General features: G+C 70.5%; 55 protein-coding genes and 1 tRNA gene (2 of these 56 cut by a window edge). 18 read left to right on the plus strand and 38 right to left on the minus strand.

Annotated elements, in window-relative coordinates; translation table 11 throughout:
• On the minus strand, positions 1-646 hold the 5' end (the start) of the coding sequence (smc, locus tag QWJ90_RS06530; protein ID WP_290106888.1) for a chromosome segregation protein SMC. 2,855 nt of this gene lie to the left of the window's left edge; only the first 646 of its 3,501 coding nucleotides appear in the window; it begins with the start codon at positions 644-646; the stop codon falls past the left edge of the window.
• Positions 647-1,174: 528 nt separating this feature from the next.
• Between smc and QWJ90_RS06535 the strand changes: the two genes are divergently transcribed.
• Complete coding sequence (locus QWJ90_RS06535) at positions 1,175-1,450, plus strand: hypothetical protein (RefSeq protein ID WP_290106889.1); 276 nt, start codon at positions 1,175-1,177, stop codon at positions 1,448-1,450.
• 101 nt (positions 1,451-1,551) lie between these two features.
• Positions 1,552-2,625: a GNAT family N-acetyltransferase gene (locus QWJ90_RS06540; protein WP_290106890.1), complete on the plus strand. Its 1,074-nt coding sequence runs from the start codon at positions 1,552-1,554 to the stop codon at positions 2,623-2,625.
• A 78-nt stretch (positions 2,626-2,703) separates the two neighbouring features.
• Here QWJ90_RS06540 and QWJ90_RS06545 read toward each other — a convergent pair whose 3' ends face one another.
• A complete protein-coding gene (locus tag QWJ90_RS06545; protein ID WP_290106891.1) occupies positions 2,704-3,552 on the minus strand; it encodes a 3-hydroxyacyl-CoA dehydrogenase in 849 nt (282 codons plus the stop codon).
• Between the two features lie 110 nt (positions 3,553-3,662).
• Between QWJ90_RS06545 and cofD the strand changes: the two genes are divergently transcribed.
• Positions 3,663-4,628 carry a 2-phospho-L-lactate transferase gene (cofD, locus tag QWJ90_RS06550; protein WP_290106892.1) on the plus strand — a complete coding sequence of 322 codons (966 nt, stop codon included), beginning with the start codon at positions 3,663-3,665 and terminating at the stop codon, positions 4,626-4,628.
• 24 nt (positions 4,629-4,652) lie between these two features.
• Here the strand turns inward: cofD and QWJ90_RS06555 are convergent, their stop codons facing one another.
• Positions 4,653-5,315 carry a SatD family protein gene (locus QWJ90_RS06555; RefSeq protein ID WP_290106894.1) on the minus strand — a complete coding sequence of 221 codons (663 nt, stop codon included), beginning with the start codon at positions 5,313-5,315 and terminating at the stop codon, positions 4,653-4,655.
• A 97-nt stretch (positions 5,316-5,412) separates the two neighbouring features.
• Between QWJ90_RS06555 and QWJ90_RS06560 the strand changes: the two genes are divergently transcribed.
• Positions 5,413-5,829 (plus strand): YccF domain-containing protein, encoded by a 417-nt coding sequence (locus QWJ90_RS06560; protein ID WP_290106895.1) that lies wholly within the window; start codon positions 5,413-5,415, stop codon positions 5,827-5,829.
• Between the two features lie 75 nt (positions 5,830-5,904).
• On the opposite strand, the gene mutM is transcribed toward QWJ90_RS06560, so the two are convergent.
• From mutM to QWJ90_RS06590, 6 genes are all read right to left on the minus strand, one after another.
• Positions 5,905-6,834, minus strand: a complete 930-nt coding sequence (gene mutM, locus QWJ90_RS06565; protein ID WP_290106896.1) for a bifunctional DNA-formamidopyrimidine glycosylase/DNA-(apurinic or apyrimidinic site) lyase — start codon at positions 6,832-6,834, stop codon at positions 5,905-5,907.
• Entirely contained in the window at positions 6,827-7,507 is a 681-nt protein-coding gene (gene rnc / locus QWJ90_RS06570) for a ribonuclease III (RefSeq protein ID WP_290107080.1), read from the minus strand. The genes mutM and rnc overlap by 8 nt, the downstream gene beginning before the upstream one ends.
• 26 nt (positions 7,508-7,533) lie before the next feature.
• Entirely contained in the window at positions 7,534-7,743 is a 210-nt protein-coding gene (gene rpmF, locus QWJ90_RS06575; protein ID WP_156241481.1) for a 50S ribosomal protein L32, read from the minus strand.
• Positions 7,744-7,745: 2 nt separating this feature from the next.
• Positions 7,746-8,300: a YceD family protein gene (locus QWJ90_RS06580; RefSeq protein WP_290106897.1), complete on the minus strand. Its 555-nt coding sequence runs from the start codon at positions 8,298-8,300 to the stop codon at positions 7,746-7,748.
• Positions 8,301-8,377: 77 nt separating this feature from the next.
• Positions 8,378-8,878, minus strand: a complete 501-nt coding sequence (gene coaD / locus QWJ90_RS06585; protein ID WP_156241483.1) for a pantetheine-phosphate adenylyltransferase — start codon at positions 8,876-8,878, stop codon at positions 8,378-8,380.
• A 25-nt stretch (positions 8,879-8,903) separates the two neighbouring features.
• Positions 8,904-11,075 carry an ATP-dependent DNA helicase RecG gene (locus QWJ90_RS06590; RefSeq protein ID WP_290106898.1) on the minus strand — a complete coding sequence of 724 codons (2,172 nt, stop codon included), beginning with the start codon at positions 11,073-11,075 and terminating at the stop codon, positions 8,904-8,906.
• A gap of 50 nt (positions 11,076-11,125) precedes the next feature.
• Between QWJ90_RS06590 and QWJ90_RS06595 the strand changes: the two genes are divergently transcribed.
• Positions 11,126-11,692 carry an RsmD family RNA methyltransferase gene (locus tag QWJ90_RS06595; RefSeq protein ID WP_290106899.1) on the plus strand — a complete coding sequence of 189 codons (567 nt, stop codon included), beginning with the start codon at positions 11,126-11,128 and terminating at the stop codon, positions 11,690-11,692.
• A gap of 27 nt (positions 11,693-11,719) precedes the next feature.
• On the opposite strand, the gene thiL is transcribed toward QWJ90_RS06595, so the two are convergent.
• Positions 11,720-12,706 (minus strand): thiamine-phosphate kinase, encoded by a 987-nt coding sequence (thiL, locus tag QWJ90_RS06600; RefSeq protein ID WP_290106900.1) that lies wholly within the window; start codon positions 12,704-12,706, stop codon positions 11,720-11,722.
• Positions 12,707-12,755: 49 nt separating this feature from the next.
• On the opposite strand from thiL, the gene QWJ90_RS06605 reads away from it, so the two are divergent.
• Entirely contained in the window at positions 12,756-13,265 is a 510-nt protein-coding gene (locus QWJ90_RS06605) for a DUF3515 family protein (RefSeq protein WP_290106901.1), read from the plus strand.
• A 22-nt stretch (positions 13,266-13,287) separates the two neighbouring features.
• Here the strand turns inward: QWJ90_RS06605 and QWJ90_RS06610 are convergent, their stop codons facing one another.
• From QWJ90_RS06610 to QWJ90_RS06640, 7 genes are all read right to left on the minus strand, one after another.
• Positions 13,288-14,382, minus strand: a complete 1,095-nt coding sequence (locus tag QWJ90_RS06610) for a D-alanine--D-alanine ligase family protein (protein ID WP_290106902.1) — start codon at positions 14,380-14,382, stop codon at positions 13,288-13,290.
• Positions 14,282-15,394, minus strand: a complete 1,113-nt coding sequence (locus QWJ90_RS06615; RefSeq protein ID WP_436836694.1) for an NAD(P)H-dependent glycerol-3-phosphate dehydrogenase — start codon at positions 15,392-15,394, stop codon at positions 14,282-14,284. The genes QWJ90_RS06610 and QWJ90_RS06615 overlap by 101 nt, the downstream gene beginning before the upstream one ends.
• Positions 15,394-16,128: a lysophospholipid acyltransferase family protein gene (locus QWJ90_RS06620; protein WP_290106904.1), complete on the minus strand. Its 735-nt coding sequence runs from the start codon at positions 16,126-16,128 to the stop codon at positions 15,394-15,396. Before QWJ90_RS06620 ends, QWJ90_RS06615 begins: the two co-directional genes overlap by 1 nt.
• Before the next feature lie 2 nt (positions 16,129-16,130).
• Positions 16,131-17,498: a UDP-N-acetylglucosamine 1-carboxyvinyltransferase gene (gene murA, locus QWJ90_RS06625; protein ID WP_290106905.1), complete on the minus strand. Its 1,368-nt coding sequence runs from the start codon at positions 17,496-17,498 to the stop codon at positions 16,131-16,133.
• A 67-nt stretch (positions 17,499-17,565) separates the two neighbouring features.
• Positions 17,566-18,162, minus strand: a complete 597-nt coding sequence (gene leuD, locus QWJ90_RS06630; protein WP_290106906.1) for a 3-isopropylmalate dehydratase small subunit — start codon at positions 18,160-18,162, stop codon at positions 17,566-17,568.
• Between the two features lie 10 nt (positions 18,163-18,172).
• Positions 18,173-19,642 (minus strand): 3-isopropylmalate dehydratase large subunit, encoded by a 1,470-nt coding sequence (gene leuC, locus QWJ90_RS06635; protein WP_290106907.1) that lies wholly within the window; start codon positions 19,640-19,642, stop codon positions 18,173-18,175.
• Positions 19,643-19,880: 238 nt separating this feature from the next.
• Positions 19,881-20,885, minus strand: coding sequence for a TerC/Alx family metal homeostasis membrane protein (locus QWJ90_RS06640; RefSeq protein WP_290106908.1), 1,005 nt, complete (start codon positions 20,883-20,885; stop codon positions 19,881-19,883).
• 320 nt (positions 20,886-21,205) lie between these two features.
• Between QWJ90_RS06640 and QWJ90_RS06645 the strand changes: the two genes are divergently transcribed.
• The 5 genes from QWJ90_RS06645 to QWJ90_RS06665 all read left to right on the plus strand — a co-directional run bounded on the left by QWJ90_RS06645 (position 21,206) and on the right by QWJ90_RS06665 (position 25,727).
• A tRNA-Glu gene (locus tag QWJ90_RS06645) sits at positions 21,206-21,278 on the plus strand.
• 69 nt (positions 21,279-21,347) lie between these two features.
• Positions 21,348-21,983, plus strand: a complete 636-nt coding sequence (locus QWJ90_RS06650) for an MBL fold metallo-hydrolase (protein WP_290106909.1) — start codon at positions 21,348-21,350, stop codon at positions 21,981-21,983.
• 26 nt (positions 21,984-22,009) lie between these two features.
• On the plus strand, positions 22,010-22,822 hold the full coding sequence (locus QWJ90_RS06655) for a shikimate 5-dehydrogenase (RefSeq protein WP_290106910.1): 813 nt from the start codon (positions 22,010-22,012) through the stop codon (positions 22,820-22,822).
• Between the two features lie 164 nt (positions 22,823-22,986).
• On the plus strand, positions 22,987-24,480 hold the full coding sequence (putP, locus tag QWJ90_RS06660) for a sodium/proline symporter PutP (protein ID WP_290106911.1): 1,494 nt from the start codon (positions 22,987-22,989) through the stop codon (positions 24,478-24,480).
• Positions 24,477-25,727 (plus strand): CoA transferase, encoded by a 1,251-nt coding sequence (locus QWJ90_RS06665; protein WP_290106912.1) that lies wholly within the window; start codon positions 24,477-24,479, stop codon positions 25,725-25,727. Before putP ends, QWJ90_RS06665 begins: the two co-directional genes overlap by 4 nt.
• A 16-nt stretch (positions 25,728-25,743) precedes the next feature.
• On the opposite strand, the gene QWJ90_RS06670 is transcribed toward QWJ90_RS06665, so the two are convergent.
• The 8 genes from QWJ90_RS06670 to QWJ90_RS06705 form a co-directional block, all read right to left on the minus strand.
• The gene (locus tag QWJ90_RS06670) at positions 25,744-27,981 is read right to left on the minus strand and encodes a heavy metal translocating P-type ATPase (RefSeq protein ID WP_290106913.1); all 2,238 of its coding nucleotides are present in this window, start codon (positions 27,979-27,981) and stop codon (positions 25,744-25,746) included.
• Positions 27,978-28,907: a hypothetical protein gene (locus QWJ90_RS06675; RefSeq protein WP_290106914.1), complete on the minus strand. Its 930-nt coding sequence runs from the start codon at positions 28,905-28,907 to the stop codon at positions 27,978-27,980. The genes QWJ90_RS06670 and QWJ90_RS06675 overlap by 4 nt, the downstream gene beginning before the upstream one ends.
• Positions 28,907-29,116 carry a heavy-metal-associated domain-containing protein gene (locus QWJ90_RS06680; protein ID WP_290106915.1) on the minus strand — a complete coding sequence of 70 codons (210 nt, stop codon included), beginning with the start codon at positions 29,114-29,116 and terminating at the stop codon, positions 28,907-28,909. The genes QWJ90_RS06675 and QWJ90_RS06680 overlap by 1 nt, the downstream gene beginning before the upstream one ends.
• Positions 29,117-29,196: 80 nt before the next feature.
• Entirely contained in the window at positions 29,197-30,279 is a 1,083-nt protein-coding gene (locus tag QWJ90_RS06685) for a LacI family DNA-binding transcriptional regulator (protein WP_290106916.1), read from the minus strand.
• Positions 30,280-30,301: 22 nt separating this feature from the next.
• On the minus strand, positions 30,302-31,825 hold the full coding sequence (locus QWJ90_RS06690; protein ID WP_290106917.1) for an amidohydrolase family protein: 1,524 nt from the start codon (positions 31,823-31,825) through the stop codon (positions 30,302-30,304).
• Positions 31,822-33,285, minus strand: a complete 1,464-nt coding sequence (locus QWJ90_RS06695; RefSeq protein WP_290106918.1) for a Na+/H+ antiporter NhaC family protein — start codon at positions 33,283-33,285, stop codon at positions 31,822-31,824. The genes QWJ90_RS06690 and QWJ90_RS06695 overlap by 4 nt, the downstream gene beginning before the upstream one ends.
• Entirely contained in the window at positions 33,282-34,160 is an 879-nt protein-coding gene (locus QWJ90_RS06700; RefSeq protein WP_290106919.1) for a PfkB family carbohydrate kinase, read from the minus strand. Before QWJ90_RS06700 ends, QWJ90_RS06695 begins: the two co-directional genes overlap by 4 nt.
• Positions 34,160-35,173, minus strand: a complete 1,014-nt coding sequence (locus QWJ90_RS06705; RefSeq protein WP_290106920.1) for an SIS domain-containing protein — start codon at positions 35,171-35,173, stop codon at positions 34,160-34,162. Before QWJ90_RS06705 ends, QWJ90_RS06700 begins: the two co-directional genes overlap by 1 nt.
• A gap of 148 nt (positions 35,174-35,321) precedes the next feature.
• On the opposite strand from QWJ90_RS06705, the gene QWJ90_RS06710 reads away from it, so the two are divergent.
• Positions 35,322-36,347 carry an NADPH:quinone reductase gene (locus QWJ90_RS06710; protein WP_290106921.1) on the plus strand — a complete coding sequence of 342 codons (1,026 nt, stop codon included), beginning with the start codon at positions 35,322-35,324 and terminating at the stop codon, positions 36,345-36,347.
• Positions 36,348-36,441: 94 nt separating this feature from the next.
• Positions 36,442-37,359 carry an SGNH/GDSL hydrolase family protein gene (locus QWJ90_RS06715; RefSeq protein ID WP_290106922.1) on the plus strand — a complete coding sequence of 306 codons (918 nt, stop codon included), beginning with the start codon at positions 36,442-36,444 and terminating at the stop codon, positions 37,357-37,359.
• Positions 37,360-37,365: 6 nt separating this feature from the next.
• Here the strand turns inward: QWJ90_RS06715 and QWJ90_RS06720 are convergent, their stop codons facing one another.
• Positions 37,366-37,611 (minus strand): hypothetical protein, encoded by a 246-nt coding sequence (locus tag QWJ90_RS06720; RefSeq protein WP_290106923.1) that lies wholly within the window; start codon positions 37,609-37,611, stop codon positions 37,366-37,368.
• A gap of 150 nt (positions 37,612-37,761) precedes the next feature.
• Between QWJ90_RS06720 and QWJ90_RS06725 the strand changes: the two genes are divergently transcribed.
• From QWJ90_RS06725 to QWJ90_RS06735, 3 genes are all read left to right on the plus strand, one after another.
• A complete protein-coding gene (locus tag QWJ90_RS06725) occupies positions 37,762-38,715 on the plus strand; it encodes a LysR family transcriptional regulator (RefSeq protein ID WP_290106924.1) in 954 nt (317 codons plus the stop codon).
• 127 nt (positions 38,716-38,842) lie between these two features.
• Positions 38,843-39,823: a putative oxygenase MesX gene (locus QWJ90_RS06730; protein ID WP_290107081.1), complete on the plus strand. Its 981-nt coding sequence runs from the start codon at positions 38,843-38,845 to the stop codon at positions 39,821-39,823.
• Between the two features lie 25 nt (positions 39,824-39,848).
• Complete coding sequence (locus tag QWJ90_RS06735; RefSeq protein WP_290106925.1) at positions 39,849-40,913, plus strand: methionine synthase; 1,065 nt, start codon at positions 39,849-39,851, stop codon at positions 40,911-40,913.
• Between the two features lie 12 nt (positions 40,914-40,925).
• Here QWJ90_RS06735 and QWJ90_RS06740 read toward each other — a convergent pair whose 3' ends face one another.
• From QWJ90_RS06740 to QWJ90_RS06785, 10 genes are all read right to left on the minus strand, one after another.
• A complete protein-coding gene (locus tag QWJ90_RS06740; RefSeq protein WP_290106926.1) occupies positions 40,926-41,666 on the minus strand; it encodes an FAD:protein FMN transferase in 741 nt (246 codons plus the stop codon).
• Entirely contained in the window at positions 41,663-42,322 is a 660-nt protein-coding gene (locus QWJ90_RS06745; RefSeq protein WP_290106927.1) for an FMN-binding protein, read from the minus strand. Before QWJ90_RS06745 ends, QWJ90_RS06740 begins: the two co-directional genes overlap by 4 nt.
• Positions 42,319-43,743, minus strand: a complete 1,425-nt coding sequence (locus QWJ90_RS06750) for a ferredoxin reductase family protein (RefSeq protein ID WP_290106928.1) — start codon at positions 43,741-43,743, stop codon at positions 42,319-42,321. The genes QWJ90_RS06745 and QWJ90_RS06750 overlap by 4 nt, the downstream gene beginning before the upstream one ends.
• 146 nt (positions 43,744-43,889) lie before the next feature.
• Entirely contained in the window at positions 43,890-44,960 is a 1,071-nt protein-coding gene (locus tag QWJ90_RS06755) for a spore photoproduct lyase family protein (RefSeq protein WP_290106929.1), read from the minus strand.
• Between the two features lie 103 nt (positions 44,961-45,063).
• Positions 45,064-46,020 carry a sugar kinase gene (locus QWJ90_RS06760; protein ID WP_290106930.1) on the minus strand — a complete coding sequence of 319 codons (957 nt, stop codon included), beginning with the start codon at positions 46,018-46,020 and terminating at the stop codon, positions 45,064-45,066.
• On the minus strand, positions 46,017-46,637 hold the full coding sequence (locus QWJ90_RS06765; RefSeq protein WP_290106931.1) for a bifunctional 4-hydroxy-2-oxoglutarate aldolase/2-dehydro-3-deoxy-phosphogluconate aldolase: 621 nt from the start codon (positions 46,635-46,637) through the stop codon (positions 46,017-46,019). Before QWJ90_RS06765 ends, QWJ90_RS06760 begins: the two co-directional genes overlap by 4 nt.
• Entirely contained in the window at positions 46,627-47,868 is a 1,242-nt protein-coding gene (gene manD, locus QWJ90_RS06770; protein WP_290106932.1) for a D-mannonate dehydratase ManD, read from the minus strand. The genes QWJ90_RS06765 and manD overlap by 11 nt, the downstream gene beginning before the upstream one ends.
• 34 nt (positions 47,869-47,902) lie before the next feature.
• A complete protein-coding gene (locus QWJ90_RS06775) occupies positions 47,903-49,297 on the minus strand; it encodes an MFS transporter (protein WP_290106933.1) in 1,395 nt (464 codons plus the stop codon).
• 66 nt (positions 49,298-49,363) lie between these two features.
• Positions 49,364-50,368, minus strand: a complete 1,005-nt coding sequence (locus QWJ90_RS06780; protein ID WP_290106934.1) for an L-idonate 5-dehydrogenase — start codon at positions 50,366-50,368, stop codon at positions 49,364-49,366.
• Positions 50,365-51,846, minus strand: a complete 1,482-nt coding sequence (locus tag QWJ90_RS06785) for a mannitol dehydrogenase family protein (protein ID WP_290106935.1) — start codon at positions 51,844-51,846, stop codon at positions 50,365-50,367. The genes QWJ90_RS06780 and QWJ90_RS06785 overlap by 4 nt, the downstream gene beginning before the upstream one ends.
• A gap of 148 nt (positions 51,847-51,994) precedes the next feature.
• On the opposite strand from QWJ90_RS06785, the gene QWJ90_RS06790 reads away from it, so the two are divergent.
• A complete protein-coding gene (locus QWJ90_RS06790) occupies positions 51,995-52,969 on the plus strand; it encodes a LacI family DNA-binding transcriptional regulator (RefSeq protein WP_290106936.1) in 975 nt (324 codons plus the stop codon).
• Between the two features lie 711 nt (positions 52,970-53,680).
• Here the strand turns inward: QWJ90_RS06790 and QWJ90_RS06795 are convergent.
• Positions 53,681-53,875 (minus strand): hypothetical protein, encoded by a 195-nt coding sequence (locus tag QWJ90_RS06795; RefSeq protein ID WP_290106937.1) that lies wholly within the window; start codon positions 53,873-53,875, stop codon positions 53,681-53,683.
• A 319-nt stretch (positions 53,876-54,194) separates the two neighbouring features.
• Here QWJ90_RS06795 and QWJ90_RS06800 point away from each other — a divergent pair, with 319 nt between their 5' ends.
• On the plus strand, positions 54,195-54,485 hold the full coding sequence (locus tag QWJ90_RS06800; RefSeq protein ID WP_290106938.1) for a hypothetical protein: 291 nt from the start codon (positions 54,195-54,197) through the stop codon (positions 54,483-54,485).
• A 9-nt stretch (positions 54,486-54,494) separates the two neighbouring features.
• Here QWJ90_RS06800 and QWJ90_RS06805 read toward each other — a convergent pair whose 3' ends face one another.
• Positions 54,495-55,321: the 3' portion of a DUF4393 domain-containing protein gene (locus QWJ90_RS06805; protein WP_290106939.1), read on the minus strand. Its footprint extends 58 nt past the window's final position; only the last 827 of its 885 coding nucleotides appear in the window; its start codon lies off the right edge, out of view; the stop codon is at positions 54,495-54,497.

Raw genomic sequence — 55,321 nt, forward strand, 5'->3', positions numbered from 1 at the left:
GGGCCTCCCTGGCGATCTCGGCCTGGCGTCCGAGAGGCTTCAGCTGCCGGCGGATCTCCCCGGCGAGATCGCTGAGCCGGGCGAGGTTCTGCTCCATCGCCTCGAGCTTGCGGACGGTCTTCTCCTTGCGGCGGCGGTGCTTGAGGATGCCGGCGGCCTCCTCCACGAACCCGCGACGCTCCTCGGGCGTCGCCTGCAGCACGGTGTCGAGGCGCCCCTGCCCCACGATGACGTGCATCTCGCGTCCGAGGCCGGAGTCGCTCAGCAGCTCCTGCACGTCGAGCAGTCGGCACGACTCGCCGTTGATGGCGTACTCACTCGAACCGTTGCGGAACAGCGTGCGACTGATCGTCACCTCGCTGTACTCGATGGGGAGCGCCCCATCGGCATTGTCGATGGTGAGCTGAACCTCCGCGCGGCCGAGGGGCCCTCGCGTGGCGGTGCCGGCGAAGATGACGTCCTCCATCTTCCCGCCGCGGAGCGTCTTGGCGCCCTGCTCTCCCATCACCCAGGCGAGAGCGTCGACGACGTTCGACTTGCCGGAGCCGTTGGGGCCGACGATCGCGGTGACCCCCGGTTCGAGCGCGAAGGTGGTCGGCTGCGCGAAGGACTTGAACCCCTTCAGGGTGAGGCTCTTCAGATGCATCCGCGGGCCTCCTTCCCCGTCCCCGCCTGGGAAAACCAGGGTTCACGGTACCCGAACATCCCTGCGGATCCGGAAAGCGGCGACGGCTCGTCGGAAAAGATCCTGAGAATCTGCTTGACGCGGAGCTCCTCCCCTCAGTAACGTGTCTGCTCGCACGATCCCATCGCCGAGCATCAGCCGGCCCGCGGCATGAGAGGAGGAAGCCGACATGGACATCACGCAGAACCCAGACACGACGCGCACAGCGTCCGCGGCTTCCGTCCCCGTCGCCGGGCGACGACTCAGCGGGATCACTGCGGGCGGACTCCGTCCGACGCTCCGCCGTTCGTAGCGCAGCTCCCGCTTCTCCGCACCCGCCGACCGTCGGCCGTCCGACTCGGCCCGATGCCGCGCACCGCCAGCCCGGGCATCCGGGTGCTCGGCTGAGCGCATCTCTCCGCCGTCCCCGGCATGCACGGGGTCGCTCCCGTTCCCCTCCGGAACATCACCCGCCCTGCGCTGCGGGGCACTCCCACGAAGGAAACCATCGTGAACACCATTCACCTGTCCGTGTCCGCTCACCCCCCGCAACCGGGCGTGCTCTCGGCACTGCCCGCGCGCACGCCTCGCACCTCGCCCGCCGACAGGCTGGCGATGTGGCTCGGCCTGCGGCTACTGCTGTGGAGCACGCGCCCCATCGACCAGGCCGAGGTCCAGCGCCTGCACGAGCGTCGGCGCATCGCCGCCGCCGCCCGCGCCGAGCACGACGCCGCGCTGTCCCGCAGCGCGGCACGGTACGGCATCCACTGGACGAACATCCGATGACCCACGCCGACCGCCAGCAGGGCGCCCCGCGCATCCGCCGCGGGGCGCCCTCCCCCCGACCGGAGCACGACCATCCGTCGCCCGGAACCGAAGGAGCCGCCATGACCTGGCGCATCGATCGCATCGCCGTCCCCGAGTCGCTGGAGTCCGCGGACGCCGCCGACCTCACCGCCTTCGTCGCGCTGGCGAACGCCGCCTGGCGTCGCGACTCGGGCACAGACCTCCACGACGACGACCCCGCCGACATGCTCAGCCGGTGGCAGGAGCAGACCTACCACCGGACGACCGCGATCGTCGCGCGCGACGGCGACGACCTCGCCGCGACCGGCACGCTCGACGTCGAGCTGTCCACCGAGCGGACGGCCGAGGTCGATGTCGCCGTGTCCGACCGCCACCTCGGCACGGATGCCGGCGACGCCGTGCTGGCCGCCCTCGAGGACCTCGCCCGCGAGCAGGGCCGCACCGTGCTGCAGAGCTGGACGATCCACCGCGCCGACACGGAGGGCGAGCGGCTCGTGCCGCCGACCGGCGCCGGAGCGATCCCGGCCGACGACGAGTCCACCCGGCGCATGCTGCGCGCCGGGTACGTGCTGGGGCAGGTCGAGCGCAACAGCGTCTTCGACCTGCACGGGTCGTACGAGGCCGTCGACCGCCTGCTCGAGCAAGCCGAGGAACGCGCGGGCGACGAGTACCGCGTGGTGTGGTGGACGGGTCGCACGCCGGGCGAGCACGCAGAGGGCTACGCGCGGGCCATCGCGCGGATGAGCACCGACGTCCCGGTCGGCGACATGGCGGCCGAGGAGCAGGTGTGGGATGCCGCGCGCGTTCTCGTGCGCGACGACCGCCTTCTCCGCGCCGGCCAGCTGATGGGCGTCACGCTCGCCGTGCACGTGCCGTCGGGCGAGGTGGCGGCGTTCAACGAGCTGCAGATCGGCGCCGATCGCACCCGCCCGACCTCGCAGTGGGGCACGCTCGTCATGCCCGAGCACCGCGGCCGCCGCCTGGGCGCGCTCGTGAAGTGCGTCGGCCTCCGCAACTGGCACGACGCGGTGCCCGAGTCGCCGTGCGTCTCCACCTTCAACGCCGAGGAGAACCGGTACATGCTCGACGTCAACGAGGCGGTCGGCTTCCGCCCGGCCTCCTATGCGGCGGCGTGGGAGAAGAACCTCTCCTGATCGACCGCGGAAAGCGGCGACGGTCGCCGCGAGACCGCAGCGGATGGCCGGGGCCCGGCCCCGGCCATCCGCTCGGACTCATGCGTAGTCGTAGAAGCCGTGCCCGCTTCCGCGACCGAGGCGACCCTGGTCGATGTAGTCCCGCTTGAGGATCTCGGCGAACTCCCGCTGCTCGGGGTCGTCGCTGTCCTTGTTGAGGTTGTAGGGGGTCTGCATCCCCACGACGTCGAAGATCTGGAACGGGCCGAGCGGCGCACCCGTAGCGCGACGCCAGGTGAGGTCGATGGTATCGACGTCGGCGACGCCTCGCACGTACAGCTTCGCGGCGGCGTCGAGGAGCGGCACGAGGAGCGAGTTCAGCACGTAACCCGGCTGCTCCTTCTTCACGCGGATGGGGACCATCCCGATCTCGTCCGCGAACTGCGCGACAGCCTCGAAGGCGTCCGCGTCGGTGCCGGCGTGTCCCATCACCTCGCCGGTGTTGTTGCGCCACACCTCGTTCGCGAAGTGCAGCGCGAGGAAGCGATTCGGGCGCCCGGTGGCATCGGCCATGTCGCTCGGCAGGAGGGTGGAGGAGTTGGTGGCGAAGATGGTCTTCTCGGGCGCCACGGCGCCCACCTTCGCCCAGGTGTCGCGCTTGCTGTCGAGGCGCTCGGGCACGGCCTCGATGACGAGGTCGGCGTCGCTCAGGGCGTCGGACAGGTCGGAGGTGGTGCGGATGCGCGCGATGGCGGCGTCGATCCGCTCGCTTGTGGCATCGGGCAGGTCGCGGAGGTAGAGAGGCCGGAGGTACTCCCACCGCTCCGGCAGCTTCGCGAGGATCTCGTCGCTCAGGTCGTAGGCGACGACGTCCTTGCCGTGGTACGCGGCTTGGAGGATGATCTGCGAGCCGAGCACGCCGGTGCCCAGGACGGTGAGGTTCTGCATTGTGCGCCTTCTTCCATTCAGGTGGATAGCCTCGGATGCCGGTCTACTCCCCTCGTCTGAGGGGCCTCCCAGAGTCATACCCAGGATGCGACCGTGGGTAACGTGGACGAATGCGCTACACGGTGATCGGCGGCGGCGTCGGCTGCGCCCGCTTCGTCCTCGGACTGCGGGAGTTCGTCCGCCGCTCGAGCGGGCACGACGAGATCGACGTGGTGGTGAACACGGCCGACGACTGGTGGGTGTCGGGCCTGCGCATCTCGCCCGATCACGACAGCTTGCTGTACGCACTCGCCGGCGTGAACGACCGCGACCGCGGCTGGGGGCGCGCCGGCGAGTCCGAGCGGGTCGCGCACGAGCTCGCCGCCTGGGGGTCGGTGCCCGAGTGGTTCACGCTCGGCGACCTCGACCTCGGCGCCCATATCGCCCGCACGGCATGGCTGCGCGACGGGGCCACCGTCTCGGATGTCTACGCCCGTCTCGCGACGCGGTGGGAGCTGGGCGCGACGCTGCATCCCGCGACCGACAGCGAGATCGACACCCACGTGCACACCGCGGATGGCCGGACGATGCACTTCCAGGAATGGTGGGTGCGCCATCGCGCGGCGGTTCCCGCGACTCGCTTCGAGCAGGCCGACATCGCGCTCTCGGCCCCGTCGGATGGCGCGCTGCGGGCGATCGCGGATGCCGACGTCATCCTCCTCGCACCTTCCAACCCCGTCGTGTCGATCGGGCCGATTCTCGCCGTGCCCGGCATGCGCGACGCGCTGCGGGCAGCCTCGGCCCCCATCGTCGGCGTCTCCGGCATCATCGCCGGTGCGGTCGTGCGCGGGATGGCCGACGCCTGCCTCGCGGCGGTGGGCGTGCGGACGTCGGCCGAGGCGGTCGCACGGGTGTACGGGGCGCGGTCAGCGGGTGGGCTGCTCGACGGCTGGCTCGTCGATGAGACCGACGCGGATGTCGTCGGCCCCCTCGCGGCCGACGGCATCCGCACCCGCGCAGTCCCGCTGTGGTTGCGCGACGCGGACAGCTCTGCGCAGGTCGCGGCCGACGCGCTCGCGCTTGCCGCGGACCGGTGAGGAAGGCTGGCCGCGAGACCCGCGTCAGTAGACGCGGCGAGGACGCACGCCCATCTCCAGCGTCTCGGCGCCGAGCCGGAGCGCGAGGACCGAGGGCTTGTTGAGCGTCTGCGACACGGCGGAGGGCGACACCCGCTCGATCTCCGCGATCCTTTTCTGCGGATATCCGCACCAGAGGAGGAAGACCGCGCGGCGTGCGCGCGGCGCGATGTCATCGATGAGATGGTCGCGGGCCGCGAGGTACGCGTTCACCGGCCCCTCGATCGCGCGCTCGTGCGCGGAGGAGTCGGGGTCGACGAGGAACCACGAGCGCGTGCTGGGCAGGCGCGTGTCGGCGAGCTCATGCGCGCGGTCGACCGCGTCACGCGCTGCCCACCAGCCCGGGCCATCCTGGATCCGGTCGCCCAGGCGCGACTCGACCGGGACCATCCCGCCCAGGCCGATGCCGAACCGGCACCCGACGCCGTCGGGAAGGGCGAGCTGCAGGTACAGGGTCGAGAGCAGCGCGTCGTCGACGGTGCGGAAGGCGGCCTGGAATTCGTCGCCCACCGTGGGGTACCACTTCTGCAGCGCCCAGGGGTAGGTCCGATCGACCTCCATGGCGGCCTGCTCGACGCCGCGCTGCACGTCGTCTCGCGATGCCGACTCCCGCGAGGAGATGATGTCCGCGATCACTGCTACCGCCATCAGTGAAGCATATCACTGAATATCGTCCCGGCTTAAGCATCTGCGCTTAACCAGCGGGTGCTGTTCATGCGGGCGCCGCATCTGTCACGATAGCGGCATGGGCATCCTCCGACTGATCCTGAACGTCATCTGGCTGCTGTTCGCCGGTCTGCCGCTCGCCGTCGCGTACGCGGTGGCGGGCGCGATCTGCTGCGTGCTCATCGTGACGATCCCCTGGGGCGTCGCGTCCTTCCGCATCGCCAACTACGTGCTGTGGCCGTTCGGCCGCACTGTCGTCGAACGCCCGTCCGCCGGCATCGGCTCCGCGATCGGCAACGTCATCTGGCTCCTGGTAGCCGGCGTCTGGCTCGTCATCGGCCACATCGTCAGCGCGGCCGCGCTCGCGGTCACGATCATCGGCATCCCGCTCGCCCTCGCGGAGCTGAAGATCATCCCCGTCACGCTCACCCCCCTCGGCAAGCGGATCGTGCCCAGCGACGCGGCGTTCGCGACCCTCGGCTCGATCCGGATCTGAAGGCGACCGCCGTCCGCGGTCCGAGGGCGACGTCATAGCCGAGGGCCGGCGCGTCGCCGCGGGTGGCCTGCTCCATCACCCGCTCAGACTGTTCCGCCGTCGCTGGCAGCGCGGGCAGAAGTGGCTCGAGCGATTCGTGAAGGCGACCCGCACGATCGGGGTGCCGCATCGTGGGCAGGGCTGGCCCTGTCGTCCGTAGGCGTTGAGACTGTGCGCGAAGTAGCCTGCCTGGCCGTTCACGTTGACGTACTGCGCATCGAAGCTCGTGCCGCCCTCCGCGAGGGCGCGGTGCAGCACCGAGCGCACCTCCGCCAGCAGTCGCGACACCGCACGCGTCGACAGCGCGGATGCGGGCGTCTCGGGGTGGATGCGGGCGGCCCACAGCGCCTCGTCGGCGTAGATGTTGCCGATGCCGCTGACGACGACCTGGTCGAGCAGCACGCGCTTGACGGCGGACGACCGCCGAGCGAGGTCCATCGCGAACGCGGCGTCGTCGAAGGCGGGGTCGAGCGGGTCGCGCGCGATATGAGCGGCTTGCGACGCGACGAGCGGCACCGCGCTCCCCCGGCCGCCCGGCGCGCCGTCGGCCGTGGCGACGAGCGCGTCCACGGCGAGCGAGCCGAAGGTGCGCTGGTCGGCGAACACCACGGCGAGCTCGCCGTGGTCGGGATGGTCGATGCCGATCCGCACGCGCTCGTGCCGCTCCCGAGGGGCGTCGGGAGCGCGCAGCAGCAGCTGCCCGCTCATGCCGAGGTGCCCGACCAGCCCCTCCGCGGGTGCCTCCGCCGCGCGACCCGCCTGGTCGAGCGTCAGCCAGAGGAACTTCCCCCGCCGCACGGCGGCGCCCACCGCTCGCCCCTCGAGCCGGGATGTGAAATCCACCGGGGTCCCGATGTGACGCGTGAGCGCCCGGGCGTCGAGCACCTCGACGCCCGAGATCGTCGCGCCGACGACGGCGGGCTCGAGCCCCGCCCGCACCACCTCGACCTCGGGGAGCTCAGGCATCTGCGGCCGGCGCGCTCAGCGCGTGCCACGCCGTCAGCGCGGCCGCCATCTCCGCCTGCTTCTTGCTGGTCCCCTCGCCGGTGGAGACATGCTCGCCGACCGTCACGGTCGCCGTGAACCGACGATCGTGGTCCGGTCCGCGTGCGGCGACGGAGTAGGCGGGAGCCGTCGTGCCGAGCTTGGCGGCGAGCTCCTGCAGGCTCGTCTTCGGGTCGACGGCCGCTCCGTACCGTGCGGGGTCGGCGAGCAGCGGCTCGATGAGCCGCAGCACGAGCGCCGATGCCTCCTCGGCGCCGGCCGAGAGATAGGCGGCGCCGAAGATCGCCTCGGTGGCGTCGGCCAGGATCGAGTCCTTGTCGCGTCCGCCGGTGCGCTCCTCGCCGCGGCCGAGCTTGAGGTACTGCCCCAGCTCGAGCCCGCGCGCCACCTCGGCGAGGGCGACGGTGGAGACGACGCTGGCGCGGCGCTTCGCGAGCGCGCCCTCATCAAGGTCGGGAAGGCTCCGGTAGAGCATCGTCGTCACGGCGAGGCCCAGCACGGAGTCGCCGAGGAACTCGAGCCGCTCATTGTGCGGGATGCCGCCGTGCTCGTACGCGTAGGAGCGATGGGTCATGGCCAAAGCGAGAAGCTCGGCGTCGATCTCGACGCCGAGCTTCTCGGAGAGTGGCCGCAGGTGCGCCACGAGGAGGTGTCCGCCGCTCAGGCGTCGGCGACCTTGCGGCCCTTGTACTCGAGGAACAGCTCGGTGCCCTGCGAGTCCGTGACGACCTTGGCCTGGTGCGGGCGGCTGTAGACGACCTTGCCGTTCTCCACCGTCTTCACGAGCGTGGGGACCTCCGCCTTCCACTGCGCGCGGCGCGAGCGGGTGTTGGAACGGGAGACCTTCCGCTTCGGGGGGTTACCTGCCATGACTAGCTCTCTTCTGTGTTCGGGGCGGCGGATTCCGCCGATCCATCCTGGTCTGTGAGTTCTTGGAGCGCGGCCCACCGAGGATCGACGGGCGCCTGCTGCGCGGTGCCGGTGCTCTGCGCCATCCGCTCGCCCGTGACCGGGTCGAGTCCGGGGCAATCCGGCTGGCACACCGGCTGAAACGGAAGCGACAGAACGACCGCATCCCTGACCAGAGTTTCAAGATCCACGTGGTCGTCTTGAACCTCGAAGTCAGCAGTTTCCTCTCCAGGATACTCGAAAAGCTCCTGGAACTCGACTTCGAGCGGTTCGGCGATGTCGCGGAGGCACCGCCCGCACACGCCTTCAAACACGGTGTCGAGTTCGCCGCTCACGAGGATGCCCTCGTGCACGGACTCGAGGCGAACGTCGAGATCGAGCTCCTTCCCCTTCGGGACGGACACGATCCCCTCGCCCCACTGCTCCGGGGCCGGGATGGTCAGGGTGTGTTCGCGCATCTCGCCCGCCTTGCGGACGATGTCGCGGACGGGCAGCACGAAGGGCCCGGAATGTCGCATTCTCACGGGCATCAAGCCTACCGGTGCGTGGGATGGCCGGGGCCGCGGCGCGCGCGGCGAGCCCACTCGTCCGCGGCTCAGAGCTCCTTGGAGGTCACGCTCTCGAGGTAGCGCGCGACCGGAGCAGGCACGTACGGCGAGACGTCGCCGCCGAGACCGGCCACCTGACGGACGAGCGAGCTCGACACCACGGAGTGTGCGGGGTCGGCGAGCAGGAACACGGTCTCGACGCCGGCGAGGTGGTTGTTCATGATCGCCATCGGCGTCTCGTATGTCACGTCGCCCTGCGAGCGGATGCCCTTCACCAGCACGCCCGCGCCGACCTCCTGCGCGTAGTCGACGAGGAGACCCACGCTCCAGGCGCCGACGACGATCCTGCCCGGCAGTCCGGCCTCCGCTATCGACTGCTCCAGCAGCTGCAGGCGCACCGCGATGGGCAGCATCCCCGCTTTGTCGGGATTGTGCACGACGAGCACGTGCAGCTCGTCGTACAGCGACGCCGCCCGTCGGATCACGTCGAGATGGCCGAGGGTGGGCGGGTCGAAGGAGCCGGGGACGACGGCGATCCGGTTGCTCATGCCGTCAGCCTACCCAGCGCCGTCGTCAGCTCTTTCCGAGCGCCTCGCGCTCGGCCTCGCTCACGCGGCGCGCGAGCGCCTGCGCCAGACCGGGGTGAGCCTCCAGGGCCGGGTCCTCGGCGAGAATGCGGTCGGCCTGGTCGCGGGCGCGCGCGATGACGTCGCGGTCCTGCACGACGCGCAGCAGGCGCAGCGACGAGCGCGACCCCGACTGCGCGTCTCCCAGCACGTCGCCCTCGCCGCGCAGCTCGAGGTCCACCTCGGCCAACTCGAACCCGTCGAGGGTGGCGGCCACCGCGTCGACGCGCTCGCGCGCGGGCGTCCCCTCGTCGGCCTCGGTCACCAGCAGGCAGAGTCCGGGAACTCCGCCTCTGCCCACCCGACCTCGCAGCTGGTGCAGCTGGGAGACGCCGAACCGGTCGGCGTCGAGGATGATCATCGTCGAGGCGTTCGGAACGTCGACGCCGACCTCGATGACGGTCGTGGCGATGAGCACGTCGATCTCGCCGCGCGAGAACGCCTGCATGATGCGGTCCTTCTCCTCCGCCGGCATGCGCCCGTGGAGCACCGACATGCGCGTGCGCCCGAGATGCGGGTGGCTGCCGAGCAGCTCCGCGACCTGGGCGACTCCCCACCGCGGCCCCTGGGGGCGCTCGCCCGCCAGCACGGGCGCGGCCGGCTCATCCTCCTCGGCGTCCTTGCCCTTCTTCGAGACGTCGATGGCGGGGCACACGACGAAGACCTGCCGCCCCTTCCCCACCTCCTCGTACGCTCGCTCCCAGACCCGCTCGAACCATCCGGGGCGCTGCACGGGGGCGACGAAGGTCTCGATGCCCGCGCGACCGGCCGGCATGGTGCGGATGGTCGACACCTCGAGGTCGCCGAAGACGGTCATCGCGACCGTGCGCGGGATGGGGGTCGCGGTGAGGACGAGGGCATGCGGGCTCGAGCCCTTCGCGCGCAGCGTCTCGCGCTGATCCACGCCGAACCGGTGCTGCTCGTCGACGACGACGAGGCCGAGGTCGGCGAACGTCGTGCCCTCGCTCAGCAGCGCGTGGGTGCCGACGACGATGAGCGCCTGACCCGAGGCGACGCGCAGCGCGGCCTTGCGACGGACGGCCGCCGGCATCTGGCCGGTGAGGAGCGTCGGCATGAGCAGGGGCGCGAGCTCCGGACCCAGCATCTTCGTGATGGAGCGCAGGTGCTGGCCGGCGAGCACCTCCGTCGGCGCGATGAGCGCAGCCTGCCCGCCGGACTCCGCCACCTGCAGCATGGCGCGCAGCGCGACCAGCGTCTTGCCCGAGCCGACCTCGCCCTGCACGAGCCGGTTCATCGGCCATCCCTGCACGAGATCGGCGGCGATCCGCTCGCCGACGACGCGCTGATCTTCGGTGAGGGAGAACGGCAGCGTCGCGTCGAACCGCTCGAGCAGCCCGCCCGGGGCGGCACGGCGCTCGGTCGCCGCCATCGCCCGCACGAACCACCGCTGCTGGGCGAGCGCCGTCTGCAGCACGAGGGCCTCGTGCATGCGGAGGGTCCGCCGCGAGGTCTGCACATGCGCCTGGTTCATCGGCCGGTGCACGCCCTCGATCGCCTCCGCCGCTGGCATCAGCGACTCCGCGACGCGGAAGTCGATGTCGAGCGGCTCGGGGTATCCCTCGAGGTCGTCCAGGCACTTCGCGACCGCCTTCTGGATGTCCCAGGTGGCGATCGATGCGGTGGCCGGATACATCGGGATGAGCTGACCGGCGTACTCGCGTGCCCGCTCGTGGTCCTCGCCCTCGTCCTCATCGAAGAGCTCGTAGTTCGGGTTCGACAGCTGCAGCGTGTCGCGGTACCTGCCGACCTTGCCGGAGAACACCCCCCGGCGGCCGGGCCTGAGCTGATCCTTCCGCCACGGCTGACCGAAGAAGGTGAGCGTGATGGTGCCCTCGCCATCGCTGATGACGGCCTCGACGATCGTGCCCTTGCGCTGGCGCATCGACCGCACTGACACCTGCTTCACCTGCGCCACGATCGACACGGTCTCGCCGAGGGGAAGGCCCGAGATGGGCGTCAGCACGCCCCGGGACTCGTAGCGACGCGGATAGTGGGCGAGCAGATCGCCCACGGTGCTCATGCCGAACGCTCGCGAGTACTCGCCAGCGGTCTTCGCCCCCAGCGCCTGCGCGAGCGGGGTGTCGAGCGTGAGCGCCATGCCCTCGAGTCTAGGAGGGGCCTCCGACACGCTGCGGATATCGTGTCAGGGTGACGAGGATCATCGCGGGGCGCGCCGGCGGCGCGCGGCTGGAGGTGCCGCGATCGGGCACGCGTCCGACGAGTGAGCGGGTGCGGGAATCGCTGTTCGGCTCGCTCGAGGACACCGGCCTGCTCGAGGGCGCGGCGGTCGTCGACCTCTATGCCGGCTCCGGCGCACTGGGTCTCGAATGCGCGAGCCGCGGCGCCGCGGCCGTCGACCTCGTCGAGCGCTCGAAGCCCGCCGCCGCTCTCGCGCGCCGCAACGCCGACGTCGTCTGCCGAGCGATGGGGGCGGATGCGCCGCGCGTGCGAGTGCATCCGGTCGCCGTGCGCACATTCCTCCGCAGCACCGCACCGGGCATCGACATCGCCCTGCTCGACCCGCCCTACGACCTGCCGGGCGCCGATCTCGCCGAGGACCTGGCCCTGCTCGCGCCGCTGCTGCGCTCCGACGGCCTCGTCGTCGTGGAACGCGCGACCCGCTCCGGGGCTCCCGACTGGAGCGCCGCGGGTCTCGCCCCGTGGCGCGAGCGGTCGTACGGCGACACGACCCTCTGGTGGGGCGAGCCCGCCTGAGCCCCGATCCGGAACGCCGGGACCGGCTCAGCCCGCTGCGGCGTCCCAGTCGCGGTACGGGTCCCATCCGCCGGCGCCGCGATAGGCCTCGCCGTCCACGAGCACCGGCGCATCGCCGCGCTCGACGACGCGGCCGATCGCGCGGAAGCCCGGCGGCAGCACGCCGGCAGGGAAGGTCGCGAGCAGCGCGTGGTCCTCACCGCCCTCGAGCGCCAGGCGCGGATCCGCGCCGAGGGCGTCCGTCGCGATGTCGAGGGTCGCGCGCGAGGCGTCCGCCATTCGCCGGGCGTCGAGGACGAGGCCGTCGGAGACGTCCATCATGGCGGTCACGCCAGACAGGGCGGCGAACGGCCCGAGCCCGATCGGCGGGGCCGGCCGCAGCTGGGCGGCCAGCGCGTCGGCGTCGCCGGTGCGCAGGTCGTCAGGTCGGATCGCCACGGGCGCTCCGTCCGCGTCGCGGAAGCGGGTGAACAGCAGCTCCAGGCCGTGGGCGGCGCGGCCGAGCTCGCCCGCCACCGCGACGATGTCTCCCGGCCGCGCGCCGGAGCGCGTGACGGGGGCGCGGCCTTCGAGGTCGCCCAGCGCCGTGACCGCGACGGTCAGGACGTCGCCGGTCGCGAGGTCGCCCCCCACCACCGCGCATCCCGGCGCCAGCGCGTCGCACGCGGCGCGCAGGCCGTCGGCCATGGCCTCGACGAACGACACGCGGGTATGCCCCGGCAGCGCGAGCGCGACCAGCAGCGCCGTGGGGCGCGCGCCCATGGCCGCGACGTCGGACAGGTTGACCGCCGCCGCCTTCCACCCGAGGTCGTACCCGCTGGACCAGGCCAGCCGGAAGTCCGGGCCGTGAATGAGCGTGTCGGTGGTCGCGACGACCGAGCCGGACGGCGCGGCCACGACGGCCGCGTCGTCGCCAGGACCGAGCAGGGTCGCGCTCGCCTGCCCCATGCGGGCGAGGATGCGGCGCAGGATCTCGCCCTCGCTCAGGTCGGCGACGGTGGGCTCGGAGTGCATCCGTCCAGCGTAGGCGAACGTCCAGGAGGGGCGAACGTAGGCTGGGTGGGTGCTCCGCCGTCTCGCCGCCGTCGCAGGTCTCGCCGCCATCGCAGCCGTCTCGGGATGCGCCACGACCGTGCACCTGGAGCCGGCGCCGCTGGCAGACGACCCGCTCTGCGCCGAGGTGTCGGTGCGGATGCCCGACACCGTCTCCGGTCTCGAGCGCCACTGGACCGATGCGCAGGCGACGGCGGTCTGGGGCGATCCGACCGCGGTGATCCTCACCTGCGGGCTGGAGGCGCTCGCGCCGACCACCGAGCAGTGCGTCACGATCGACGGCGTCGACTGGGTGGTCGACGAGACCGACCGGCCGAACCTGCGCATGACGACCTACGGGCGCGAGCCGGCCGTGCAGGTGTACGTCGACACGACGGTGGTCACGGCCGACAGCGTCCTCGCCGGCAGCGCGCTGGGCGGACCGGTGTCGACCATCCCCAGGACGACGCAGTGCACCGACCCCGACACGGCCGACCCCGACGCCGAGGACGCGCCCACCACCGGGTCCGACGGCGAGTGAGCGCGCGTCGGACCCGGCGGCGTCACGCCGCGCGGGCGCGACCGAGCTCGACGAGCTCGGTGATGAGCTCCGAGTAGGTCATCCCCGAGGCGATCCAGCACTTCGGGAACATCGAGATCGGCGTGAAGCCGGGCATGGTGTTGAGCTCGTTGACGACGACCTCGCCCTCCGGCGTGAGGAAGACGTCGACGCGGGCGAGGCCACGGCCATCCACCGCCTCGAAAGCGCGCACGCCCACCTCGCGGATGGTCGTGACCTGCTCGTCGGTGAGGTCTGCCGGGCACACGACGTCGACGCCCTCTCCACCGAGATACTTGCCCTCGAAGTCGTAGAAGTCGCGCGTCGTCAGCACGATCTCACCGGGAAGCGAGGCACGCGCACGGCCGCCCTCACGCCCCTCGAGCATGGCGACCTCGATCTCGCGGCCGGCGATGCCCTGCTCCACGAGCACCTTGTCGTCCTCGGCGAAGGCGATGCGCATCGCCTCGTCGAGCTCGGACGCATCGCGCGCCTTCGACACGCCGACGCTGGAGCCGGCGCGGGCGGGCTTGACGAAGAGCGGGTAGCCGAGCGCGTCGGCCTCCGCGCGCACGGCGTCCGCGTCGCCATCCCACCGCGCCTTCCGCACCGTCGTCCACGGCGCGACGGGCACGCCCTCGGCCTGCAGCGCGACCTTCATGAAGTGCTTGTCCATGCACAGCGCCGAGTCGAGCACGCCGCCCCCGGCATACGCCAGACCGAGGATGTCGAGGAAGCCCTGCATGGTGCCGTCCTCGCCGTGCAGGCCGTGGAGGATCGGCAGCACGGCGTCGACCTCGCCGAGCTCGCGCTCGGAGCCGTCCGCGAGCCGGACCCGCAGCGTGCGGTCCGCGCCGCCCTGGGGCCAGATCACGCGCGTGCCGTTGTCGACGACCTCGGGCAGCCGATCCGCGTCGAGCCGGAACCGGCTGGGGTCGTCCTCCTCGAGGACGAACACGCCGTCGCGGGTGATCCCGACCGGGATCACCCGGTAGCGGTCACGGTCGATCGCGCCCAGCACCCCGCCCGCCGTCGCGGAGGAGATCGCGTGCTCGCTGGAGCGTCCGCCGAAGAGCACCGCCACTGTCGCCGTCGTCATTCGTCGTCCTCTCGCCCCGGGGGGTGTCGTCGTCTGTGGTGAGGTGGGGCGCGATGTCGCGCGGGTCGAGCGTGCCGTCCAGCACCATCCGCACCTGCTCGACGATGGGCATCTGCACGCCCTTCGCCCGCGCGAGCTTGAGGATGGGAGCGACGGAGCCGAGGCCCTCGGCCGTCTGCTCCATCTGCTTCACGACGTCCTGCAGCGTGTAGCCCTGTCCGAGGAGGCGCCCCGCGGTGTTGTTGCGGCTGAGCGGCGACTGGCACGTGGCGATCAGGTCGCCGAGCCCCGCCAAGCCCTGCATGGTCTCCGGCCGAGCGCCATAGGCGACGGCGAAGTCGGTCATCTCCACGAGGCCGCGGGTGATGATCGAGGCCTTCGTGTTCTCCCCGTAGCCCACGCCGTCGACGATGCCGATGGCGACCGCGATGAGGTTCTTCAGCACGCCGCCGAACTCCGTGCCGATCACGTCGGTGTTGACGAAGCTGCGGAAGTAGCGGTTGCGCGCGGTGCGCGCGATGCGGTCGGCGGTCTCCTGGCTCGACGAGGAGATGACGGCGGCGGTCGGCTGCTCGCGGGCGATCTCGAGGGCGAGGTTCGGCCCGCTCGCCACCGCGATGCGCGCGGGGTCGCAGTCGAGCGCCTGCTCGACGACCTGGCTCATCCGCAGGCCCGACTTCTTCTCGACGCCCTTCATGAGGCTCACCACGGGCACGTCGGGGCCGATGAGGGGACGCAGCTGCTTGAGCGTGTCGCGCGCGGACTTGCTCGGCACCGAGAGGTAGATCTGGTCGGCGCCCTCGACGGCCTTCTGCAGCAGGTGGGTGGCGCGGATGGTCCGGGGCAGGTTGATGCCGGAGAGGTACTGCGAGTTGCGCTTGGCCTGGTCGATCTCGTACGCGAGCTCGGCGCGCCGCGCCCACATCGTCACCTGGGCACCGCCGTCGGCGAGGATCTTGCCGAAGGTCGTGCCCCAGCTGCCTGCGCCGAGAACGACCACGCGCTCGGGAATCACAGCTTGCCCGTTTCGGCCTGGCCGTGCTGCGACGGATCCCAGCGCTCGGGCGGCGCGGTCTCACCGCGCAGCTCCTCGACGAGGGCTGTGATCGCCGCCATCACGCGCTCGGTCGCGGTCTGAATCGCCGCCTGATCGGTGCGTCCCGCCAGATCCGACACGTCCACGGGCTCGCCGATGGCGACCGTGATGCGCTTGCGCGGCGGCAGGACGGAGAGCTTCCCGTAGCGCGGCATGAGGTCCTGCGCGCCCCAGTGCGCCATCGGGATGAGCGGCATGCCGCCGGCGAGCGCCAGACGCGCGGCGCCCGACTTGCCGCGCATCGGCCACAGGTCGGGATCCCGCGTGAGCGTCCCCTCCGGGTACACGATGACGCCGCTCTGGTTCTCGGCGAGCTTCGTCGCCTGCGCGATCGCCTGCGCCGCCGCACCGCGCGAGCGCGCGACGGGCACCATCCCCGCCCGGTGCAGCAGCCATCCGACGACCGGGATGCGGAAGAGGCTCTCCTTCGCGAGGAACCGGGGCGCGCGACCGATCCGCCACGTTGCCACGGCCACGATGAGCGGATCGATCTCGCTGTGGTGGTTCGGCGCGAGGACGAACGCTCCCCGCTCGGGCAGACGCTCGGCCCCGCGGATCTCGACGCGCGCGACGAGGCCGAACAGCGGCACGACGATCGCCGCGAGCGGCCAGAAGATGCTCGGGCGCGACTTCTCGGGGGAAGCGCCCACCGTCACCCCACGACGTCGAAGTCGGCGCCGAGCGCGGTGAGCTTCTCGAAGAACTTCTCGTAGCCGCGTCGGATGATGCCGACGCCCGACACCCGCGACGTGCCCTCCGCCGCCAGCGCCGCGATGACGTGACTGTACCCGCCCCGGAGGTCGGGCACGACGATGTCGGCGCCGTGCAGCGGCGTCGGACCGGTGATCACCGCCGCCTGCTCGAGCTCGCGACGCGGCACGCGCCGGTAGGGGCCTTCCAGTCCCTCGCGGTGCACGACGATGTTCGCGCCCATCTGGTTGAGGGCCTCGGTGAACCCGAAACGGTTCTCGTAGACGGTCTCGTGCACGACCGACGTGCCGTTGGCCTGCGTGAGCGCGACGATCAGCGGCTGCTGCCAGTCGGTCATGAAGCCGGGGTGCACATCGGTCTCGACGGTGACGGCCTTGAGGGGCGTCGTGCCGCGACGGAAGCGGATGCCCTCGTCGGTGATGTCGAAGTCGCCGCCCACCTTGCGGTAGACGTTGAGGAACGTGAGCATCTCGTACTGACGCGCGCCCTTGACGAAGATGTCGCCGTCGGTCGCCAGCGCCGCAGCGGCCCACGAGGCCGCCTCGTTCCGGTCGAACAGCGAGCGGTGGTCGTAGCCGCGCAGCTCGCTGACACCCTCGATGAAGATGACGCGATTCGGCTCGTACGAGATGATGGCGCCCATCTTCTGCAGCACGCCGATGAGATCCATGATCTCGGGCTCGATCGCCGCGTTGCGCAGCTCGGTGACGCCCGACGCGCGCACCGCCGTGAGGAGGACCTGCTCGGTGGCGCCCACGCTCGGGTACGGCAGCTCGATGTCGGCTCCGTGCAGGCCGTTCGGGGCCGACAGGCGGATGCCGCTCGGCTGCTTGTCGACGACCGCGCCGAACGCGCGCAGGGCGTCGAGGTGGAAGTCGATCGGGCGGTCGCCGATGCGGCAGCCGCCGAGGTCGGGGATGAACGCCTGACCCAGCACGTGCAGCAGCGGGCCGCAGAACAGGATCGGGATGCGCGAGGAGCCCGCGTGCGCGTCGATCTCCTCGAAGTTCGCCGACTTCGCCTCGCTCGGATCGAGGATCAGCGAGCCGGGCTCCTCACCCTCGGACACGGCCACGCCGTGCACCTCGAGGAGCGATCGCACGACCTCGACATCGCGGATGTCCGGCACGTCGCGCAGGATGCTCGGCGTCTCTCCGAGGAGAGACGCGACCATCGCCTTCGTGGCGAGGTTCTTGGCACCTCGCACGTCGACCTGTCCGCGCAGCGGCCGTCCGCCGCGGATCTCGATCACTTCGCCGCTGCGGGATGCCGAAGCGTCCGCGGCCTTGGTGTCGCCCAGGAGAGTCATGTGCTGGTGGCCTCACTACAGTTCTGGCGGGTTCTCCGCCGGATTGACGGGGCCCCGAGCCCCGAGCTCACGGAACGGGTATCGTCCGTGGCCGCCACGCCTCGCGGCGGGCCTCGAACTCCGCGATCCTGTCCTCGTTGCGGAGTGTGAGCCCGATGTCATCGAGCCCCTCGAGGAGCCGCCACCTAGTGTAATCGTCGATCTCGAACGGGGCCGTGAAGTCGCCGAGTGCGGCGGTTCGCGCCACCAGGTCGACGGTCATCTCGACGCCCGGCTGCGCGTCGATGGCCGCCCAGAAGCGCTTCAGGTCCTCCTCGGAGATGATGCCCGTCACGAGGCCCTGCTTGCCGGAGTTGCCGCGGAAGATGTCGGCGAACCGGGGGCTCAGCACGACCTTGAAGCCGTAGTCGCGCAGCGCCCAGACGGCGTGCTCGCGGCTCGATCCGGTGCCGAAGTCGGGGCCCGCGACGAGCACCGAGGCGTGCCGGAACGGCTCCTGGTTGAGGATGAACTGCGGGTCCTGCCGCCAGCCGTGGAAGAGGGCATCCTCGAAGCCGGTCTTCGTGACGCGCTTGAGGAAGACCGCCGGGATGATCTGATCGGTGTCGACGTTCGAGCGCTTCAGCGGCGCGGCGACACCCGTGTGAGTGGTGAACTTCTCCATGGCGTGCTCCTCAGGCCGTCGCGTCGGTCAGGGCGGGCTGCTCGGTCGCAGCGAGATCGGACGGGCTCGACAGCGTGCCGCGCACGGCGGTCGCGGCCGCGACGAGCGGCGACACGAGGTGAGTGCGACCGCCCTTGCCCTGACGTCCCTCGAAGTTGCGGTTGGAGGTCGACGCGCAGCGCTCCCCCGGCGCGAGCTGATCGGGGTTCATTCCCAGGCACATGGAGCACCCGGCGAAGCGCCACTCGGCGCCGAACTCCTTGACGATCATGTCGATGCCCTCGGCCTCGGCCTGCAGGCGCACGCGGGCGGAGCCGGGAACGACCATGACGCGCACGCCGTCGGCCTTCTTCCGCCCCTCGATGATCGACGCGAAGGCGCGCAGGTCCTCGATGCGGCTGTTCGTGCACGACCCCATGAAGACGGCGTCCACGTGGACGTCCTTCAGCGGCGTGCCGGGCACGAGATCCATGTACTCCAGCGCGCGCTCGGCGGCGGCGCGGGCGTTCGGGTCCTCGAAGTCCTCGGCAGCGGGCACGACGTCGCTCAGCGACACGCCCTGACCCGGGTTCGTCCCCCACGTGACGAACGGCTCGAGCTCGTTCGCGTCGATGAAGACCTCGGCGTCGAACGCGGCGCCCTCGTCGGTGGGCAGGGTGCGCCAGTAGGCGACAGCGTCCTCCCAGTCCTGACCCTTGGGCGCGTGGGGGCGCCCCTCGAGGTAGGCGAACGTCGTCTCGTCGGGCGCGACCATCCCGGCTCGCGCGCCGGCCTCGATCGACATGTTGCAGATCGTCATCCGGCCCTCCATGGAGAGCGAGCGGATGGCGCTGCCGCGGTACTCGAGGACGTAGCCCTGTCCGCCGCCGGTGCCGATCTTCGCGATGACGGCGAGGATGATGTCCTTCGCGGTGACGCCGGGCTTCAGGTCGCCCTCGACGGTGATCGCCATCGTCTTGAACGGCTTCAGCGGCAGCGTCTGCGTGGCCATGACGTGCTCGACCTCGCTCGTGCCGATGCCGAAGGCCATCGCGCCGAAGGCGCCGTGGGTGGAGGTGTGGCTGTCGCCGCACACCACCGTGATGCCGGGCATCGTCAGTCCGAGCTGCGGCCCGACCACGTGGACGATGCCCTGCTCCGCGTCGCCCAGCGAGTGCAGGCGCACGCCGAACTCGGCGGCATTGCGGCGCAGCGTCTCGATCTGCGTGCGGCTGGTGAGGTCGGCGATCGGCTTGTCGATGTCGAGCGTCGGGGTGTTGTGGTCCTCGGTCGCGATCGTGAGGTCCAGGCGCCGCAGGCCGCGGCCCTCCGCGCGCAGGCCGTCGAACGCCTGCGGGCTCGTCACCTCGTGCACGAGGTGCAGATCGATGTAGATGAGGTCGGGCTGACCGTCCTCCCCCTTCACGACGAGGTGGTCGTCCCAGACCTTCTCGGCCAGCGTGCGGGGGCGGTCCGGAATTCGGATGTCGTTGCTGCTCATGCTCTTCCTGCTCCTTGCGGTCGTCGGTGTCGGCCTACGACGGACTCCGCGACGGGCAAAGGCCTAGAGCGTGACCCCGTCGCGGCGGATAAGGAGAAGTCGGGCGCACCGCACCTCCTCAGAATAGCAGGGTGCTCAGCGCACCCCCGCCTCACGCGAGATGTGCGCAGACGACCGCGGCGCGTCGACCCGTCGTGTGGACAGATCGACGCGCCGCGGCGTCATCCTGCGCAGTCGATCAGCGCGTTCCCGCCGAGACGGAGCGCTTCCGGCGCGCGTCGCGCGCATTGGAGACGAGGCTGGCGATGGTCGCGATCGCCATCGAGCCCACGATGACCGCGAGCGAGGTGAGGTTGCCGATCTCGGGCGCCCAGTCGACGTGGTGCCCGCCGTTGATGAACGGCAGCTCGTTCTCGTGCAGCGCATGGAGGAAGAGCTTCACGCCGATGAAGGCGAGGATGAACGCCACGCCGTAGTGCAGGTACTTCAGCTTCTCGAGCAGGTCGCCGAGCAGGAAGTAGAGCTGACGAAGGCCCATCAGGGCGAAGAGGTTCGCCGCGAAGACGAGGAACGGCAGCTGCGTGATCCCGTAGATGGCGGGGATGGAGTCGATCGCGAACATGAGGTCGGTCACGCCGATCGACACGAAGACGATGAGCATCGGCGTGAGGACCTTCTTGCCGTTGACCGTGGTGCGCAGCTTCGAGCCGTCGTACTCGTCGCTGACGTCGATGAAGCGACGCAGCGTGCGGACGATGAAGCTCTCGGTCTCCGCGTCCTCGTCGTGCTTCTCCGGCATCGCCTGGCGAACGGCCGTGAAGATGAGGAATGCGCCGAAGAGGTAGAAGATCCAGCTGAGGTGCTGGATCGCGACGGCGCCGAGCAGGATGAACGCCGCCCGCAGCACCAGCGCGATGATGATGCCCACCATCAGCACCTCCTGCTGATAGCGGCGCGGCACCGAGAACTGGCTCATGATGAGCACGAAGACGAACAGGTTGTCGATCGACAGGCTGTACTCGGTGAGCCAGCCGGCGACGAACTCGCCCGCGTGCTGCGCGTCGCCGATCACCCACAGCAGCGCGGCGAACACCAGCGCGAGAGCGACGTAGAAGACCACCCACAGCGTCGACTCGCGGGTCGAGGGGATGTGCGGCCGCTTGAGGATGAGAAGCAGGTCGGCGATGAGGATGACGGTCAGGATCACGAGGGATCCGACTTGGAACCAGACGGGGATGTCCAAGCGCAGGGCCTTTCGGAGGGACGGCGATGGGCGAAAGTCTCTCCCCCGCGCGATGCGCGGTGCGTGCCCGGGTTCCCTCTGTCGGGATCCGTGATGACGAGCAGGCGCTGACGGGATACTCCCTCTCGACCTCCAAGGATAACGAAAGCTGGGTGGCGCGATCACCGTCGCGAGCTCTTGGCGAAAAGCGCCTCTGACCGGGCAGACACGCGCGGGCGACCGCAGGAGGGGGCCTCGATTTGCCCGCTCCTGTTTCTCCATGTCATACTCTTCTAGTGCCCGGGAACGGGAACAGCACGAAGAACTGAAGACAACGATACGGCCCCATCGTATAGCGGCCTAGTACGCCGCCCTCTCACGGCGGTAACGCGGGTTCGAATCCCGCTGGGGTCACCGTAAAGAAGAAAGCCCGGATCCGCAAGGATCCGGGCTTCTTCGCGTGTGCGGTGGTTGACTGGGCCCATGCGCGTCATCAAGCACGAACATGCCACACTCCGCGTCGAGAAGGACGGCTCCACCCTCGTGGTCGACCCGGGCAACTTCACCTCGGCGCTGCCGGCCATCGACCACCTGGCCGGCATCGTGGTCACGCACGAGCACCCCGACCACTGGGTTCCCGAGCAGATTCGCGCTCTGCGCGAGCGTCACCCGCGAGCGCCGCTGTTCACGACGCAGGCCGTTGCCGACGCCCTCGACCTCGGCGCGACCGTCGTCGCACCGGGCGAGGTGGTCGCAGCCGGCGCGTTCCGCCTGGAGTTCTTCGGCGGGCGGCACAACGAGATCCACTCGTCGATCCCCATCGTGGACAACGTGGGCGTGCTCGTCGACGACACGCTCTATTACCCCGGCGACTCCTACGCCGTGCCAGAGGGGCGGGAGGTGGCTGTCCTCGCGGCGCCCGCGAGCGCACCGTGGCTGAAGATCGGCGAGGCCATGGACTTCGTGCTGGCCGTTCAGCCCCGACAGGCCTTCGGGACCCACGACAGTCTGCTCACCGCGGCTGGCCTCGCCATGCATCGCTCGCGCCTGCGCTGGGCGACCGAGCAGGGCGGCGGCACGTTCCACGATCTGGACGCGGGAGACGCGCTGACGTTGTGACGCGCGGGGTCCGGGAGAATGACGCCATGCCCATCCTGAACAAGGACATGTCCGTCTGCATCTCGCTCTCCGGGCGTCCGTCGAACATCGGCACGCGCTTCCACAACTTCCTCTATGAAGAGCTGGGCCTGAACTTCGTCTACAAGGCGTTCACGACCGACGACATCGAAGGCGCCATCCGCGGTGTGCGCGCGCTGGGGATCCGCGGCTGCTCGGTGTCCATGCCGTTCAAGGAATCCGTCATCCCTCTCGTCGACGAGATGGAGGAGTCCGCGGCGGCGATCGCGTCGGTGAACACGATCGTCAACGACGGCGGCCGGCTCACCGCAGCCAATACGGACTACGAGGCGGTGGCGGAGCTCCTCCAGCGGCATGAGGTCGACTCGGCCCTGCCGGTTCTCGTCCGAGGGTCCGGCGGGATGGCGAAGGCCGTCGTCGCCGCGTTCCGCGGGGCGGGTTTCGACGACCTCACGATCGTCGCGCGCAACGCCGACGCCGGGCGCGCGCTCGCGAACGCGTATGGATACGGGTGGACCGATCGGGACCCGGCTCCCGGAGCCGCACTGCTCGTCAACGTCACGCCGCTCGGGATGACCGGCCGCGACGCGGACGCACTCGCCTTCTCCCCCGCGCACGTCGCCGCGTCCGAGGTCGTGTTCGACGTCGTCGCCTTCCCCTCGGAGACTCCGCTCGTGCGCGCAGGGCGGACGGCAGGGAAGCGCCTCATCACCGGGGCCGAGGTGATCGCACTGCAAGCGGCCCGCCAGTTCGCGCGCTACACCGGCATCACGCCGACGGCGGACCAGGTGCGCCGCGCATCGGAGTTCTCGCGCGCCTGAGCGCATTCGGGAGGAGATGCGCACTCGGGAGGAGGAATGACGGGGATTCCCTCCTCCCGACTGCGGCTGTCCTCCCACATGCTGTCGCCCCTCGGGATTACAGTGGCCGTGAACGCACCGCACTGACCGCCGGCTCGCCCCGGCACGACGCACGGAGGACGACGATGTCCGACCAGATCTTCCTGTACATCGCCCTCGGCATCTACTTCGCCGGGATGCTCGCCATCGGCTACTTCGCCGCCCGGCGGACGAAGGACCACGAGGACTACATGCTCGGCGGCCGCCGCCTTCCCCCGTGGGCCGCCGCGCTCAGCGCCGGCGCCTCGGACATGTCGGGGTGGCTGGTCATGGGCCTGCCCGGCGCGATCTACGCGACCGGCCTCATCGAGGCGTGGATCGCAGTGGGGCTCACCGTCGGGGCGTACCTCAATTGGCTGATCGTCGCGCCTCGACTGCGCGCGTACACGCTGGTCAGCAACAACTCGATCACCGTGCCGAGCTTCTTCGAGAACCGTCTGAAGGATCGCACCCGGCTGCTCCGCATCGTGTCCGCACTCATCATCCTCGTGTTCTTCACCCTGTACGTCTCCTCCGGCATGGTCGCCGGCGGCGTCTTCTTCGAGAGCACCTTCGATGCGGACTACGTCCTGGGCATGGTCATCGTCACGGCGGTGACGCTCGCGTACACGCTCTTCGGCGGCTTCCTCGGGGCGTCCCTGACCGACGTCGCGCAGGGTCTGCTGATGATGACCGCGCTCATCCTCGTCCCGATCGTGGCCCTCGCGAACGTCGGCGGACTGGGGGCGGTGGGCGAATCGATCGCCTCGGTCAAACCAGACGCGCTGTCGCTGACGGGTGGGGCGGGGCTCACCGGCACCACGCTGATCGCGATCATCTCCGCGCTGGCGTGGGGCCTGGGGTACTTCGGGCAGCCCCACATCATCGTGCGCTTCATGGCGCTCTCGAGCGTCGAGGGCGCGAAGCCGGCCCGGCGCATCGGCATGACGTGGATGATCCTGTCCATGGCCGGCGCCGTCATCTCCGGGCTGATCGGGATCGCGTTCTTCGACCGCGCCGGCATCGCGCTCGACAACCCTGAGACGGCCGTCCTGCGGATGTCGCAGATCCTCCTCCATCCGCTCATCGCCGGGTTCGTCCTGGCCGCGGTGCTCGCCGCCATCATGAGCACGCTCTCCAGCCAGCTCGTCGTCTGCTCATCGGCCCTCGTCGAGGATCTGTACCGCGTGGCTCGGCGCACTCCCCCGAGCCAGCGGACCCTCGTGATCCTCGGGCGCTCCTGCGTGCTGGTGGTCGCCGTGATCGCCGCGCTCCTGGCGATCACGCCCAATGACACCATCCTCGGACTCGTCGGGTTCGCCTGGGCCGGCTTCGGCGCATCGTTCGGGCCGCTCATCCTCCTCAGCCTCCTGTGGCGTCGACTCACGACGTGGGGGGCCTTGGCGGGGATGGTCGTGGGCGCGGTGATCGTCTTCACCTGGCCCAACTTCGACACGGGCGTGTACGAGCTGCTGCCCGGATTCGTCGGCTCGCTCGTGGTCGCCGTGGGCGTGAGCCTGGCGACCTACCGCACGAACGCCGACATCGAGCGCGAGTTCACCGACACGGCGGCGCTCACGCTGGCACGGCGCGACGCATGAGCATCGCCATCCGTCGGTGGTGGCACGGACCGCTGGACGTCGAAGGGCTCGCGATCTCCGCGGTGTCCACGGCAGTCGAGGCCGTGGGGGCCGTCGTGCGCGCCCGCGGATCCTCGGCGTCGGTCGACACGTCGTCCGAGCTCATCCGGTCGGCATTCGAGACCGTCGAGCACGTCAGAATCGATGGACGCGGATTCTCCCCCTGGGCGGAGCTGTCGGGCTTCGTTCGCTGCGCGGACGGCTCGGTGCGCCTGCACGGCAACTATCCGCATCACGCCGAGGCCATCCGTCGCGCAGTCGGCATCACGACCCGCCCAGAACTCGACGAGGTCGCGGCGCGGATGCCGGCGCAGGAGTTCGAGGACGCGGTCCTCGATGCGAGGGGAGTCGCCGCGCGGGTGCGCACCACCGAGGAGTGGCATGAGCACGGCCAGGGCCGACTCATGCGCGACGTGCCGTGGACGGAGGTCGTGCCCACGGGCGAGCGCGCGCTGCCGACCGGCGACGACTCGCCGCTCGCCGGTGTGCGTGTGCTCGATCTGACTCGCGTGCTCGCGGGCCCCACCTGCACGCAGCTCCTCGCCTGCCTGGGCGCTGATGTCCTGCGCGTGGACCCGCCCGCCCGGCCGGAGATCCTCGAGCAGCACCTGCTGACCGGGATGGGCAAGCGATCGACCGAACTCGACCTCACGGACCACCAGGGCGAGACCCGCGCTCTTCTCGCGGACGCCGACGTCGTCGTGCTCGGCTATCGGCCGGGCTCGCTCGATCGCTTCGGGCTCGCCCCGACGACCGTCGCCGCCGAACATCCCCGGCTCGTGGTCGCGTCGCTCTCCGCGTGGGGCCATGAGGGCCCCTGGGGTCACCGCCCGGGCTTCGACTCGATCGTCCAGGCCGCGACCGGGATCTCCGTGCGATGCGCCGACGACGATGGGCGACCGGGCGCGCTCCCCGTGCAGGCGCTCGACTTCGCGACCGGCTACGTCCTCGCCGCGCGCATCCTCGAGCTCCTGGCCGCGGGACGCGGCGGTCTCGTGCGCGCGAGCCTCGTCGGCGCCGCGCAGACGCTCCTCGCGCTGCCGGCGCCGCCCGAGGTCGACCACGAGGTGTCGATGGGCACCACCATGGTGACCGTCAGCTCGCCGCACGGCACGCTGTTCCTGCCGCCGCCGCCGCTCCTGGTGGCGCGCCGCTCCATCGAGCGCGACGTCGGCGGGTACGGCGCCGCCGCACCCGCCTGGCGCTGAGTCCCTTCCCGCCGGCTCAGCGCGTCGCGCTGCGGAAGGCCCGCAGCCGCAGGCTGTTGCCCACGACGAACACGCTGGAGAACGCCATGGCCGCTCCCGCGAGCATGGGGTTGAGCATTCCGAGTGCGGCGACGGGGATGGCCGCGACGTTGTAGGCGAAGGCCCAGAACAGGTTCGTCTTGATCGTGCCGAGGGTGCGGCGAGAGAGGCGGATGGCGTCGATGACGCCCCTGAGATCGCTGCCGACGAGCGTGATGTCGGCCGCCTCGATCGCGACGTCGGCGCCCGAGCCCATCGCGAGCCCGAGGTCGGCCTGCGCGAGTGCGGGAGCGTCGTTGACACCATCGCCGACCATCGCGACGATCTTCCCCTCCCCCTGCAGCCGCGCGACGACATCCACCTTGTCCTGCGGGAGCACCTCGGCGATGACCGCGTCGATGCCCACCTCCGCCGCCACGCGCCGGGCGACTGCCGAATTGTCGCCGGTGAGCAGCACCGGAGTGAGGCCCATCCGCTTGAGCGCGGCGACGCCCTCGGCGCTCGTCGGCTTGACGGTGTCGGCGACGACGAGCATGCCGCGCGTCGCGCCGTCCCACCCGACGACAACGACTGTCCGGCCCTCGCCCTCCGCGCGCGCCTTCGCCGCGGCGGCGTCGGGGGGCAGGTGCATCGCCCAGTCCGCGAGAAGGGACTCCCGGCCCACCACGGCAGCATGGCCGTTCACCATGCCCTGCACGCCACGTCCGGCGACGTTCGCGAAATCCTCTGCGACCGGCAGCTGCCCGACCTCGGCCGCCGCACCACGAGCGATCGCCTGCGCGACGGGGTGCTCCGAAGCCTGCTCGAGCGCACCTGCGACGCGGAGGAGCTCGGCGCGGTCGACGCCGGGCTCGGTGACGACGTCGACGAGGCTCATCCGGCCGCTTGTCACGGTGCCCGTCTTGTCGAGCACGACGGTGTCGACGCGGCGCGTCGACTCGAGCACCTCGGGGCCCTTGATGAGGATGCCGAGCTGCGCACCGCGCCCGGTGCCCACGAGCAGCGCCGTCGGCGTGGCGAGCCCGAGGGCGCACGGGCAGGCGATGACGAGCACTGCGACGGCGGCGGTGAACGCCGCACTCGCAGGAAAGCCCGCCCCGAGCCAGGCCCCGAGGGTCGCGACAGCGATGGCGATGACGATCGGAACGAAGATGCCGGAGACCCGGTCGGCGAGGCGCTGCACCTCGGCCTTGCCGGACTGCGCGTCCTCGACGAGCCTCGCCATCTGCGCGAGCTGCGTGTCGGAGCCGATGCGGGTCGCGCGCACGACGAGCCGACCGCCGGCGTTCACGGTGGCACCGGTGACGGCGTCGCCTTCGCGGACCTCGACGGGCACGGACTCGCCCGTGAGCATCGACGCGTCCACCGCTGAGGTGCCGGAGACGACCACGCCGTCGGTAGCGATCTTCTCCCCCGGACGCACCACGAACTCGTCGCCGACCCGCAGGTCGCCGGTGGGGATGCGCGTCTCGACGCCGCCGCGCAGCACCGCGACGTCCTTCGCGCCCAGCTCGAGGAGGGCCCGCAGCGCGGCGCCGGCCTGGCGCTTGGAGCGCTTCTCGAAGTAGCGGCCGGCGAGGATGAACGTGGTGACGCCCGCCCCCACCTCTAGGTAGATGCTGCCCGCGCCATCCGACGGCGCGATGGTGAGCGCAAAGGCGTGGGTCATGCCCTGCTCGCCGGCCGTGCCGAGGAACAGCGCGTAGAGCGACCACAGGAGAGCGACCGACGTGCCCATCGAGATGAGCGTGTCCATCGTCGCGCTGCCGTGGCGGAGGTTGATCCACGCCGCGCGGTGGAATGGCCACGCGGCCCACACGATCACGGGCGCGGCGAGCGCGAGCGACGCCCACTGCCAGTAGTCGAACTGCAGTGCGGGGATCATCGACATCGCGATTACGGGCACCGTGAGCACGATCGCGCCGATGAGGCGCTGCCGCAGCGACGTCAGCTCGGGGTCGGCGTCGCCCTCGTCGCGAGCGGGTTCCTCAGGCTGCGGAAGGATGGCGGTGTAGCCGGTCTTCTCGACCTCGGCGATGAGCAGAGCGGGGTCGTACCCCGCGGGAACCGTGACACGCGCCTTCTCCGTGGCATAGTTCACGCTCGCCGTGACGCCGTCGAGCTTGTTGAGCTTGCGCTCGATGCGGTTCGCGCACGAGGCGCAGGTCATGCCGCCGATCTCCAGCTCGACGGCGGGTGTGGATGGCGCGCTCATTCGTGCTCCCCTCCGGCCATCGCGTCGAGCGCGAACTCGGCGGTGTGGACCTCTCCGGCGACCTGGAAGTCGAGATACAGCAGGTAGCGACCTGCGGTGGGCGCGGCCGCGGTGAAGCGGATGGCCGGTCCGCCGCTCGCGCCCGTCGCGGGCTCGTCGCCCTCGGGATGGACGTGGAGGTAGGCGAGGTCTCCCTCGCGCAGCGCCACGAGGCGGCCGAAGGCGCCGAGGTAGGGCTCGAGCGTCGTGACCGGACTCCCGTCCCGGCTCACCTCGAGGGTGAGCGCCCGGGACGCGCCGGCGACGAGCTCTCCCTCGAGACGCACGGTGTAGCCATCCGCCTCCGCCGTCGTGCGGACCTCGGTCACCGCCGGAGTGACCCCGCCGGCCACCTGGACCATGCGCGACAGCGTGACGCCCTCGGCCCCCGGGGCGGCGAAGTCGGCGTACACGCGGTAGGTCCCGGCGGCCTCCCACGTCCACGGCAGCGACCAGGTGCCGCTGGTCGTGTCGAGCTCCGGGTGCACGTGCCGGAACTGCGCGCCATCCACTCGGACGACGATGAGGTGCAGCTCCTTCCCGTGCTGCGTCGCATAGTCGATGAGCGGATGGCCGCCCTCGTCCAGGATGCGGAAGCGCAGCTCTCCCGCTTCGCCGACCGTGCCCGGTGCCGCGACGGGCGCCAGCACGTAGCCGCCCGCGCTCAGCGACACCCCGGCTGGGCTGCCCTGCGCCGCGCTGCTCGCCTCGCCATGCATCTCACTCGACGCGTCGACGTGCATCTCGCCGTGCTCGCTCATCTCGACTCCCTCATTCCATGCCGATACCGCGCTGCCGGGGACGGCGACCGCGCCGAGGCCGAAGGCCGCGGCGAAGGCGGCCACAAGGCCCGCCCCGTACAGGCTCAGACGCGTCGCCGTGTTCATCAGACCCGGACCGCGCGGTACCCGGCCTCTTCGACCGCGGCCAGCACCTTCGCGTCGTCGAACTCGCCGGAGCCGGTGACGACGAGCCTGCCCGTCTCCGCGCTCACCTGGATCTCGTCGACACCGGCGATCTCGGCGACCTCCTCGCGCACCGACATCTCGCAGTGCCCGCAGGTCATTCCCGTCACCTGGTACTCGTTCGTGCTCATGGCGTCTCCTCTCGTCACGCCCTCTTCGGGCGTCGCTGACAGAGGAACGCTATACCCCCCTGGGGTATTCCCGCAACGGATCAGGAGCGTAGTGGCGCGACCGATCGACGTCGAACGAGGCGAGCCGAGAGGTGAACGAGCGACGCCGAAGTCGGACGTCCGCGGATCAGCGCGAGCAGCTCCCGAGCGCTGCGCTCGCCGAGCTCCTGAACGGGCTGACTGAGGACGGTGAGAGGAGGATCGAGGTACTGCACCCATGGCGCGTCGTCGAAGCCCACCAGCGACAGATCTCGTGGGCTCTGCAGCGACTGCTCTCGCAGCACCTGCAGGACGCCGAGCGCGGCGTCGGTCTCCGTGACGACCACCGCTGTGGGCGGCTGCTCGCTCGCCAGCGCGGCGCGGATGAAGCGGGCGACGCCGTCCACCGTCTGCTCACCGGTCATCACCAGTCTCGGGTCTGTCGGCAGCCCGGCGTCATCGAGGGCTCCGAAGTAGCCCAGAAGGCGCTCTCGGGTCGTGGACAGATCGGTCTGCGCGGCGCGCTCGAGCTCGGCGCGCGTGTCGACCCCCGCCTCGGCACGCGGACCCCAGGCGAGCGCGATTCGCCGGTGCCCCGCCGACAGCAGCTCCTGCGCGGCCGCGAAGGCCGCCTCGCGATTGTCGAGGACCACGGCGGGCCCGGGCAGGCGCGACAGCGTCCGGTCGAGCTGCACGACCGGCACGGCGCGCGAGACCGCGGCTGCAAGGTGGTCGGCGTCGGCGTCGGCGCCGCCGGTCGGCGAGACGACGATGCCGTCGACCTGCTTGGCCAGCATGAGGCGGACAGCGGCCTGCTCGCGCTCGACGTCCTCGTCGGTGTTGACCACGATGGTGTCGAATCCCTCCGCGGCGCACACCTCCGTGATGCCGCGCAGCACGCCCGCGAAGAACGGGTTGGCGATGTCGGCGAGCACGACCCCGATGGTCCGCGTCTCGCCCGTGCTCATGCTGCGCGCGAGCTCGTTGGTCTCGTATCCGAGCTCGCGCGCCGCCCGGAGGACGCGCTCCCTCGTGCTCTCGCTGACCGAGCCGTAACCGCCCAGGGCGCGCGCGGCAGAGGATCGCCCGACGCCGGCGAGCCGCGCGACCTCGGTGATGGTCGGTCGGGGTCCGGGGAGCGTCACGCTCTCCAGCCTAATGACGCCGTCACCGTCGATATGCGACCCGTCCGCCCTGCACGGTCAACATGACCGAGGCCGTCGCGAGCTCCTCGGGCGCCGCCTCGAGGAGATTGCGATCGAAGACCGCGATGTCGGCCGGAGCCCCGAGATCGAAGGTGCCCGCGCCGGCCGGAGTCTGCATCGCCGCACCCGCGCGCGAGGTCCAGGAGCGCACGACCTCGACACGCGACATCCCGTTCTCCGGGTGCCATCGCCCATCCTCGCCGTGCGGCAGGAGCCGTTCGTTCGCCGACAGGAGCGACTGCGGCAGGTCGGGCTCGAAGAGCGGATGGTCGGTGCCGGCGGTGAGGTGGACGCCGTGGCGGATCATCGACGCGAAGGGGCCGAGCCGGCTGCTGCGGCTTCCGAGGAGCTCGGTGAGGAGTTCGCGCGTGAACCCCTCCTGGCGCACGAGGTGTGGATAGGTCTCGACCACGAGATCGAGCGCGGCCACCCGCGGGATGTCCGCTTCCGCGACGAGACTCACATCGGACAGCGCCGCTCCCGGCGGCAGGCTCCCGCGTTCGCGCGCGTACTCCTCGAAGATCTCCAGGCACCGCCGCACCGCCCCGTCGCCGTCGGCGTTCAGCGCCAGACGGTGCCCGGCGTCGAGGATGCGCCATGCCTCGGCTCGGACGGCGTCCCAGTCCACGGCGTCGGCGTCCTCTCCCAGCAGCGCGGCCCCGCCCTCGTCGAAGGCGCCGTCGGTCATCAGCTTGAAGCCGTGAAAGCGCACGCCGCTGTTCCGATGCGCTGCCCACTCCGCGTACGCGAGGTCGGCCGGCGCCGTCACGGGCTGCAGCGAGTAGGCCATCCGCACCGGGAGGTCGTCTCGGAGGGCGAGATCCTCGAGCACCGGCAGCATGCCGAGATGGTCGTCGAAGGCGATGTCCTTCACGGAGGTCACACCATGGGCAGAGAAGGCGCGCGCTCGGGCGAGGAAGGCGCGCCGGACCACGTGCGGCTCCGCGGCAAGCACGCGGTAGAGGCCCGCGAGCGATTCGTTGGACGCGGCATCCGCGTCGCCCACCGCCATGCGAGCAGCGTCGGTGAGCACCAGCCACGATCTCTCCGCGCCGAGGAGCGCGACCGCCGCGCCCGCTGCCCGCGACGCGAGCTCGCGGGCGAGACCGGCTCCGCGCTCCGACGGCCCCGAGAGCCCCCGCACGAAGACGAGTTCCTCGGGCGCGGCGGCGAGCGCCCCGAGGACGCCCTCGACGACCGAGCGGTCGTCGAGGGCGCGCGCGTCGAGGCCGCCGTGCTCGAGGAGCGCCGCAGTGAAGAAGGTGTGGGTGTCGTGGAGGCCGGGCACCACGAGCCCGTCTCCCGCGTCGATCACCTCCGCCTCCGGGCCCGCGAGGTCGCGCGGGGCGACCTCACCGGCGAGGCGGCCGGCGATCCGCCCGCCGCGCAGGAGCAGCGCCCCGGGACCGGCCCCCTCCCCTGTCCAGAGCGCGCGGCCGACGACGACCACGTCCCCGGCGGACGGCGCCCCGGCCGCGGCGGTCATCCGAGGATCCCGAGCACCGCGAAGCCTGCCAGCGCGATGACGGCCGCCGCGATCTGGTACGGCAGGTTCGTGATCCAGTGCCGGTAGAGCGGCACGCGCGTGGAGGTGGCGGTGAGCAGTCCGACATCGGACGAGATCGCGGCCGCGACGCCGAAGGTCCCCGCCGACAGCAGCGCCGCGACGGTCATGGGCACGCTGGCGCCCACCTCGCCCGCGAGCGTCACCAGCACCGGCACGAGCAGGATGTAGAGCGACCAGTTGAGGGTCACCAGCATCTCGGTGATGCCGAACACGAGGAAGATCGCGAACGGAAGCCACTGCGGAGCGATGACGCCGCCGACCGAGTCGATGATGAACTCGGTGAAGCCGAGCTCCGACACCGCGTGCACGAGCACGAAAGCGAGCGCCATGAGCAGCACCAGAGAGAAGATGTCCTTCATCCCATCGAGGACCGCGTCGACGTAGTCCGTGATCGTGGTCACTCGCTGCGCGATGAGCAGCGCTCCGGTCACGACCAGTGCGAGGGCGAAGCCGAGCTGGATGTCGGCGAGCACGATCGCGCTCACGATCACGACGGCGATCGGCACGAGGAAGTTGAGGAAGTGCGGCAGCTTCCCGTCCGTGGTCGCCGCCTCGTCGTCCTCCTCCGCGTCCACGTCGTCGAAGGCGCGACGCATCGCGCCGACCGCCGGGACGACCCGGAAGGCCAGCAGGACGCCGATGACGACCGCCGCGAAGGAGTAGAAGAGGTAGGGCAGCACATCGAGGTACACCGAGACCTCGCTGCGGTCGGCGCCGTACCCGGCTCCGATGAGCAGGCCGGCGATGAGCACCGACGTGCTTCCGAACGGGTTCAGCGTCGTACCGGGCTCGCCCGTGGACCGGACCACGGACGCCGTGAAGACGCGCGGGAGCCCGAACCGCCGGTTCACGGGCGTCATGCTCACCCCGACCCCGGAGGCGGACAGGTAGCTGTCGTTGCTCAGGAGCAGGGAGGACACCGCGGTGATGCCTCCCGAGGCGCGCGGCCCGCGCGCCAGGCGCGAGACCGCCCGCGCGAACGACGCCGACAGGCCCAGGCGCTCGAACACGCCCAGGAGCCCGCCGATCATCGTCAGCAGCACGAGCAGCCAGACGTTGTCTGGGTCGGTCATCTGCTCATTCAGGGAGCCGATCCATGCCGTCGGCAGATCCAGACGGTGCACCATGAACACGGCGAGGACGCCGGCCCAGAGGAAGCCCTCCAGCACCCGATGCGTGGTGAGGATGAAGCCGAACAGCGTGAGCGCCGGCAGGAGGCTCCACAGCCCGTACTCCGCGTTCCCGGAAGGGGCGACGAGGGAGGCGAGGAACACCACGGCGAGGCCGGTGTAGCCGGCGATCGTCCTGGTCCGCGGGGACACCCGAGCGCTCGGGCGCTCGGGGGTCTGCTCCGCGGAGGGGGCGAGTTGCTGCGTCATTGCACGTACTCCTTGGGGTATCCGAATGCGCCCTCGACGGCGCACTGCTCTGCGGCGGCCTTCGCCGCATCGTGAAGGGCCGCCTCGAGGACGGCGGGTGAGAGTCGGCGGCCGCGCGACCATCCGGCAGCGTGGGCGCTCAGCATGAACGAGGCGATGAAGGCGTCTCCGCATCCCATCGTGTCCACGGTCTCGACGCGCACGGCCGCGGCGCGCACGAACCCGTCGCCGTCGAACACCGCCGACCCCTCGAGACCGCGGGTCAGGAGGACCATCCTCGCGCCCTTCGCGAAGGTGTCGCGCGCGAGGTCCTCCGCCTCGGTCCAGGGGAGTTGCGCGGCCGAGAGCACGGCGAGGTCGGTCCACGGCGCGACCTGCGCGCGATAGCCATCCTCCCGGTACTCCGGCTCGTCCGAGAAGTCGAAGACCAGCAGACGGGCGGCCGGGTGCAGCGCGGGCAGCTGCGGCTCGAGCGCCGCGTAGGCGCTGACGTGCACGAGGTCGAATCCGCTCGCGTAGGCGAGCACATCCGACGTCAGCTCGATGGGGCGCTCGACCGTGACGCCACCCGACCAGTCGCCGAAGACGCGGTCGCCGTCGACGACACGGACGTCGCACCATCCCGTTTCGCCAGCCCTCACGACGCTGTGGTCCGTCGCGATGCCGAGCTCTCCGAGCACCCCGCGGATGTGAGAGCCGGGATCGTCGTCGCCGAAGACGCCGAGGTACGCCGCTTCCGCACCCGCGCGGCGGGCGAAGACCGCCACGTTCACGCTGTTGCCGCCCGGATAGTAGACGCCGCGATCGAGGAAGCGGTCGATCACGTTGTCGCCGACGCCGAGGACGCGCGCCGGCCCGGTGGCCGCACCGGTCATCAGTACTCCACGACGCGGTAGTAGCGACGCGTCGACAGCGGGTGCTCGCGCACGGTCTCGAGGTGCTTGGTGAACCGTGCGGTGACCGCGTCCACGACGATCGGCGCGACGAGGGCGCGGAACTCGTCGTCCACGCCCGGGAGGGGGTAGGCCGCGGTATCGATGACCGTCGTGTTCTCGTTGTACCGCTCGGCGAACCGCTCGACGCGCTCCATGAGCGGGCGACCGGCGTCCTCGCCCTTGAACAGCAGCAGGCTCGTGTCCTTCTCGATGAGCTCGAGCGACCCGTGGAAGAACTCGGCGCCGTGCACGCGCGTCGTGTGCAGCCACTGCATCTCCTCGAGGATGCACATCGAGTAGTTGTACGTGAATCCCCACAGGTTCCCGGCACCCACGAGGAAGTGGTAGGTCGTGTGCCGATGCTTCCGCGCGAACGCCGCGGCGGGGCCATCCGCCTGCTCCTGAACCGCGATCAGGGCGTCGGTCAGGTCCGTCAGCTGGTTCGCGAGCCGCTCGTACCCCTCGAACTCGCCGCGGCGGTGGAGGAGCGCGGTGGTGAGGAGCAGCAGCTGGATGTCGATCGACTCCCCGGCCGTCTCGTCGTCCGCGGGATTCACGAGAACGTGATCCGCCGCCCGGCCGATGGGGCTGTCGCCATCACCGGTCAGAGCGATCGTCGTGACGCCGCGCTCGGCGCAATACTCCAGCGCCTTCAGCGTCTCCGCGGTGGTGCCGGAGAGCGAGGAGAACACAGCGAGCGAGCCGGCGCCGAGACGCGGGTCTCCGCTCAGGACGAGCTCCGCTGCGATCGCGGAGCGGACAGGCAGCGTCGAGTGCGTGGTGACGAGGAGCTCGTACGGCCACATCGCCGCGTAGGAGCCGCCGGACCCGATGAGGAAGAGATTCTCGTAGCCCTTCGCCGAGACGGCGCGGGCGATCTCGTCGATGCGTGTGTGCAGCGCGCCCGCCCCCGAGACGACGGAGCGGTAGAAGTCGGGATCGAAGCCGAGCATGAAGAGCGTCCTCTCGGAGCACCCTCGTGCTCCATTGCGTTTGGTACCGGTCCCATTGGGACCGGTACCAAGGGTGCCATGGTCGCCGCCCGCATGCAACTCAAGTCGACGTGGAATGAGCGAGGGCATCTGCGGCGTTGACGAAGACATGAAAGCGATCGCGTACACCCGAACCGGCGACTCATCCGTCCTCGACCTCGTGGAGCGCGAGGTCCCCTCTCCCGGGCTCGGCGAGGTGCGGGTGCGAGTAGCGGTCTCGGGCGTCAATCCCACGGATTGGAAGTCGCGCGAGGGCTCACGGCGCATGGCGTTCGACGAGGTCGTGCCCAACCAGGACGGCGCCGGCACCGTCGACGCGGTGGGCGACGGCGTGGCGGACCTCGCCGTCGGGGACCGCGTCTGGCTCTTCCTCGCTCAGCACGGGAGCCCTTCCGGCACCGCTCAGGAGTACACGGTCGTGCCCGCGGCGCGGGCGGTGCGCCTTCCCGTCGGCGCCGACTTCGCGCTCGGGGCCAGCCTCGGCGTCCCGGCGATGACCGCTCACCGCGCGCTCACCGTGCACGAGTTCGGTCCGTCGCGCCTGACGCCCGGTGCACTCGAGGGCCGCGCCGTCCTCGTGGCGGGCGGCGCGGGCGCTGTCGGCCATGCGGCCATCCAGCTCGCGGTGTGGGCGGGCGCCGCGGTCATCGCCACCGTGAGCAGCGACGAGAAGGCCGTGCTCGCGCGCGCGGCGGGCGCGCAGCACGTCGTGCGGTACACGGACGACGACGCGGTCGAGCAGATCCGCGCGCTCGCGCCGAAGGGGATCGATCAGATCGTCGAGGTCGCTCCGGCCGCGAACGCGGACCTCGATCTGCAGGTGATCGCCAACCACGGCAGCATCGCCTACTACGCGAACGAGGGCGGCGACGCGTTCACGCTGCCGGTGCAGCCGTCGTTCGCGCGGAACGTGCGCATGCAGGGCGTGCTCGTCTACACAGTGGGGGAGGCGGCCTGGCGCGCGGCGGCCGAGGACATCACCGCCGCACTGCAGGATGGCGCGCTTCCCGTCGGCGAGGGCGCCGGGCTCCCCCTCACCTGGTTCCCCCTCGCGGAGACCGCTCGCGCACACGACGCCGTCCAGGCGGGGACGGTGGGCAAGGTGCTGATCGACGTCAGCGGCGAAGGGCACTGACCCTGGTCTGACGCGCACTCCTCCCCTGTCGGGCCGGTCCTGGCGAGGTCTACCATCGGCGGCACATCCAGGCTCTGTCGTTCGAGGAGGAATGATGAGAACGCGTCTTGCCGCGGTGCTCGCGGCGATCGCTGTGGGGGCCTGCGCCCTCGCCGCCGCGCCCGCAGCGGCAGCCCCCGCCCCGGGCACACCGTACGTCGCCCTCGGCGACTCGATCGCGTCGGGAAACGGCCTCCTGCCCTACCTCGACGCGGACTGCCTGCGCTCGAAGCGGTCCTATCCCGAGCTCCTGGCGGATGATCTCGGTGTCCCCGTCCGGTCCGAGGCCTGCTCCGGCGCGACGACGGGCGACGCGCTCGAGCAGGCGGCCGATCTCGCGGAGTCGGGGGCGCTCGGCGCGGCGACGGAACTCGTGACCCTCACCGTGGGCGTGAATGACACCGCCTGGCGCGACGCTCTCCTCGTGTGCAGCGACGCACCCATCCCGGTCCCGTACTCCTGCGCCGAGATGCTCGCCCTCGTGCAGCAGACGATCGCCGCCGTCCTCTCCGACCGGATCGCGGCGGTGATCCAGGCCGTCCACGCGTCGGCGCCGGGCGCACAGATCGTCGTCACGGGATACCCCGTGCCGTTCGGCGACGTCATCGGCAGCTGCCGTCTCGGGGTGCTCAACGTCGCGGAGCTCGGCATCCGCACGCCGATCGCCTTCGACCGCGCCGCAGCTGCGGCGATCGACGAGACCGCGCTGCGACTGAACGAGGCCATCGCCGCCGGCGTCGCCCTCTCCGGCGTCGACAGCGTCGTGTACCTCGACGTGAACGCCGATGTGCTCGACGCCGCCGGCCGCGTCGCGGCCGAAGGCTTCGACGGACACGGGTTCTGCGACACCGGAAGCCGCTGGATCAGCGGCTTCCTGCCCGCGCAGGCCGTGATCGCCGACCGCAGCTTCCACCCCGATGCCGCCGGCCAGGCGGCGTACGCGGATCTCGTCGCGGCGGTGATCGGCGGGTAGGGCCGCTCAGCCCTCCGTCGAGCCGGAGAACTCCCCCGCCGCGATGGCGTCGGCGTACTTCCGGATGTCGGGCCCGGGCTCGTAGTCGATGAACCGATCCTTCAGCAGCGCGTTGAGCTGCGCGAACGCGTCGTCGGAGGAGAGATCGCCCGAGCCCGCAACGGACCGCACGGCATCGCGCAGCACCGCATCGGCGTCGTCGAGGATCTTCGCACGGGCTTCGTCGTTCCAGGTGACGTCGGAGATGTCCATGGCGATGACGGTAGAGGGCGCGACGGCGCCGCAGAGAGGGCTTGCCTCGCCCGCGCAGGGCGTGCATCATGCAGCGGCTCGGGGCGAGCCGCGCCATCGGCGCCACACCGCCGCCGACCGACCATCCACACGGTGAGATAGCTTGTGGCTGTGACACGGGGCGGCATCGGGACGGCGAGCGGCATCACCCTGCAGCAGCTGCGGTACTTCGTCGAAATCGCCGCCGAGGGGTCCATCTCGGCCGCCGCGGACCTCCTCTACGTGTCGCAGCCGACGATGTCCGCGGCGATGAAAGACCTCGAGCGGCGCGTCGGCCGCGCCCTCTTCACCCGGTCGGCCCGCGGCGTCGCGCTCACGGAGGACGGCGCCGAGTTCCTCGGCTACGCCCGCCAGGTCGTCGAGCAGGCGGAGCTCCTCGAGCAGCGCTATCTCGGACGACCGCCGGCGCGCCGTCTCCTCGCCGTCTCCGCACAGCACTACTCCTTCGTCGTCGACGCCTTCGTCCGGATGGTCAAGGCCTCCGAGGCCGCGGAGTACGCGTTCACCCTCCGCGAGACACGCACGGGCGACATCATCGAGGACGTCCGCACGCTCCGCAGCGAGCTCGGCGTCCTCTACCGGAACGACTTCAACCGGAATGTCATCGACAAGCTCCTCCGGGACTCCGGACTCGTGTTCACCCCGATGTTCGTCGCCACGCCGCACATCTTCGTCGCGCGGACGAACCCGCTCGCGGCGCGCGAGCGGGTCACCCTCGACGATCTCGAGGAGCTCCCGCGGCTCACCTTCGACCAGGGGACGAACAACTCGTTCTACTTCGCCGAGGAGATCCTCTCCACCCGATCGGCGAAGCAGGACATCCGGGTGAGCGACCGGGCCACCATCTTCAACCTGATGATCGGTCTCGGTGGCTACACCATCTCCACCGGGATCGTCTCCGACGACCTCGATCCGTCGATCGTGGCCGTCCCCCTCGAGGTCGACGAGCGCATCGAGATCGGCTGGATCGGTCACAGCGCGATCCCCCTGACGACGCAGGCGGAGCGCTTCGTTGCGGAGATGCGCGACGTCGTCGCGGGCTTCGGAGTCGAGCTGCTCGCATAGCTTTTGCCTATGCTCTGCTGGCGATCATCCTGATGAGGCTATGACAGCAGGTTCCTCCTACGCTGGCGTCCGCGACGTGGGATCCCGCCCACCGCTCCCCCGTCAGGAACCGAGGCACCGCATCATGTTGGCGACCGACTTCACCTACAGCATCCGCACCACGCGCTTCGATGAGGATTACTCGCCGTCCGCCGGGTCCCGGATCACCACGAACTTCGCGAACCTGGCCCGCGGTGCCGGACGTCGACAGAACCTCCGCAACGCGCTGACGATGATCCGCGACCGCTTCCACGACCTCGCCGAGGGAGACCATCCGACCCCGGATCGCTACACGGTGGAGCTCGACATCGTCTCGGCGGATCTGCATCTGGATGCGGCTGAGGGCGGTGCGGGGGTCCCGCTCCTCGAGATGCTCGACGTGCAGATCGTCGACACGGCGACGGGCGACCGCATCCCGGGGATCACGGGGAACAACCTCTCCTCCTATGTGCGGGACTACGACTTCAGCGTGGTGCTGCCGGCGCACGCCGCGAGCGGCGGCTCGGGCGCTCCGAGCGACTTCGGCGATCTGCACGGGAAGCTGTACCGGCACTTCGTCGAGTCGGCTGCCTACCGCGAGCGGTTCGCGCAGCCGCCCGTCATCTGCATCAGCGTCTCCACCAGCAAGACGTATCGACGGATCGGCGAGCGCCATCCCGTCCTCGGAGTGGAGTACGAGCAGAGCGACTACTCCATGACCGACCGCTACTTCGGGAAGATGGGGCTGCAGGTCCGGTACTTCATGCCGCGCGGCTCCGTCGCCCCCCTCGCCTTCTACTTCGAGGGGGATCTGCTCGGCGACTACTCCGATCTCGCGCTGGCGGGAACGATCAGCACGATGGAGACCTTCCAGAGGATCTACCGACCGGAGATCTACAGCGCCCACTCGGCGGCCGGCGAGGTGTACCGGCCGAGCCTGGAGAACCAGGCGCACTCGACGCCCCCGGTCACGTACGACCGCGAGGAGCGCAGCCGGCTCGCCGTCACGCAGGGCAGATTCGTCGAGGAGCACTTCATGACCCCCTATCGGACCCTGCTGGATCAGTGGGCGGTCGGTCGTGCCGTCTGACCGGATGAGCCACGGAGGATCCCCGATGAACGCTCTCCTGCCCACCTCGATCGTCGGCAGTCTGCCCAAGCCCTCCTGGCTCGCGGAGCCGGAGAAGCTGTGGTCGCCCTGGAAGCTCGAGGGAGCGGAACTCGCTGAGGGCACGCGCGATGCGCTGAGGCTGGCCGTCGACGAGCAGCTCCACGCGGGCATCGACATCGTCAGCGACGGCGAGCAGACGCGGCAGCACTTCGTCACCACGTTCATCGAGCACCTCGGCGGGGTCGATTTCGAGCGGCGCGAGACGGTGCGGATCCGCGATCGCTACGATGCGAGCGTCCCGACGGTGGTGGGTGCGGTCACGCGCGAGCGATCGGTCTTCGTCGACGACGCGCGGGCCCTCCGGGAGCGGACCGATCGCCCCATCAAATGGGCACTGCCCGGGCCCATGACGATGATCGACACTCTGTACGACCGCCACTACGGAAGCCGCGAGAAGCTCGCCTGGGAGTTCGCGACCATCCTCAACCAGGAGGCGCGGGAGCTGGAGGCGGCGGGCGTCGACATCATCCAGTTCGATGAGCCCGCGTTCAACGTCTTCTTCGACGACGTGAGGGACTGGGGAGTGGCGACCCTCGAGCGGGCCGCGGAGGGGCTGCGCAGCGAGACCGCCGTGCACATCTGCTACGGCTACGGCATCAAGGCGAACAACGACTGGAAGGCGACGCTGGGCTCCGAGTGGCGCCAGTACGAGGAGTCGTTCCCGCTGCTGCAGCGCTCGACCATCGACATCGTGTCGCTGGAGCGCCACCACTCGCGCGTCCCGGTCGAGCTCATCGAGCTCCTGCGGGGCAAGAAGGTGATGGTCGGAGCCGTCGACGTCGCCAGCGACGCGATCGAGACGCCAGAGCAGGTCGCCGCCACCCTTCGGGACGTCCTCCCGTTCGTGGACGCCGACAGGCTCTACCCGAGCACGAACTGCGGGATGGCCCCGCTGACACGGGATGTCGCGCGCGGCAAGATGGTCGCCCTCGCCGCGGGTGCGGAGATCGTGCGAGCAGAGGTGTCCGGGACCGATTCCGTGCTCGCTGCCGCTCAGCACGGACGGTAGCGCAGGTGCTCGTCACGCCGGCGCCGTGATCGCCCTCCGCAGTCGCGGAGTCACGCGGAGGTCGCCCTCGGCGTCCACGGTGAGGACGTCGACGTCGAAGCGGCGCCCAGCCGCGTCGAGGGCGGGCAGCCCGCCCGCGAGGATCGCCGTGGCGAGCACGTCCACCTCCATGATGTCCACGCCGAGCACGGTCACCTGCACGAGGCGACCATGCTGGCGGGAGCGCCACACGTGCTCGCCCCTCTCGGCGGTTCCGGAGGTTGCGATGGCGCGCCACCGCCCGCCGAGGTCGACCCCGGTGAGCAGGCGGGTCACGTCGTGCGGATCGGCGATCCCGGCCGACCACGTCTGCCGGTCCGGCGCGCGGGTGAGCACGTCGCCGCCGATCTCGACGAGCCACGACGCAAGGCCCACCTCATCGAGCATCCGCCCCGCGTCCTGGATGGCGCGCGCCTTCACGGTGCCGGAGAGGTCGAGGGCCCCGTCTGGGCGATGCGGGGTGAAGTCACCGTCGGTCAGCTCGCGCCAGCGGAGCGCCTCGGCGTAGGCCGACCGGACCTCCTCTCCGGAGGAGCTGAGGGCGACCTCGCCGCGGGCGATGCGGCTGAGCTCCGAGCCCGGGCGGAACAGGCTGAACGTCTGCTCGAGGCGCTCCCAGTGGGATCGGATGCGTTCGACCACGTCGGCCGACGGCGGGCCCGTCGGCGTGCGCAGGGTCGCGCCGGTGCCCATGACGGGAACGATGACGCTCACCAGCCCGCCTCCTCCAGCGCCGACTCCAGCGATTGCAGGTAGGCCTCGCTCGTCACGGTCGCCCGGCTCACCGTCGACACGTCCGCCGACTGCGCCGACAGGACTTCCTGGCGGAGGATCGGCGCTGCCTGGTTGGAGATCATGACAGAGCGCTGCTCGGCGTCCGTGAGCTTCACGGCGGTGACGTCCGTGATGGCCCCTCCGGAGATCGTCACGGACACCTGCACCGAGCCGAAGCGGGTCTGGACCGCATCACCCGTGTAGGTGCCGTCTGCCGCGGAGGACGTGCCGGAGCCCGCGGACGAACCCGAGCTCGAGCTCGTCTCTCCGGAGCCGGTCGAGCCGCTGCTCGTCTCTCCGGAGCCGGTCGAGCCGCTGCTCGTGGAGCCGGAGCTCGCGGAGCCGGAGCTCGCGGAGCCGGAGCTCGCGGAGCCGCTGCTCGCGGAGCCGGAGCTCGCGGTGTCTCCTGAGCCGCTGCTGGACGAGCCCGTGGACCCGCTGCTCGGCGCATCCGAGCCGGACGTACCGGAGGTCGTGCCGCTCGTCGTCGACGCGGCGGAGAACTCGAGCGTCTGCCCCTGGGTGCCGAGCTGCCACCCGATGAGCAGCACAGCACCCGAGGCGGCGACGCTTGCGATCTTTGCTCGTGCACTCACCAGTCGAACCTCTCCACGTGGATCTGGGATTCGGGAACGCCGGCCGCGCGCGCGTCGCGGACGACGAGATCGGTCCAGACCTGCGGTCCGCAGACGAACAGGTCGGAGGACCGGAGGTCGGGGAAGACGGACTGGAGGGTGACGCCGCGGGCGAGGTCCTCGGCGGACATCCAGCTGTCCACGCCACGGGCGCGGGAGCCTGTCATGCCGTAGAGCAGGCCGCCCTTGCGTTCCACCAGCTGCCGCACCTCCGGCCAGTGGAACTGCTCCGCCTCGTTCCGTGCGCGGAGGAGGACGGTCGCCTCCCCCGGCTCGAGGGCCGCATCCTCCAGCAGGCTCCGAACGGGAGTCACGCCGATTCCGGCGGCGACCACCGCGAGGTGCGGCGACGTGCGGTTGGCGCCCGTGAAGATGCCGTACGGGCCCTCCAGCCACACGCGGGTGCCGATCGGGACACGGGTGAGGTCGGCGCTGCCGGCGCCGAGCGCGCGGACCGTGACGCGGACGGTGCGGTCGTCGCCGACGCTGGAGAAGGAGATGGGATGCGCGTGCCACCACGTGCGGCGGCTCCAGAACCGCCAGATCGCGTACTGACCGCCCGCGATGCCGAGCCGCGAGAGATCGCGGCCGGTGAGGTGGATAGCCACCACGCCGGGCCCGACGCTCTCGATTTCGGCGACCCGGAGGCCGTGACGCAGCGACGCGACGGTCGGCAGGAGGAAGCGGTACCAGGCGAGCGCTGCGAAGGCGGCCACGTAGAGCTCCACCCAGTAGACCCGCTCCCACGTGCCCTGAGCGAGGATGCCGCCGACGCTGAGCTGGTGCGGAAGTGCGAAGAGCACCGCCGCATAGCTGAGCAGGTGGATGGCGTGCCACACCTCGTAGGGGAACCGTCGCCGGACGGCGACGAGCGAGCTGACCACCACCGCGAGGAAGAGCGCCATCCCGACGAACGCGAACACCATGTCGCCGATGGAGAGCAGCGCGAGGGTCTCGTGGAGGGGGTCGAGCCCATCCGATGCACCGTAGCCGAGGGTGAGGAGCGCGCCATGCGCGAGCAGGAGGTAGAGGACCGGCTTGCCGAGCCTGCGGTGCAGGGCCATGGTGGCGTCCCGGCCGAACGTGCGGTCGACGACCGGCACCCGCGCGGCGAGGATCAGCATGACCAGGACAAGGTCGGTGCCGACGAGCCCGGCGATGATCCCGGCCGCGGTGAGGACGCCGGCGGGCGAGCCGACGTCGGCCGGTCCGCCGTAGGCGAGCCACAGGGCGATCGCCGCCGCGACCGAGGTGACGCAGAGGGCGGACAGCAGATCGGCCCTCGCGGCGCGTCGAGCGGCGAAGCGCCGGCGGGATGCCTCCGCCGAGGCGTGATGGGGTGCGCCCGTGATCGGTGCGGATGGCGTCGCTGTCGCTGTCATGGAGCCAGCGTGGGCGAGGACTCTATGCGGCTTCTATGCGCCATCGAGGACCCCGCCCTCATTCCGGGGATCATCCCGGGTGTGAAGATCAGGGGTGCAGGGGTTCGCGGGCGGCGGCATCCGCTGATCGCGCAGCCTCGGCGGGGTCAGAAGGCGTAGCGGATACGGCAGTACGGCAGCTTCTGCTCAATGAGCGCCGTCAACGTGGCGACGGCCTGTGACTTGAGGCCGTAGCGGTACCGCACGTTCGTCGCGCCGTTCTCCGAACGCTTCGGCTCCTGCAGGCCCGGGGTCCACAGCAGCTCCTCGGCGTTGGGGTGCCAGCCGAGGTTCACGTCGTGGAGCGCCTCGTTGTGCGTGAGGAAGATGACCTCAGCGGCCAGCTGCGACTTGGCGGCGGGTGAGAGCGCGACGTCGAGCTCGTCGAGCAGCTGGGCCCAGTCCTCGAGCCACGTGGGCGTGATGATGACCGGCGAGAAGTTGACGTGCACCTCGTAACCGGCCTCGACGAAGTCGTTGATCGCCGCGATGCGCTCGGACACGGGTGATGTGCGGATGTCGGTGACCTTCGCGGTCTCAGCAGGCATCAGCGAGAAGCGGATGCGGGTGCGCCCGGCCGGGTCCCAGTCGAGCAGATCGCGGTTGACGTACTTCGTCGCGAACGACGCCTTCGCGGTCGGCGACATCCGGAACAGGTCGCAGAGCTCCCGCACGTTCTCGCTGATCAGAGCGTCGACGGAGCAGTCGCTGTTCTCGCCGATGTCGTACACCCACGCGTCGGGGTCGCACTGGTTCGGGGTCGTCTTCTCGCCCTGCCTGGCGATGTGCCTGCCGACGTGCCGCGTGATCTGGTCGATGTTCGCGAACACCGTCACGGGGTTGCTGTAGCCCTTGCGCCGCGGCACATAGCAGTACGCGCACGCCATGGCGCAGCCGTTCGCCGTCGACGGCGCGATGAAGTCGGCGGACCGGCCGTTCGGCCGTGTGACCACGCTCTTCTTGACCCCGAGCACGAGGGCCTCCGTCTTGATGCGCACCCAGCGCCGCACGTTGGCCTCGTCGCCGTGCACCTCGGGGATCTGCCAGTGAGAGGCGACGGGCACGATGTCCGCGTCGGGCCAGCGGGCGACGATCTCCTGTCCTCGGGGAAGCGCCAGGGCGGCATCTTCGGCGTAGATGCGGGAGATCCGCAGCAGGGGTGGAGTCGCGACAGCCATACGCAGGGTGCAACGACGGGGGCGGGCATCCGATTCCCGATCAGCGAACGGCGGGCCGCCCCTCCCGCAGTGTGCGCCCGTGACGGACCGACCTGCGCGTCGTTCAGCGCTGCACGGGGTCGCCCGAGGGAGCCGCCAGCGCGGAAAGGTCGGCGCGCGTGGGCGAGGCCTCCCAGTCCCCCGCGCCCGTGCATGCCGCGGCGCCGCAGGCCACGGCGGTGTCGATGCGCGTGTTCAGGGTCGCGCCGACTGCCGTCTCCGCGAGCCATCCGGCCACGAACGCGTCGCCCGCGCCAACGGTGTCCACGACGTCGACGCGCAGGGCATCGCGCTCGACGATCTCGCCGTCCTCGTCGGCGATCGCGCCCGCGGAGCCGCGCTTCACCACTGCGCAGCGCGGACCGAGCGCGCGGATGGCGTCGAGCTGCGCGCGCGCGCCCCGCTCCCCCGTCAGCAGCTCCGCCTCGTCGTCACCGGCGAACACGACGTCCGCTCGGGCTGCCAGTGCGCGGTAGGCGGCGCGGGCATCGCGCCCGTCGCGCCAGAGCGCACTGCGGTGGTTCACATCGAAGGACACCAGGACTCCCGCCGCGCGCGCGCGCTCGACGGCCTCGTGCACGGCGCTGAGCGGGCTCTCGCCGAGACCGGCCGAGATCCCGGTGACGTGCACGATCCGCGCGCGCTCCACGAGGCCCGGAGCGATGTCCGAGGGCACCAGGCGGCTGCCGGCCTGGACGGACCGGTAGTAGGTCACCCGCGAGCTGCCCGGCCGCGGGCGCTCCTTGATCATGAGCGCGGTCGCCGCCTCCGCGTCGACCACCGCATGCACCTGCACGCCCTCCGCGCGGATCTCCCGGACGATGAGCTCACCCAACCCGTCGGCTCCCACGCGACCGGTCCAGGCCGCGGCGCCGCCGAGTCGGGCGACCCCGATCGCGACGTTGCTCTCCGCGCCGCCGAACCCGACCCGGGCGCCGCGCGCATGCGCGAGACGCCCGGTCGACTCCGGCACGACCAGTCCGAGGCTCTCACCGATCGCGAGGACGTCGACGGTGCTCATCCGCGCGACCCCGCCCTGCCCACGGCGGCGCGTGCGGCAGCAGCGACCGATTCCGCGCCCTCGCCGGCCCCGGCCGTGATCCAGCTTCCACTCGCCGCGAAGACGGCGGGATGCGCGAGGTGCTCGGCGAGGTTCTCCTGTCGGATGCCCCCCGAGGGCATGAATCGGACGTCGCGGTACACGTCGGCGTAGGCGGACAGGAGCCGCAGACCACCGAACATCCCCGCGGGGAAGAGCTTCAGCCGCGTGAGACCCAGGCGGATGGCCGCCTGCACCTCGGTCGGAGTCAGCACGCCGGGCACGATGGGAACGCCGGACGCCTGCGCGAAGCGGACCACCTCGGCGTCCAGTCCCGGCGTCACGAGGAAGCCCGCGCCGGCGTCGAGCGCGGCGCGCGCCTGCTCCACCGAGAGCACCGTCCCGGCGCCCACGAGCAGGTCCCCGCGCGCGGCCAGCTCCGCGAGGGCCGGCAGACCGTGCTCGCCGCGCAGGGCCACCTCGACGACGGGGAGACCGCCCGCGACGAGACCGTCGCCGACGGCGGCGACGTGCGAGGGGTCGGCGATGGACGCCAGCGGCACGACCCTGTGGTCGAACAGCGTCGGCTCACCAGTCATGAACGGTCCCATCCGTGAGGCGGTTCACCGGCAGGTACGCCTTGGTGTACTCGAAGGACGAAGCGGCCTCCTCGTCGAGCTCCACGCCGAGTCCCGGCACCTCGCCCGGGTGCAGGAAGCCCTGGTCGAAGGTGAAGGAGGTCTGGAAGACCTCCAGCGTCTTCTCGTTGTGGGGCATGTACTCCTGGATGCCGAAGTTGTGGATGGCGAGATCCAGATGCAGGGCGGCGGCCATCCCGACCGGCGAGATGTCGGTCGGCCCGTGGATGCCCGAGCGGATGCCGTAGATCGCCGCGAAGTCGAGGAGCTTCTTCATCGCGGTGATGCCGCCCGTGTGCGTGACGGCGGAGCGCACGTAGTCGATCAGCCGCTCGGTGATGAGCGTCTGGTAGTCGTGCACGGAGTTGAAGACCTCGCCGATCGCGAGCGGGGTCGTCGAGTGCTGCCGGACCAGGCGCAGGGCCGTCTGGTCCTCGCCGGGCGTGCAGTCCTCGAGCCAGAACAGGCTGTACGGCTCGATGTCCTTCGCGAATCGCGCCGCCTCGATCGGCGACATCCGGTGGTGGCCGTCGTGCAGGATGCGCAGACCCGTGCCGAAGTCGGACCGGATCCGCTCGAAGACGCCGGGCATGTGCGCGAGGTAGCTCTGGGTGTCCCAGGTCTCCTCCGTGGGCGCGGTCGCCGCGCTGCCGTCGGCCGCGCGCTTGGCCGGCTCGTAGTCGTAGCGCACGCCCGGGCCCGACGCCGAGACGCCGTAGATCTGCCCGAGGCCCGGGACGCCCGTCTGCACGCGCACAGCGGTGAACCCGAGCTCCTGGTAGCCCGTGATCGCGTTCTTCAGCGCCTGGTAGTCGGTGCCCGATGCGTGGGCATACACTCGCACGCCCTCGCGGCTCGCCCCTCCGAGAAGCTGGTAGAGCGGCATCCCCGCCTTCTTCGCCTTGATATCCCACAGCGCCATGTCGACCGCGGCGATCGCCGCCATCGTGACGGGCCCACGGCGCCAGTAGGGCCCGCGATAGAGGTACTGCCAGGTGTCCTCGATGCGGTCTTCGTCGCGACCGATGAGGGTCGAAGCGATGTGGTCGCTGAGGTACGACGCGACGGACAGCTCGCGTCCGTTGAGTGTCGCGTCTCCCCACCCCACGATGCCGTCACTCGTCGTGATCTTGAGGGTCACGAAGTTGCGGCCGGGGCTGGTGATCAGGACGTCGGCGCGTTCGATGCTCACGGGGCTGTTCCTTTCGACGGGGGTGGGGGCGCGATCAGATGGCGTCGCGCGGGTCCGTGAGGTCGCGACCGGCGACCTCCGGCATCCAGATGGCGGCGACGAGTGCGCAGAGCGTGAAGATGAGGAGCATGACGATGATCGGGATGAACGACCCGGTCGCCGCCGAGACCCAGGCCGCGGCGATGACGGGACCGGCTCCTGTCGCGGCGATCGCGGCGATCTCGCGAGCCATCGCGGTCCAGGTGTAGCGGTTGCGTGCACCGAAGATCTCCGGGAGCGTGAGGTTCTCCAGAGACGCGAAGCTCATCACCGCGAGGTTGTGCAGGACGACGTAGCCGATGAAGACCTGGGCGGTCTCCTTGCTGCTGATCATGAGCATCGTGGGGACGATCACGATGAGCGCGACCACGGCCCAGACCATGTACATGCGCTTGCGGCCGAAGCGGTCGCCGAGCCAGCCCGAGAGCGGGACGGTGATGAACGCGACGAGGGACGAGACGATGACGGCGTTGACGCCGATCGAGCGGTCCAGGAGCAGCACGACGGTGATGTAGCTGATGAGGTAGGTCTGGATCATGCCCGAGTTGCCAGCCTGACCGAAGCGCAGCAGCAGGGCGATGATGAACGCCTTGATCGGCTTGCGGTTCATCGCCTCGAGGGTGCGGATGTCGTTGGTCTCGGTGGCGAGCTTGATGGTCTCCGCCTTCGACAGCGCCTGGCCGTCGACGACGTCGTCGCGCTCCTCGAAGACCGGGCTCTCCTTCAGGTTGAAGCGCACCCACACGGCGAAGAGCATGATGACCACGCTGCCGATGAACGGGATGCGCCAGGCCCAATCGATTACCTGCTGCTCGTTGTAGACGACCAGCAGCACCGCCCAGATCGCGGAGGCGAGGAGCGTGCCGCAGTTCGTCCCGAGCGCGACGAGGGAGGCGATGATGCCGCGGCGGCGCGCGGGGGCGTACTCGGCGAGCATGACGCCCGCACCGGAGATCTCCGCTCCGGCTCCGAAGCCCTGGGCGATACGGAGAACCACGAGGAGGATCGGCGCGAGGATGCCCACCTGCGAGTACGTGGGCAGGACGCCGATCAGGGTGGTGGCGAGCCCCATGAGGAGGATCGTGTAGAAGAGGACCTTCGTACGACCGGTGCGGTCTCCGAGGCGGGCGAAGAAGAACGCGCCGACCGGGCGGGCGACGTAGCCGACGCCGTATGTGGCCATCGCGGCGACGACCGCCATGGCCGGGTCCTCGTTCGAGAAGAAGAGGTCGGCGAAGACCAGCGCAGCGGCCAGCGAATAGAGCTGGTAGTCCATGAACTCGAGCGCGGTGCCGAGCCACCCGGATACCGCCGCTCGCACGAGGTCGCGCACGGTGCGCTTCTCGGCAGGGTCATGGGTGGCGGTTCGGGTGTGCGGTGATTCTGACATTCGGTTACTCCTTTGCACCGTCTGTTGGGATGTGACTTGAGGAAGAGAGCGGGGTGGGTGCGGGTCTCAGAGCGAGATGAGCACCTTGGCCGACGTTGCGGAGTCGCGGGCCGTCGCGAAGGCGGTTTCGGCGTCGCCAGCGGGGATGACGTGCGTGATGACCGCGTCGAGTGCGTCCGAGTCGGCCAGCAGTGCGATCGCGTCGTCGATCTCGGAAGCGAAGCGGAAGGCTCCGCGCAGGGTCAGCTCCTTGGCGAGCATCGGGGCGAGGTTGACCTCGATCCCGGCGTTCGGCAGCATCCCGACCTGCACGATCGTGCCCGCGCGCTTCGCGGCGCGCACGGCCTGCGTGAGCGACACGGGCACCCCCGAGCATTCGAAGACCACGTCATACGACTCGTCGTCGATCTTGTCGCGTCCGACGAGGACGAGGTCGGTGGCCCCGAGCGCGGCCGCCCTCGTCAGCGGCTCATCGCGCACATCGCTCGCGCCGATCGCCGTGGCGCCGGCCGCGTGCGCGGCCGCGACGACGAGCAGGCCGATCGGGCCCGCACCGATCACGAGGGCGCGCTTGCCCTCCAGGTCGCCCACGAGGCTCACCGCGTGCAGCGCGACGGCGAGCGGCTCGGCGAGGGCGGCGCGCTCGAGAGGCAGTGCCTCGGGAAGCACCCGGATCATCTGGCGCTCCACGACGAGGTACTCCGCCGCGCCGCCCTGACGGTGGGGCATGGTGGCGGCGCTCCCCAGGTAGTCGCCACCCGCACGCAGATGCGGGTGCGCCTCCAGTCCAGGAGCGTCCGGGCCGAAGCGCGCGGGATGCACGGTGACGAGCGTGCCGGGCGCGAGCTCTCCGGACGGGTCCAGATCGACGACGGCCGAGAGCTCGTGGCCGGGAGTCAATGGCTCGCGGATGGCATACTCGCCGTTCGCACCGTGGAAGTAGTAGTGGAGATCGGAGCCGCAGATGCCCATGAATCGCACGCGCAGGCGCACCTCGCCCGGTCCCGGCTCGGGGAGGTCGGCGTCCTCCCACCGGATGTCCTGCTTGCCGTGGATGGCCAGCTTCTTCATGCGCTGAGCTCCTTCTCGTGCGTGGTCGACTTCTCGGATGCGGCGGCGCAGTCGCGGATCGCCGCGCCGACGCCATGGGTGCTGATGATGTCGACGAGTTCGCCGACGCGGGCGATGAAGGCTGACTCCTCCGCCAGCTCCTGCCCGAGCAGCTGCATCTCGGCGATGCCCGCACGAGCCAGGTCCACCCCGCTCCGGGCAGTGGCGGCGGCGGCCGCGAGGCGCGGACGTGCGGCGTCGTTCATGGCGCGCGCGTGCGGACCGGGCTCGAAGCCAGGAAGCGGCGCGATGCAGGCGAGGTACCCAGCCACGGTCAGCGCGATCTGCTGCGGCATGGCGCCTGCACGCAGGGTGAGGACCGCGGGCTCGGGCACGCGCTGGCGCAGCTTGACCGACCCGTCGGTGCCGACCTGCGATGTGCGGTGGCGAAGCGCGATGTTCGCCCAGCGGTCGAAGAGCTGGCGCTCGTAATCCTCGATGTCCACGCCAGAGGGCACCTGGATGGAGGGAAGGTACTCGTTCGCGAGCACACGACGTGCGGCACCCTCGATGTCAGGACGCACGATCGCCTCGGGGATGGTCTCCGCGCCACTGAGAGCGCCCAGGTAGGCGATGAGCGAATGCGTGCCGTTGAGCAGCCGCACCTTCATCTGCTCGTAGCGGCCCACCTCGTCCGTGAAGACGGCACCGCCGGCCTCCCACGCGGGGCGGCCCGCGGCGAAGCGGTCCTCGATGGCCCACATCGAGAAGGGCTCCGCGGGGACGGGGATCTCGTCGCGTCGGCCGAGGGCCGCGGATACGTCGTCGCGAAGCTGATCGGTCGTCGACGGCACGATGCGGTCGACCATGCTCGACGGGAAGGCGACTGCCTGGTCCAGGAACGCGAGGGCCTCGTCGCCTTCGCCGCCGGGCAGCAGCTGGAGGAATTCCCGCACGAGGCGCTCGGTGTGGGCGCCGTTCTCGGCGAGATTGTCGCAGCTGAGGATCGTCACCGGCGATCCCCCGTCGGACGCGCGCCGCTGCAGTCCGCGCGCGAGTCCTCCGATCGTCGTGCGCGGCAGTCCCCCGCGCAGGTCCGCGGCGATGCCCGCTTCCGCGACGTCGAGGTGCCCGGTGGCCGCGGAGTAGCTGTACCCGTTCTCCGTCACCGTCAAGGTCACCACCCGGATCGCGGGGTCGGCGATGCTCCCGACGAGCCGCTCGGGCGTCTCCGACGCGACGAAGGCGTCGGAGTGCACGGCGGGGACGCTCAGGGACATGCCGTGCGGCGAGATCTCCGCGACGGCGTACTCGAGCCTCTGCGCTCGCAGGGCATCGACGACGGCACGGGACCGCGACGCCACTCCGACGATCCCCCAGTCGCCGCCGTGGGCGTCGAGGGCGGCACGCGTGTAGACGGCCTGATGCGCGCGGTGGAAGTTGCCGAGCCCCAGATGCAGGATTCCCGCCACGGGGGGTGTGGTGTTCGCGCTGCTCATCGGGCTCCTCCTGCGATCCGCGCCCGACAGCTCGCGAGATCCTCGTCGATCGACATGAGAATCATCATGAATGGTTTGTACAAGGGTTGTCAACTCTTGCATCTGCCTTTCATGCGCCATCATGGGAGGACCAGAGAGAAGGACAGTCGTGGCCGCAACACTGACCGAAGTCGCCCGCCGTGCCGAGGTGTCGCTCGCAACGGCTTCACGCGCCTTCAGCGACCCCAGCCGGCTCGCCGACGCGACCCTCGAGCGCGTCTTGAGCGCAGCGAGCGAACTCGGCTACGAGACCCCGCAGGGCGCGGCCTCGGAGAAGACCTTCGGCGTCCTGGTCCCCGACGTGGCGAGCCCCGTCTACGCCACTCTCCTCAAGGGCATCCATGGCCAGGCCTGGCACGGGCGGCACCGGACGGTGCTCTTCGACACCGACGAGGACCTCCACCGGGAGCGTGAGCAGATCGAACGCGCGCGGAAGCTCGACGGCCTCCTGCTGTGCTCTCCTCGCCTTCCCGATGCCGACATCCGGGCACTCGTCGGCGACATCCCCCTGGTCGTGGTGAATCGCGTCATCGACGGAGTGCCCGGTGTGGTGATGGACACCGAGAACGGGCCACGCCAGGCGGTGGAGCACCTTGTCGCACTCGGACACCGACACATCGCCTACGCCGCGGGGCCCGCGCTGTCGTGGGCTGACGCGAGGCGAGGCGCTGCCATCGCCGCGGCGTGCGAGCATCTCGGCGTGCGATTCACGCGCGTGAACCATCAGGCGGCGTCGATCCAGGGTGGCCGCGCCGCGGCCGCGCTCGTCGTAGCCACCGGCGCCACGGCGGTGATCGCCTACAACGACCTCATCGCGCTCGGCATCGACGCCGGCATCGGCGATCTCGGCCGCACCTGCCCCGACGATCTCAGCATCGTGGGCGTCGACGACATCGACATGGCCTCCGCTCGCCAGCCGGGCCTCACGACCGTGCGCCTGTCGATCGAGCGCTGCGGCGCACTGGGCGTCGAGGTGCTCCTGCGCCGGATGGCCGGAGCCGATGCGCAGGACGTGGCGAGCCTCGACTCGCAGCTCATCGTCCGTGGCTCCACCGCCCCGCCGAGGGAGTTCCCGGTCCGCTGACGAGGGCGACCCCTGTCCATCCCGCCGATCGGCGCCCGGGAGTCGGCCGCGGACCGCGCCCTCCCGTCGCGCGCCATCAGCGCATAACGGTCGTACCCCGGCCACCAGATCGAGCGCAGCCTCGGCGCGGGCGGCCTCCACGAGCGAGGCGTCGGCCGCCCCAGCGATCGTGCTCGATCCGCTGAGCGCTCCCGCACCATGCGAAGTGAGCTGTGTCACCGTCCGCCGGAGCCCTGCGACCGCGTCATCCTGAGAGCCGGCGGCAGCGTGCAGCTGACGGAGCTCGCCGGCGTCGTCGCACAGACGCGCGCGAGCGTCCGTCGGCGAGCTGAGCGACCTGTCTCGCTTCTGGTCTCGCACCCGGTCAGACGGGTCCGGAAGCCTCTAGCGAGGGCGGATTCTGCTGCGGAATCCTGCGGAATTCAGTGCTGGGGTACCTGGACTCGAACCAAGAACAACTGAACCAGAATCAGGCGACCCGACCTAAGAGGAGGTCAAGCGCACTTGATTTCCTGCGGAATAGGGGCGCAGCAGCCCCGCTAGATCCAGACAGATTCGGACGCATAAGGTGCAGCGTAGGGTGCAGTCACGCGGGCGGCTCTGCTTGGACGTCGCCGGATACTTCTCCGCGTCGATCAGCTGTGGCGGTATCGAAGTAGGCATCGCCGGCAATCCTCTCCCTCACCACCAGCACCCGCTCGAGCAAGGTAGTCAGTCGTCGGAGTCCCAGTGCTCACTGCCGACGGCATTGTCCGCGAACTCCCGAACGCCCTGGTCGACCTCAGCCTGATGCTCGGCATCGAGCTGCTCGTAGAGTTCGTCGAACTCGTCCTCATCGAGCGAGCCCATTTCAGTGAGTAGCTCGACGACTATGCCGTCCTGTTGCATCTTGTTCAGCTTCGCCATGCGGTTGATCCTACGGACGGCTCCAACCCGTGCCGGCTCCCATGGGCTCGTCGTCGTGCTGATCGGGTCAATTCGCCCACGGACACCGTCGTCGTGACCGCCACCTCCCGCGTGCAGGCGGAGCTCCGCGACGCGCTCAAGGCGCAGGAGCATATCGGGAGGGCATACCCTCTCCTAATGCCCTCACCTGGTCCGAGGTCCGCGACCTGCTCTCCGTCGCCGGCGCGACCGACGTCGACCAACTCATCGACATGCTGCGGGAGTACCTCGACCAGGCGCCGTAATCCTGACGTCACAGACCCGGCGTACGCTCGCGACCATGTCGCACGGCCCGCTCCACCCCGACACCCTGCTCGGTATCCGCCTGGCGTCGATCTGCAGCCGTCACCGGTTCGATGCGGACGCCGAGGGCGCCCTTGCGGAGCTGCGCGCCGCGTACGCCGGCCGGATGGACATCCTCGCCCGAGAAATCGGGACGTGGATCGGGTACTACGAGGATGAGCACGCCCGGGCGCTCTGTGACGGGCTGCGGCGAATTCCCGGCGTCGAGGAGTGGACACCGCTCGGGCGCGCTCGTCGCGGCGCAGGGCGGCACGAGACACCGCGGTAGCAGCGCGCCTCACGAATCCTCGACGATGCCCACCGTGCGAGCGAACTTCAGACCGAACGCCGAAGGAGAGATCTTGCCGCGCTGGAAGACAACACGACGGACATCTGGGGTGACGGAGTCGGCCAAGCTGATTTCCGCTTCCGCCCAGTCCTGCGACCGTTGCACCCACAGGTAGGCGTTGTTCGACCCCGGTTTGAGCTCTTGGGTGTACGAGATCTCGACGAGTCCCAGGCGTACCCAGTTGTCGACCCACTCGGGACGCGATTTGACGTCGGAGGGCTCGAAGTAGGGGTCGGGTTGCGTGAGCTTCGGCAGGACATGCGACTTGATCGCGACGAACGGCCACTCACTCTCGTGCTCACCTCTGCCTCTGTCGTATGCGAAGCGGATTTCCGCGAGGGGCACCGCCGAATGCCCGAGGTTGAACAGCGCGGAAAGGCGTATCACCTCATCCGGATCGAGCTGAGCGATGACGCTTGTGAAGCTGGGATGTACGCGCTCCGCCTCGCGATCGTCCATGGCGCGAGCCAGTAGCTCGAGGTACAGCTTGCGCAGCGCGGGTTCGTCGACTGTGTCAGCGAGGCCTTGCAGTGCCGGTCCCGCTACATAGGTCTTCGGCAGAGAGCGATTCTCCTCCGGGATGAGCTGCAGCCGCTCCTCGAGCTCGGAGGCGAACCGCTCCTCGAAGTACCTTTCGACGCCGTCGGAGGCATAATTCAGCACGCGCAATGGAAAGGTCAGGTGATAGGCCGTCTTCCCGATTGCCGCCAGCGCCTTGGCTGCGTAGTCGCCCGCTTCTCGCATGCTCGGGTTGTCCTTCGCCAGCTTGACCATTT

The organism is Microbacterium oryzae (assembly GCF_030406385.1).
Taxonomy (GTDB): Bacteria; Actinomycetota; Actinomycetes; order Actinomycetales; family Microbacteriaceae; genus Microbacterium; species Microbacterium oryzae_A.

Excerpts from the sequence above, each read along its gene's own strand:
- QWJ90_RS06540 (WP_290106890.1), top strand. The coding sequence starts at position 1,552 with ATGACCTGGCGCATCGATCGCATCGCCGTCCCCGAGTCGCTGGAGTCC.
- QWJ90_RS06545 (WP_290106891.1), bottom strand. The coding sequence starts at position 3,552 with ATGCAGAACCTCACCGTCCTGGGCACCGGCGTGCTCGGCTCGCAGATC.
- cofD (WP_290106892.1), top strand. The coding sequence starts at position 3,663 with ATGCGCTACACGGTGATCGGCGGCGGCGTCGGCTGCGCCCGCTTCGTC.
- QWJ90_RS06555 (WP_290106894.1), bottom strand. The coding sequence starts at position 5,315 with ATGGCGGTAGCAGTGATCGCGGACATCATCTCCTCGCGGGAGTCGGCA.
- QWJ90_RS06560 (WP_290106895.1), top strand. The coding sequence starts at position 5,413 with ATGGGCATCCTCCGACTGATCCTGAACGTCATCTGGCTGCTGTTCGCC.
- mutM (WP_290106896.1), bottom strand. The coding sequence starts at position 6,834 with ATGCCTGAGCTCCCCGAGGTCGAGGTGGTGCGGGCGGGGCTCGAGCCC.
- rpmF (WP_156241481.1), bottom strand. The coding sequence starts at position 7,743 with ATGGCAGGTAACCCCCCGAAGCGGAAGGTCTCCCGTTCCAACACCCGC.
- QWJ90_RS06580 (WP_290106897.1), bottom strand. The coding sequence starts at position 8,300 with ATGCGACATTCCGGGCCCTTCGTGCTGCCCGTCCGCGACATCGTCCGC.
- coaD (WP_156241483.1), bottom strand. The coding sequence starts at position 8,878 with ATGAGCAACCGGATCGCCGTCGTCCCCGGCTCCTTCGACCCGCCCACC.
- QWJ90_RS06590 (WP_290106898.1), bottom strand. The coding sequence starts at position 11,075 with ATGGCGCTCACGCTCGACACCCCGCTCGCGCAGGCGCTGGGGGCGAAG.
- thiL (WP_290106900.1), bottom strand. The coding sequence starts at position 12,706 with ATGCACTCCGAGCCCACCGTCGCCGACCTGAGCGAGGGCGAGATCCTG.
- QWJ90_RS06610 (WP_290106902.1), bottom strand. The coding sequence starts at position 14,382 with ATGACGACGGCGACAGTGGCGGTGCTCTTCGGCGGACGCTCCAGCGAG.
- murA (WP_290106905.1), bottom strand. The coding sequence starts at position 17,498 with ATGACTCTCCTGGGCGACACCAAGGCCGCGGACGCTTCGGCATCCCGC.
- leuD (WP_290106906.1), bottom strand. The coding sequence starts at position 18,162 with ATGGAGAAGTTCACCACTCACACGGGTGTCGCCGCGCCGCTGAAGCGC.
- leuC (WP_290106907.1), bottom strand. The coding sequence starts at position 19,642 with ATGAGCAGCAACGACATCCGAATTCCGGACCGCCCCCGCACGCTGGCC.
- QWJ90_RS06650 (WP_290106909.1), top strand. The coding sequence starts at position 21,348 with ATGCGCGTCATCAAGCACGAACATGCCACACTCCGCGTCGAGAAGGAC.
- QWJ90_RS06655 (WP_290106910.1), top strand. The coding sequence starts at position 22,010 with ATGCCCATCCTGAACAAGGACATGTCCGTCTGCATCTCGCTCTCCGGG.
- putP (WP_290106911.1), top strand. The coding sequence starts at position 22,987 with ATGTCCGACCAGATCTTCCTGTACATCGCCCTCGGCATCTACTTCGCC.
- QWJ90_RS06665 (WP_290106912.1), top strand. The coding sequence starts at position 24,477 with ATGAGCATCGCCATCCGTCGGTGGTGGCACGGACCGCTGGACGTCGAA.
- QWJ90_RS06670 (WP_290106913.1), bottom strand. The coding sequence starts at position 27,981 with ATGAGCGCGCCATCCACACCCGCCGTCGAGCTGGAGATCGGCGGCATG.
- QWJ90_RS06675 (WP_290106914.1), bottom strand. The coding sequence starts at position 28,907 with ATGAACACGGCGACGCGTCTGAGCCTGTACGGGGCGGGCCTTGTGGCC.
- QWJ90_RS06680 (WP_290106915.1), bottom strand. The coding sequence starts at position 29,116 with ATGAGCACGAACGAGTACCAGGTGACGGGAATGACCTGCGGGCACTGC.
- QWJ90_RS06690 (WP_290106917.1), bottom strand. The coding sequence starts at position 31,825 with ATGACCGCCGCGGCCGGGGCGCCGTCCGCCGGGGACGTGGTCGTCGTC.
- QWJ90_RS06695 (WP_290106918.1), bottom strand. The coding sequence starts at position 33,285 with ATGACGCAGCAACTCGCCCCCTCCGCGGAGCAGACCCCCGAGCGCCCG.
- QWJ90_RS06700 (WP_290106919.1), bottom strand. The coding sequence starts at position 34,160 with ATGACCGGTGCGGCCACCGGGCCGGCGCGCGTCCTCGGCGTCGGCGAC.
- QWJ90_RS06705 (WP_290106920.1), bottom strand. The coding sequence starts at position 35,173 with ATGCTCGGCTTCGATCCCGACTTCTACCGCTCCGTCGTCTCGGGGGCG.
- QWJ90_RS06710 (WP_290106921.1), top strand. The coding sequence starts at position 35,322 with ATGAAAGCGATCGCGTACACCCGAACCGGCGACTCATCCGTCCTCGAC.
- QWJ90_RS06715 (WP_290106922.1), top strand. The coding sequence starts at position 36,442 with ATGAGAACGCGTCTTGCCGCGGTGCTCGCGGCGATCGCTGTGGGGGCC.
- QWJ90_RS06720 (WP_290106923.1), bottom strand. The coding sequence starts at position 37,611 with ATGGACATCTCCGACGTCACCTGGAACGACGAAGCCCGTGCGAAGATC.
- QWJ90_RS06735 (WP_290106925.1), top strand. The coding sequence starts at position 39,849 with ATGAACGCTCTCCTGCCCACCTCGATCGTCGGCAGTCTGCCCAAGCCC.
- QWJ90_RS06750 (WP_290106928.1), bottom strand. The coding sequence starts at position 43,743 with ATGACAGCGACAGCGACGCCATCCGCACCGATCACGGGCGCACCCCAT.
- QWJ90_RS06755 (WP_290106929.1), bottom strand. The coding sequence starts at position 44,960 with ATGGCTGTCGCGACTCCACCCCTGCTGCGGATCTCCCGCATCTACGCC.
- QWJ90_RS06760 (WP_290106930.1), bottom strand. The coding sequence starts at position 46,020 with ATGAGCACCGTCGACGTCCTCGCGATCGGTGAGAGCCTCGGACTGGTC.
- QWJ90_RS06765 (WP_290106931.1), bottom strand. The coding sequence starts at position 46,637 with ATGACTGGTGAGCCGACGCTGTTCGACCACAGGGTCGTGCCGCTGGCG.
- QWJ90_RS06775 (WP_290106933.1), bottom strand. The coding sequence starts at position 49,297 with ATGTCAGAATCACCGCACACCCGAACCGCCACCCATGACCCTGCCGAG.
- QWJ90_RS06780 (WP_290106934.1), bottom strand. The coding sequence starts at position 50,368 with ATGAAGAAGCTGGCCATCCACGGCAAGCAGGACATCCGGTGGGAGGAC.
- QWJ90_RS06785 (WP_290106935.1), bottom strand. The coding sequence starts at position 51,846 with ATGAGCAGCGCGAACACCACACCCCCCGTGGCGGGAATCCTGCATCTG.
- QWJ90_RS06795 (WP_290106937.1), bottom strand. The coding sequence starts at position 53,875 with ATGGCGAAGCTGAACAAGATGCAACAGGACGGCATAGTCGTCGAGCTA.
- QWJ90_RS06800 (WP_290106938.1), top strand. The coding sequence starts at position 54,195 with ATGTCGCACGGCCCGCTCCACCCCGACACCCTGCTCGGTATCCGCCTG.